Origin of the sequence: Fundicoccus ignavus (genome assembly GCF_009659375.1) — a bacterium.
Classification (GTDB): domain Bacteria; phylum Bacillota; class Bacilli; order Lactobacillales; family Aerococcaceae; genus Fundicoccus; species Fundicoccus ignavus.
Window position 1 is genome coordinate 57,672 of record NZ_WJQT01000009.1, and the last position, 57,671, is coordinate 115,342.

Genomic DNA, 57,671 nt, shown 5'->3' on the forward strand with positions numbered 1-57,671 from the left:
GCATCGGAATTGATGCGATATTTGTTGGATCAATCTTCAACGTATTATCTTTAAATTCAGTTTTGACATTAAAATCATTCAGAATATCCAACAAAGAATACACATCTTGAATATCCGGAACACCTTCTAAAACAACTTCTGAATCTGCCATAATCGCTGCTGGAATTAAAGCAACCGCACTATTCTTCGCACCATTAATCGTAATTTCACCAGTCAATGGCTTCCCACCACGAATGACTAATTTCTTCATACAAACATAAACTCCTTTAAATATAGTAGATAGTCATACTCACTGAGTATTCTCTAAAATTCTCGCCTTGAACAACTCTTTTAAGTGTTCATTCAAATCACTGATAACATCCCACTGCTGCTGATCTGTTAAACCAGCCGCATAAATCAAACGCATCAATAAAGCATGCATAGCATCCGAGCTCATATTCGCTCGTTCCTGCAACCATACTTCATTCACAAATAATACCTCATGCGCCACAATATTACGCAAATTCTTTTCAATTTGACGAACAGCAAACGCCGTCTCCTTAATCTCGTCATCATCTGCATAGTCCATTAATAACTTCAACAAATGACTCGAACTCACATAATGTTTATAATTAAAATTATTACCATAATACTTATGCCACGTACGCAGCACTCGATTTCGCTTTTCCTCAATCTTTGCCCGATTCCACTGCAAACCCTTATAAATCTTGCGTCCATCCGAAGTCTCCTTCGTCACTCGCACTAAGAATCGATCCAAATCCGGAATTGCATGCTCCATTACCACCAAACGTAACACATCCACCAACAAAGGCGTCAAGCCACGCAAATAATCCGAAAGCTCACGCTTCGATAAATTTAAAATTAAATTATGCGTATAACTATAAACTTTTCGCTCAAGGAAAGAAGGTTGAAGTAAAAAATCAAGATGAAGTTTCGGAGCTAAAGCCTCGACTGTTTCCAAGTCGACACTTATCAAAGCTTGAAGTAAAGCCAACGTATCACTAATCTCAGGAGAATTCCACTCCGGACGAGTCGCTAAAAACTCCTCCAATGGAAGATACTGGAAATAATCCAACATATGCGCAACCAAAGCTCCGTCAACTCGAAGCTCCCAAGTCGAATCAGATACTTCTCTCACACAAACGCCCCCCTAAAATGATTACCCCACTATTTTAGCACAATAATCACCCAAGGAATATTAAAAAAGCCTAACCTAACCAATTCTTAAAGCCTGTGTAATAAACCCCTCATACTTCCAAAAGACGCTTCACCATCGCTAAACGTTCAAGTAACAGCCTCAGCCCTTCCCAAAACGCCTATTAAATGTGCTTAGCTCCCCAGACAAAAGTATTACAAATCCCAGTCCTTCCCACCATAGCAGAAAAGACTAACCTAACGATTTTACCAAAACTTTCCTAAAAAGCAACCTTTATCAAGCTTTCTTTAAGCATATTGAATAAATAATAGATGTTAGGTAGGTTAAGAGGTGGTTAAACATTTAATTAGACGCTTGCTAGAAAATTGAAAAGAGTCGCTCCTCACGCATTGCTAAGCGAAGCACAAAGCTTGGTAAACCAGCCTAAAACTTAAAATTACTTAAGCTAAAAAACCGTATGAAAGGCAAAGCTGAGCGCTTTGACTATTCATACGGTGAATCGTATTTTGTTATGCTTCTGCTAATGTTGGAAGTTGACCATGTTGTTGGTAGCGTGATTGTTTTAAGTTTGGCATGCTCAACATGAAGACTAAGCTGACTAAATAAAGACTCGCAAGGAAAATCATGACAGTAGCTACGCCTGAGTTATCTAAAATCAGACCGATAATAACGGATGAGAAACCACCAACCGCGCGTCCTACGTTCAGAATTGTATTGTTGGCCACTGTTCTCACTTCATAAGGATATAGGCGAGTAATCATCGCGCCGTAGCCTGCAAACATACCATTGACGAAAAATCCTAAGATGGCACCGCCAATTAGTAATTGAGGGCCTGTTTGCGCAAAGGTAAATAAGTAAACTGAAGCGGCTGAGCAGATTAGGAAAACTCCGTAAACTAAACGTGGGCCATATTTATCCAGTAAGTTTCCGAAAACTAACATACCTAAACACATCCCTAGAATGGTTGCGACCATCCATGTGCTTGAGCCGCTAACGCTGACACCGATGTTTTCTTGCATAATGGTTGGCAACCAGTTCATCATGCCGAAGTAACCTGCGATTTGTACAGTTGTCATCACCATTAAAGCTAACGTTTGTTGCGTTAAAGCTCTATCTTTGAATAAATCTGCGATACGGCCTTTAGGTTGAGTTGCTGTCTTCTCAGATGCGCTCGCATCGTGATCTGTAATTGTTTCTGGGTCAATCGCAAAGTGCATCCAGATGACGAAGATTAACGGGAACAGTCCGAATAGGAACAAACCTCTCCAGCCGAAAATTGGTGCAATTAAACCAGCTAAAATTGCTGACGTAATCGATCCGATTTGACCCACGATACCGTTTAGTGAACTAATGCGACCCATTTTCTCAACAGGTACAATACCTGCCATAATTGAAATGGCCACGCCGTATTCGCCTCCGACACCAATCCCGGCAATAAAGCGCATCAAGTAAAGGTAGCCGATGCTTTCAGTGAAGAAGATTAAGCCTGTTGCGATTGAGAAAATAATAACCGTCCATTTGAAGACTTTGAATTTATTATAGCGGTCAGCCAGTACACCGAAGATTAGGCCACCGAATAACATACCGAAGTTGGTAATGGTCCCAATCCAGCCTCCTTGTGCACCTGTTAAATTCAATTGTGAAATAATCGTCGACATTGAAAAGGCTAGGAACATTACGTTTAAATCGTCCATTCCTGAGGCCACAATTGCTGCGATAAGGGCTCTACGGTCGTTTTTTGATAAGTTTGTTTTCATAATTTTTCTCCTTAATTGAAGCTCACAGGCTTCGTTTATTAATGATTAATGGTTAAGTGTTAGTTCGTATGTTGCGCTGACCAGCTTTGCGGATCTTGATACCATTGTTCTAATGTTTCGCGGTAAGCAGCCAAACTTTCGTTTTGTACCGCCTGCTCGACTAAGACTTGATAATCCGTCAATGTATGTAAAGGATAATCAACTGCTGCAAAGGCGTCTTTACCTTTCGCTAATAAATAGTTGAAAATTGCACACACACCGAGAACTTCGCCTCCTGCAGCTTGCACAGTTTCAGCTGCCTGAATCACGCTGCCTCCGGTACTGATTAAATCTTCAATCATTACCACGGTTTGACCGGCTGCTAAATGACCTTCAATCGCATTCTGCTTGCCATGTCCTTTGGCGCTTGAACGCACGTAAATCATTGGTTTATTTAACAGATGTGCCACAATCGCTGCATGCGGAATGCCAGCAGTTGCTGTTCCAGCAATCACATCAACGTTGGGAAACTCACTCTGAATTAGGTCTGCCAATGTTTGTTCCACCGTTGTTCTAGCTTGAGGGTGGCTCATAATCAGGCGATTGTCACAATAAATTGGCGTCTTTAAACCACTTGCCCAAGTAAACGGCTGAGTGGGATTTAAGCTGACTGCGCCAATTTCTAACAAAATATCTGCAATCGCTTGTCTTGATTGATTTGTTGTCATTAATCTTCCTCCTTAGTTAATTGCTTACGCTTGAGTTTGAGCTTTTGCTGCTTGCCATTCCGCTGAGATTTGACGATAAGCAGCGACTGGATCTGCGGCAAGGGTGATCGGACGTCCTACGACAATAAAGTCACTTCCTAAAGCAGCTGCGCGAGCGGGTGTTGCGATTCGATGTTGATCGTCTGCTTGAACATCATTGCTCGCTAAGCGAATACCTGGTGTAACCGTAAGGAACTCACGTCCTAATGCTGATTTGATGTCACCTGCTTCAAGTGGCGAACAGACCACACCGTCTAGACCAGCTTCAGCAGTTACTTGCGCGTAATGAGCGACACTATCGGCTAGATTCACTCTGCTCAATTGTTCTTGAGCGACCAGTGCTTCGGTTGTTGAAGTAAGTTGCGTCACCGCAATCAATAAAGGTGGCTGTGCCCCTGCAGGTGTACCAGCTAGTAAACCTTCGCGCGCTGCTTGCAACATCGGCGTCCCACCCGCTGCATGAACATTGACCATTGCGACACCTAGTTGAGCTAAAATGGTCATACTACGTTTCACAGTGTTAGGGATATCGTGCAACTTTAAATCCAGAAAAATCTGGTGTCCGGCTGCCACAAGCTCACGAACCAATTCTGGTCCATTCAGATAAAACATTTCCATTCCAACTTTTAAATTTAAGGTTTCACCTTTAGGAAACAGCTCAAGAAAAGCCTGCAATTCTTCCATAGTGCCAAAATCAAGTGCGATAATAGGTAATTGTTGATTCATAGTGTACGACTACTCCTTCTTAGATAGATTCCCTCTGAAATAAGACCGAAAAAAAGACCAGTAACCGTAGTTACTGATCATGAGTTCATAAAGAAATACACTCCTCCCCTGAGGGGTGAGTTATAAAGTGTGATTCTTTCATGCTTCACGGAACACGATTAAAGAAAACTATTTGATTTGTTAGTAGTCTATGCCTAATCAGAAAGAAAGTCAAGACTTTCAAATGAATTCTTCTCACCCATTCGACGCATGTTCGTTTTTGCTTAAGCTAGACCGAGTAAATTGACCACCAACGGTATCGTGACAACCGACAGTAAGGTTGACACAAACACATAACGAGCTGCTAAACCGACATCTGCATCGTATAAAATCGCAAAGCTCGTTGAGACAGCTGGACCCGGCATACCAGCAACTACAATGAGTACACTCAGTATAATCGGATTTTCGATAAATGATCCAAAGATTACATAAACTAAAACAGGGAAAAGCAACATTTTAATAAAGGCGAGTACATATACCTCACGACTTAAGAAAGTCGAACGCAAGTCTAACTTCGCCATCGTCATGCCAATTACGAACATTGCCAAGGGAGTTGTCATTGCCCCCACCATACTGAAGATATCCGCCACAATAATCGGGAACTTAATATCAAAAATAAATAAGATCACGACTAATAAAGAAGTTAACAGGCCCGGTGAGAGTAATATTTTGCGTAGGGGGATGTTCTTAGTTTCGGAATCTCCATGTTTGGCCATAACCCAGGCGCCGTAAGAAAAGGAAAAAACATTGGTCGGAATATTAACAAGGGCTGCGTAGAACATGGCACCTTCACCATACATTGCCAAGATGATTGGTAGCCCCATAAAACCTGTGTTGTTAATCATCAAGATGAACTTGGCAACTCCTAAGGATTTATCCGGCAATTTCAAAAACTTCGTGAAAACATGTGCCAAGGGAATGTAAAGAACAAACAGCAGAAAGGCGATTAACAAAAACGTTAGCGCTTCTTGCTTGGTTCCTAAAATACCGGCCGAATTGACGGTCGAGAGAATTAAAGCCGGACAAGCAATCGTGGTTACCATGACAGAAAAATCTGCCTCCGCCTTCTCACTGAACAAATTTAATTTTGCTGCTCCAAAACCGGCTAACATGACGGCTACAAGCATACCCATGGGTATAATCGCTGACATTTATCGCACACCCTTAACCCTTAATTTATCCCCTATTCTAACACAATAATCCGTTTTCACTCACATTCTTTGCGCATATCGCAACAAATTTTTTGAATCCTTCACCAAAATATGCCTCCATACCGCTTTGTGGAATTAATAAACAGATAGGAGCCGTTGAATATTGATGAAGCAGTCAAACTATTGTATGAAGTATTTTGTAAAAAAATCCCTGGCAATTAAGCTCAGGGGAGTTGTTTAAGCGAATTCCTCGCGTTCACTAAATATTAGTCTTTGAGCGTCAGGTTCAGCGTTAAAAGTCCATTGACCCGAACCGATTCTGACTGTTTGATCCGTATCAACTTTCGCAATCACCGACTGCAACGCTTCTGCTTCAACAGAAATGTCCGCGTCAAGGCCCGCACCTGTGTGTGCGACGAGCTCAATTGCTCGGCCTTCATGTAGAATTGTGATTGAGTGTGTCGTTACATCTGTGATGGTTGCCGCAACAGCTGATTGGGTAGCGAACCAGTCTGCTAGCTCTTCTTTGATTCTCAAACTCGTTTTATACATATTCTTGTTTCTCATCCATATCCACCGCTTTCTCGGAAAACTATTGTAATTATGAACAGTTAAGTGTGACTACCCTTCACGCAACCTGCCAAACGCAAGCTACCCCTCTATTATACCATTCTTACGACTTTTTCTCTAATCGAAGCCTGAATCACACACAAAATTACGTGTACTACATTGGATTTTGCTAGGTGGGTAGACTCTTAAAATTATTTAGTTTTTCTCATCTGCTCATAAAACCTAAAGCTTCTATTTTTAGTGGTTATTCGCCACTTTTGGAGCTTTCGGCCCCTAGTTTCTTGAGGAGGCTACTGAAAAAGTAGCCTTTTTTGTGCGCGAGGGGCTTTGAAAGCGTCCACCATCTTGGAAAACAATAAGCTAAGCGGAGCACAAAGTTTGATAAATAAACATAAAACTCAAAGTCTCTTACAATGCAAAAAAACTCCTATCACTCAACAGAATGGTAGGAGCTAAAAGTTGGCAAAGTAAATTAGTCTACAGATACAAACGTGGCAGAACCTTCACCCATAACGGCCGCAATGTTCTCTAAAGAAGTAATGACTGCCTTACCTTTTGGATTATTTTCCACAAAAGCAATCGCCGCTTCAACTTTTGGTAACATGCTGCCTGGTGCGAATTGTTCTTCGGCAATCCAGTTGTTTAATTGAGCAACTGTCACGTTTTCTAATTTTTCTTGATTTGGTTGGTTGAAGTTTACGTAAACATTATCCACACCCGTTAAAATTACTAGATAATCTGCTTCGACTAGTTCAGCTAATTTCGCCGACGCGAAGTCTTTGTCAATAACCGCTTCAACGCCTTCATATCCAAATTCCGCTTGTTTGACAGGAATTCCGCCACCGCCAGCTGAAATTGTTACAAAGTCTTGTTCAATCATCGCTTTAATCACTGGGTATTCAACAAAACTGATTGGCTTTGGAGATGGAACAACTTTACGGTAACCGCGACCTGCGTCTTCTACAAAAGTGTCGCCAGTTTCAGCTGTCACCGCCTGTGCTTCTGCTTCAGACAAGAATGGTCCGACTGGTTTAGTCGGATTCGTAAAAGCTGAATCATTTTCGTCTACTACAACTTGCGTCACAACTGATGCAACTTGTTTATCAATACCAGCTTCCGCTAAAGCTTCGTTTAACATATTCTGTAACCAGTAGCCAATCGAACCTTGTGTCATTGCCACACACGTATCTAAAGGCATGGCTGGGTTTTTCTCTGAATCAGCGGCTGCTTGTTGAAGTAACAAGTTCCCAACTTGCGGACCATTACCATGACTGATAATTAATTGATGACCTTGTTTGATTAATTCAATTAAACGTTTGCTTGTATAACGTAAAGCTTCAATTTGTCCTTTTGCTGATGGATCATCTGTTAAAATAGCATTTCCACCTAATGCGACTACGATTCTTTTTGTCATAACTACCTCCATAAATTAAATACTTTTTAAACCCGTTGCAATGCCCACGAGAATATCATTGCCAGATGTTGCGCCATAATGTTGAATATCCTGAACCAAGGCTGTAATTGTTGCGACTGAAGCTTGCGCTTTAACTGCTCGCAAGAGATTCACCCAACTCAAATTAACTTTCCCTGCAAATAAGGCTGAATAGTAAGCATGACTAACGGCTGTCGTTGTACGGTCTTTTAAGACGGTCTCAACTTGCTGGCATAATCGCTTTTTCTCACCTAAAGCTGATTCGATTAGAAGCAAGCCTTGTAAAAAGTCATCACCACTGGGCGTTAAACCAATTCCAGCTCCCACCAAATCACGGATTAACTGTTCTGGTATTTCATCTTCATGTGACCATTGTTTTAAAGCAGTCATCAAGTTCTCAGAATGTGCAAAACCTGAATTTTCTAAAGCTCTAACCTCTTCAATAATCGTTAATAATTGACTATTGCGTAAATCTTCACGCGTGACCTTTGGGATATCCAAGACAACTTTGTTCAATTTACTTGGGACTAATTGTAACAGAGTCGGTCTCGTATAAAAAGTCCAAAGTTCCGGTGTCATTTTTACCCTTTGACCGACCTGTAAATGCGCACTCAATTGCTCAAAGACACGCTTTTCGAGTGTCAAACCAAATGCTGATACATCCTCACCGTGCTTGCCGATAAAAATTAATTGTCCCTTCAACTCTAAATTAAAGCCATTCGGAAAAACCGAATGGACTTTAACGTTTGAGTGTGTACAATTATCCAAAATACTTTCAGCCAAATAGTGACTGATAACAATTGAGCTAGCTAGTTGGTTTGATGTATTTTGATTAGATTGAGTCATGTTAATTACTAATCCTCGACGTCGATACCGACTGATTTTGCATAGGCTACTAAGGCTTTTTCAAAACACGCTAATGGTGCGCGAACGGTCCCAGCACCAATTTGACCGACTCCAGCTTCTCTATGCGCAATACCCGTATTAATAATTGGCGTGATACCTGTTTCAACGACTTTACGAATATCGATCCCTAAAGTTGAACCTTTGAAGTCCCAGTTAGGAATTGTCCATGTTGGGTTATTCGTGATAGATATTTTCTGCATTTCATCAGAAATCTTCTCAGCATCGGATAGACCATTTAATCCAACGAAGCGTGTTACACCTGGTGCAGCAATCATTGCCATACCACCCACTCCGACAGTTTCAGTAATCGCACTGTCACCAATATCCGCATTCGCGTCTGCTGATGAGTAACCACTGAAGTATAAGCCGTCTGGTGTGTTAACTGGTGCAGTAAACCACTCGTCGCCAAGTTCTGCAATTCTGACACCAAAGTTTTCACCATTACGAGCCATTGTTGTTACAACTGTTCCTTTTTCTACTTTACGAACATAATCAACCATGGCTTTACCAGCGGCCATCATAATGTTCAAGAAGAATTGGTCAGTATCTGCTAAGAATTGGATAACTTCTTGTTTTTCTTTATCATCAATCGGTAATGTCACGATAGATGGTGTAATTTCTTTAAGGAAGACTAATGAACCAGCGATATTACGTTGGTGGAACTCGTCACCCATTGAGATCGCACGAGCAATCATCACGTTTAAGTTCAAGCCTTCTTCAATCGTGCGTAAAGCTTTTCCTAACACTGGTCCTAATGTATTAGCCATCCATGTTAGACGGTCAACTACTGCTTGAGAGTTTGCACCGAAACGTAATACTTCACCGATACCTTCGTTCATAATACAGTAACCTTTTGTTCCATCAGCTTTGTTTTCAACAACAAATACTGGGAAATTAGCCGTTGTAATCCCACCCATTGGTCCAACCGCACCCACATGGTGACAAGGGATAAATTTAACTTCGCCTGCTTCTAATTGACGACGTGCATCATCTTGGTCAGTTGCCCAACCTTCGAATAACATAGCACCAATTACAGAACCTTGCATTGGACCCGTCATGTTTTCATATTTAATCGGTGGTCCAGCATGTAAGACAACTTTCTCGCCTGTATTTAATTCTGGAATCACATCTTTAGCTGGTTGAGCATCCATTAAGAACGGTTGTGACTCTAAGAAGCGATCGATAATCACTTGGTTATCTTCATCAATTTGAGCTTCACGTTTGTCTAATTCATTCAATATGTGAATTAATTTCTTATTACCACCAGCACGTGGTCTCCAATTAAATTGAAGGGCTTCTCCACCGTAAGTCACAATTGGCTCAGTAAAGCTTTCAAGTCCAATGTTAATAACTTTTGGTTTAGAGTTTAATAGGTCTATTACTTTCTCACTTGGAGTAGGTAATTCAACTTTCTCACCTGCATAAGCAACATGTGCTTTATCAGCCACAACTAATTCATGGCCCATTAATTTAAGGGCTGCACGAATCGCACGCGCATTACTGCTTTCAACAATAACGCCAGCATCTTTTAATGTTTGCACAGAGTCAGCATAGCTTTGAGGATCGTTATCTGTCCCAACAACTGTCCCGATTACATATAACTTACGGCCGTCAGCAGCAGCTTTATCTAAAGCTTCTTTGATATCTGGAGCGAGTGCTCCTGCCATATCTGCATGTGAACCGTAACCTAAAACAACATCTAATAAAATGACGCCTGTTGTTTGGTCTTCGATCACTTCACGTAATTTATGAACACGCACATCCGGATCGATCATTGGATGAGGTTTTCCTTGTGTATAAACATCGTCCCCTAAGTCCATTACTTGGAAGCCTTGTGTATTTAAAATGTAACCTTCTTCACCTTTAGCATTGTCTAAACCTAAAGCATCAGCGATTAATGTCGCAGCTTCACTCGCTAAAGTACCACCTGAATAAAGACCTTTCACCGTTGTACCTTCTGGTAAAGTCTCAGTCACTTCTAAATCAACTGGATCTAAATAATTCGCTTTAACTGTTTCACCATTCGCTACATCCACAGCAATACGAGCCGCTTCTTCTAACGTATACGCTAAAGAAACATTCCCAACGTGTGCTTCTGGTTTTTCACCTAAGAAGATGGCTACCACTGGTTTTGATAAGGATTGTAAGATCTTCATCACATTATCACGGACAGATTTTGCAGGTGGTTTAGAAATCACTAAGATCACATCTGTTGGATCGTGTTTTTCTAAAGCCACAACGGCATCAATCATCGTTGTTGCTTGAACCGCTTCGTTTAAGTCACGGCCACCCGTACCAATTGCATGCACCACTCCCCCGCCTAAACGGTCAATTAAAGTGGTTGCTTCTTGGATACCAGTTCCTGAGGCGGCAACGATTCCAATGTTGCCTGGGTTTGTAACGTTTGTAAAGGCTAGTGGAATACCGGATAAGACACCCGTTCCACAGTCAGGACCCATTAATAATAAGCCATTTTCGTGGGCTTTGTTTTTCAAACGAACTTCATCTTCTAAAGAGACGTTGTCACTAAATGAGAAGACATGTAACCCTGCATCTAAAGCTTTTTCAATCTCATCCGCAGCATATGTTCCTGGAATTGAGAATAATGCTAAGTTAGCTTCAGGCATTTCTTCTAAAGCGTCTTTCCAGTTATCAACACTTGTTGTCCCTGAGTCCGCTTTCTTATTTGATAAATCTCCTAAGAAACGTTCAACTTCGCCTAAAACCAAGTCAACGACGCCTTCGTCATCTGCTTCAACGACAATTGCCATATCATTAGCACCTGCTGCCTCTAGCTCTGGAGTATGTAAACCAGCATTTTTGAAAATATCTTTATTCGCATCTGTTGCCATCATCACTTGACCTTGCTTAACCCCCTCGATATCGTTTACCGAGTTAGTTAAAAGCATCAAGTTGATAGAATCTTGATAATTATTTTTTTGAATCACTGTATGTAACATTATTTAGCCTCCCTTTCACTTTCATTATAAACGCTTACATAACTGCTTTAAATGAGTACATTCTCTAAATGTAAATTTTTTTTTGTCTACTTTGAATAAAAAGCTGTCTCTTTGCAACAAAATACTCTAATTCTAAGCTACACTAGATACGAAGATACCGAAGGAGGAATAGGATGACCTACATTAAAGAAACATATACATTTGATCAATATCTCAGCGTTCCATTAGCAGCCACCTTTTACAGACCCACTTCAACTACGGATTACCAATCAACGATTCTATATTTTCACGGTGGTGGTTTGATATTTGGTCAACGTGAGGATTTACCAGAAAGCTACCTTGAATTATTAACCAGTGCTGGTTATGGTGTCCTTAGCTTTGACTATTTACTAGCACCAGAAAGTAAATTAGATACGATTATTCATTACGCACATAAGGCAGTGAACTGGTTTGTTGATGAAGCGACCACATCTTTAGCATTGCCTAATGCTCATTATTACTTATTTGGTCGTTCGGCAGGCGCTTACTTATCGCTCTATTTAGCTGCGCATGCTGATGATCGCCCACAAGCTAATGGCCTTATTTCCTTATATGGTTATTACACCTTAAATGAAGCCAGTTTCAGTATCCCTAGCCGTCATTTCTTACAGTTCAATCGTGTCAATGACGCGACGGTTAAAGCGCTCATACGTTCGAAACCATTAGTAGCTGGTCCAATGGATGAACGATTCATCCTTTATTTAGCTGGCCGCCAAAGTGGTCAATGGCTGAATCATCTATTGACGCCTAATCTTAAGGCAGCTGATTATTCCTTAACAACACAACAGCTACAATCATTACCCCCTACATTTCTAGCAGCCGCAGCCCAAGATCCCGATGTGCCCGCTAGGCAATCACGGTTAATGAGTAAACATATTCGAGATGCCGAATTCCATTTGATCGATACCAATGAACATGATTTTGACCGTACACAGATGGAAACTCATGGCCTAGCCGTCTATCACGCGATGATTGAATGGCTCAATCAGCATAGCCCAAGTACTTGATAAAGTTTTTTGCCTTCTTGCTTTAACATTTTCATGTTACACCAATTGGTCATATTTTGGAAAGATTGCGCTTCTTTATTCGAAAAATTTTTGACTATTTATGACAAGGCTTTGTTAATTTTTGTAAGCTTGTACATTGTCACTGGCCCTCTCTGTCTGTCATAATAGAGAAAATATAGTCTAGGAGGGACTTCTCCATGCAAATTGATTTTTTCCTAACTTTGGAAAAAGTTGCTGTCTTATTTCTATTAATTGTGATCGGTTTTATAGCAGGTAAGCTGAAACTTATTTCTGAACAAGGACAGAAAGATATTACTCAATTAGTCTTGTACGTGACCATGCCAGCCACTATCTTTTCGGCAATGCAACTCGAAATGAGTCAGGAACGTTTAAATACAGCATTTCTTGTATTAGGTGTGATGGTTTTCTGTTATATCATCATGTTTATTGTTGGTTTCATTTCATCAAAACGTCTACCTTTAACCAAAGGGCAGAAAGATATTTTCCAAACGGCTTTACTCTTGTCGAACACTTCCTTTATGGGCTATCCAATTGTTCAAAGTCTCTTAGGTCAAGAAGCTCTGTTCTACGCCGTGGTAGGTGCTGGTTTTATATTCGAAACGGTATCTTGGTCTTTAGGCGTTTACTTAATTTCACGTAATGGGAGCGAGTCTGCTGGCTTCAATTGGAAAAAAGTTGTCTTCAGTCCAGGTATTCTCTCAATCGTCGTTGGCTTAATTTTCTTTGGCTTCCAATGGTCAGTGCCAGAACCGATTAACAGTGTGATTAATATGATGAGTCCAGCAACATCCCCATTAGCCATGATTGTGATTGGCTTGATGTTATCACGCAGTAATTTAAAAGAAGCCTTCCAGAATAAATTTATTTACTTGGCTTCTGCATTAAAATTATTGGTCATACCGATTATTATTACACTTGCTTTAAAAACTTTCGGGATTTCTGGTCCTGCGTTAGTGATTCCAGTTATTATGATTTCAATGCCGACTGCTACCTATGTCGCAATGTTCAGCGGGAACTACGGAAATGATTCAAAATTCGCTAGTCAAATTGTCTTTATGACATCGCTGTTATCGATGATTACGATTCCTATCGTAACGCTATTGTTTTAAGCTAAATAAGCCAGCCTTGTCGCGATTCTTGTGTTGAGGCTGGTTTTCTGTTTAGAAATAAATAGAATGCTTAGCTTCAATTGTTACTTGAGGTAGATTAGATCGTGAGGTGAATCATGCTTCACTTTGAGAAACTCTAACATGATTACATTCGAATCATGCTTTACTTTGAAAAACTCAAACACGATTACATCAGAATCGTGCTCCTCTTCGAAAAACTCAAACACGATTACAACCTAATCGTGCTTCACTTTTAGAAACTCAGACATGATTACAACCTAATCGTGCTTCACTTTTAGAAACTCAGACATGATTACATTCGAATCATGCTTTACTTTGAAAAACTCAGACACGATTACATCAGAATCGTGCTCCACTTTGAGAAACTCAGACACGATTACATCAGAATCATGCTTCACTTTGAAAAACTCAAACACGATTACATCAGAATCGTGCTCCACTTCGAAAAACTCAAACACGATTACATCAGAATCGTGCTCCTCTTCGAAAAACTCAAACACGATTACAACCGAATCGTGCTTCACTTTTAGAAACTCAGACATGATTACATTCGAATCATGCTTTACTTTGAAAAACTCAGACACGATTACATCAGAATCGTGCTCCACTTCGAAAAACTCAAACACGATTACAACCGAATCGTGCTTCACTTTTAGAAACTCAGACATGATTACATTCGAATCATGCTCCACTTTGAGAAACTCAGACACGATTACAACCTTAATCCTGTCACGATAATTTAGAGTACAACTTGCAATCACCACTATTCACAATCTATTTAGTTTAACTAATCAAAGAGTGCCCTAATCGAAAATGATCAGGGCACTCTATTGAGGATTTATGAATAGTTGTTACTTAAGTGTGTGAGATTATTTTTTTATGAATTCACCAGGGAATTCAGCAGTAACGCCATCTTCTAATGAGTAGATGACTTGTCCACGTAAGATAGTTGAGGCTACTTGTGCACCAATTTCACGTCCAACATATGGACTGATTTTATTACGGTATTCTAAGTCTTCAGTTTGTAAAGTGTATGGAGAATTTGGTTTAATTAACACAAAGTCTGCATCCTTACCAACTTCGATACTACCTTTTTCTTCGATATCAAATAATTTAGCGACGTTTGTTGCAGTTAATTCTGCAAATTGCGTTAAGCTCATGCCTCGTTTTTGAACACCTTCGTCAAATAAGACATCCACATTATTTTGAACGCCTGAGATGCCTCCCCAAGCTTCAAATGCGTTCTCTTTATCTTTCAAGTCTGGTGTACATGGTGAGTGGTCTGATGTAATGAAGTTAACTTTACCTGCTAACACTCTTTCCCAGATTGCATCCTGTTGTGATTTATCACGGATTGGTGGTGAACATTTAACCACTGGTCCAATGGCATCTAACTCATCTGTTTCGAAGTATAGGTAGTGTGTACACGTTTCACACGTTACATCTACACCTTCTTCTTGAGCTTTAGTAATCGCATCGATACCTTCTTTACAAGCCACGTGAACGATATGTAAACGACAGCCAGTTTCTTTAGCTAATTCAATCGCACGATTGATTGGCTCAACTTCTGTAAATACTGGTCGAGATTCTACATACGCTTTTAGAGTTGTTTCGCCATTCTTGTAAGCAATGTCTCCTAAGCGGTCTGTGATTTCCGCGTTTTCAGCGTGAATTGATAGTATTTTGCCTGTTTTAGCGATTTGTTTCATACCTTCGTATAATGAATAGTCATCCACGTTCATGAAGTCGCCGTCAATTGTACGGTCTCCACAAGTAGACATGAAAGCTTTATAAGCGATAACGCCGCCTTCGTCTAGTTCTTGAATACCACCTGTATTAACAGTATAAGGAACTAAACCACCGTATGAGTAGATGTCAGATTTCAATTTGCCTTTACCTGCATCGTATTTAATTTTAAGTGATTCAGCATCAACTGTCGCAGGAACTTGATTTAATGGCATTTCTAAAAATGACGTAACGCCACCTTTAGCCGCTCCAGCTGTACCCGTTACATAACCTTCCCACTCGTCACGATAGCCACCACCTGGCTCTGAAATGTGAACGTGAGCATCGATCATTCCCGGGCTGACAACTAAACCTTCAGCATCAATCACTTTTGCACCATCGGCAGATAAGTTCTCACCGATTTCAACAATTTTCCCGTCTTTGACTGCTACGTCTGTTTGAACTTCCCCACCGTTTAAGATAACTAGGCCGTTCTTAATTACTAAATCAAAACTCATTTATTTTTCCTCCTAAAATATATTGTTTAATTTATTTTATAGCCCCAATAACTGAATCCTTATTTGCTGTTTTAGTTAACAACCAGTAAACAAGGAAACCTGTCGCAAAACCTGCTAACCACGCAATGTTTGAAATAAAGGCAAGTGCTGGAATAAACTGTCCAATTAATGAGACAACTAAGCCTACAAAAGTTGCGATGTAAGCTTGCATGTTTGTTCCACGATAAATACTGTTCACTGACTTGTCTCTTTCATCGAAATACAATTGATCTAAATCAATTTTTTGTTTATTCAAGAAGAAGTAGTGGGCAATCATAATCCCTGCAACTGGCCCTAATAAAGCACCAATTGCGTTTAAGAAAATATAAATACTGTCCGCATTCTCCATTAATTTCCACGGCATAATCAAGAAACTGATGACACTCGCTAAAATAACACCCTTACGATAGTTAATGTGTTTAGGTAATAATGCTGTTAATTGATAAGCAGCTGGAATAATATTACCGGTCGCATTCGTAGAAATCGTTGTCATTAACAATACTAACGATGAAATGATAATAGCAGGTGTACTGTCCCAACTGTTGATAATATTTAATACATCCCACTCGGTTGTACCCGCATTAATTGATCCGCCAATCAAAATTACAACACTAGCAAAAGCAAACACTGCGTATGATACTAAGAAACTGCCCGTTTGACCTAAAATCTGATCACGCGAGGATTTGGCATTCTGCGTAAAGTCCGCGACACTCACGCCTGGCGCTGCCCAAACTGCTAAAACAGAAGCGATTATCATTAAGTAACCTACAATTGGATTTATCCCTGCTGTTGCACCGGCTACGTCATAAGCCAAGATATTGCCAATTCCACCCGCTACTCGAATTGCCCAAATGGTCATACCACCAAAAACAAGGTAAATAATTGGACTTAAGATAGCTGTAAACTTATTCAGAATGCCCCCGCCACCTAAACCAATTAATAGGTTCGCTGCCCAGAAAACAGTAAAAGCAATTAAGCCTGGAATTGAAATACCTAGAATAGTAGCCCCATCACCTATCGTTAAGAACCCCGGCCATAATTTACCAATTAAAATTAAGAGAGCTTGTGAGCCTGTATAGTTTTGTAAACCGAACCAAGCAATCGCTGCGATTCCTCCTCGTAAGAAACCAGGCAACTTAGAACCTGTATTCCCATAAGTTGATCGTAAATGCATCGAGAATGGAATGCCATACTTTGAGCCAGCTAAGCCGTTCATTGTCATGAACACTGCGACCACTAAAGCACTGACAACGAGTGCTAACATTACATTAATTGGCGACATGCCTAAAACTAAGAAGCCCCCCACAGCTGCATAATTCGGAATATTATGAACTGATCCCATCCATAAGGTAAAATAATTCATTAAACCCGTATTCCGTTTCTCACTTACCTTCGGCAGGATATCCTCATTTGTATAACCACGCGCCCTAAATTTAGTAATTTCGGCATGGGTTACTTGGTAATCTTGCGTTTCCATCTATTTCCTCCTTTTATATCATTTTACTTTTTGTTTATCAGCAAACGCTAACAAATCAGTCAAGTTCATTGTAAGCGGTTAATGAAAGAATCGCATTGGACAATTGTAACAAAGCATTCACCTTCGCTGTTTAATTCACACAAAATACTTTCAATAAGCTTATTCTGATAATGTTTTCATGAAACAATAAATTTCAACTATTTTTTCACGCTCACTGTAAACGTTCAAACTGAACGGATATTACTAGAAAAGAAGCTGCGACAATATTTATTCAATTGTACACAGCTTGGATTTTCAACACTTTATTTAGTAGTTATTATTAAATTAATACGCCAATTTTTCAAACGCTCCTGCTAAGGCTTGAATCCCTGGAACAATATCTTTTGCTTCTGTATGTTCAGCTGGGTTATGGCTAATGCCATCAATCGATGGTACAAATATCATTGCAGTTGGCACACGTGGAGCAAATATTTGCGAATCGTGTCCAGCACCTGAATGCATCACTTGATAGTTCAAGTCGTTCTCTTTACAAACCTCTTCTAAGGTCTGTACTAAATGCGTATCCATTGGAACCGGCGCTTCATCCATCCAATTATCAATGTCAATTTCAATTCCCATCTCTTCTGCCAATGAACGCATGTCTGCTTCTAGCTCAGCAGTAAAACGATTCAATACTGCTTGATCAGTGTGACGACAATCAATTGAGAATAGAGTTTCACCTGGCACAACATTGACAGTATTCGGTTTTGGTTCCACACGACCAAATGTTAAGACTAAAGGATTCCCTTCCTCGCGAGCTTTATCGATCCCTTGCGTCACAATGCGTGCGAAACATTCAACGGTGTCTTTGCGATATTCCATTAAAGTTGTTCCTGCATGATTCGCCTGACCTTTGAGGACAACATCATAGCGTTTCTGGCCTACAATCGCATTGACCACTCCAACTTGTTTCCCTTCTTTTTCAAGGAAGTTACCTTGCTCGATATGTAACTCTAAGAAAGCGGCAATTTTATTAAATTTCGGTGCACCTTCCAAATAATCAAAACCTGCTGCATGCATCGCTTCTTCAAAGCCAACCCCGTTAGCATCTTCAATATTCTCAACATCAGCTTTATTGGCTAAACCAAAAATGTTCTTAGATCCCCAGAATACATAGGGGAAACGTGAGCCTTCTTCTTCAGCCATTGAAATAATTTGTAGTGATTTCTTCGGTTGTCCATTTTTTTCAATTAGTTTCTTAATGGCCATATAAGCTGCCATAATACCTAACTGTCCATCTAGACGTCCACCTTTTGTTACGGTGTCAACATGCGAACCGGAAGCAATAACCTCTTCTGGTTGTTCGCTTCCTTTCAGAGTCGCAAATAAGTTTCCAACAGCATCAAATTCACAGTTGAAACCTAATGTTTCAAACTTTTCTTTCAACTGTTCTTGAGCATCGATCCACGATGGACTGTACAACAATCGTGTTGTTCCAGGTCCTTCAGCATCTGAAATACCTGACAACCAATCCATCATGTCATCGACCGCTTGAGGTGTTACTTCTATCATATGATCCCTCCTGATTATATCTTCTTCGTCCATTATAAATGGAAGCGTTTCACAAACGGATAGCAGATTTTATAAAGTTTTAACTTCTATTGTTCAAATTGCATAAACAATTTACAGTTAATGACAGTTACCGCTAACTTCTTTGGATTTGTTTAGCTTCATCCCTTGATCATACAGCGTTACTTTTTTTGAAATACTACGCGCAGCTCACCGTGAAGGTTTACCGAAGCGGTACAAAGGGCAATCGGCGCAGCTGCTCTGACTATGAGCACAGCGAATTAGACAGAGCCTAGCCGATTGAGCTGGAAAAGCCTGAACGTCGGTGAGGCTTTGAAAGCGACCACCGCCTTGGAAAACCTTTACGGTGAGCGAAGCACACATACCGTCCCACACTCACCCTAAGCTATCATTTTATAGACTATAAATAAACATCCAAAGCCGCCTTAACAGCTTTACCAACTTGAATATCCGCCCCATAATAGATCAATACGGACTCTAACGCGCCTAAAACAGCTAACACATTTTCATGTCGACTACTATACCCCATATTGCCGATGCGCCAAATTTTTCCATTAAGCTCTCCGAAACTGCCCGCTATCTCCACACCGAATTGTTCAAGCAATAACCGCGGCACCGCGAGCGCATCAACACCGTCTGGTATAATGACTGGCGTAACAGTCGGCATTTTTGTATCAGGTGCACCGAAAATCTCTAGCCCCATTGCTTTAATCCCTGCTACAATCGCTTGGTTATTCAATAAATGACGTCTATGAACATTCTCTAAGCCTTCCTCCAGCAATAATCGCAAGCCTTCATGAACACCATAAACGAGGGTTGTTGCCTCGGTATGATGATTGATTCTTTCTTCATTCCAATAATTCATCAGTTGACTTAAATCCAAATAATTACTCTGAATAAATCGTTCATTTCGGATGTCCTTACTCAACCCTAATTCCAATTGATAACGCTCTTTGATAAGCTTCTCAATACGTTTATTAAAGGTAACTAAAGACATCCCAGCTGCTACGCTTAAACATTTTTGACTACCCGCGATAGCAATGTCCACGCCCCACTCATCTACCTTAAGCTCCACACCGGCAAAGGTGGCAACCATATCGACTAAAAGTAACACATCATTCGCTTGGCAATAAGCACCAATCTCATCCAAGTCCTGAATCTGACCATTAGCGGTCTCACCATGAACCATGGCTACTAACTTAGGCTTTACTTCTTTTACCTTCTCGATAATGTCTTGTTGAGCAAAGGGACTTTCCCAACTTTTCTCTAACAGGACGACCTCGGCTCCACATCTTCCGGCAATTTCTGCTAGTAAATAAGCGAAACGTCCAAAGGCTGGAATCAAAACTTTATCGTCTTTTTCCAGAATCGCAATCATTGCCGCTTCAATCCCTGATCTAGAGGAGCCATCAATCGCAAAAGCTTGCTCGTTCTTTGTCCCAAAGGGTTGTTTGATGAGTTCTTTGACTTCATTCATGATATCTAAAAAGACTGGGTCATATTGCCCTAAGATACTATTACTCATCACTTGCAGCACTTTAGGATTAACCTCCACTGGGCCTGGCGTCATAATTGTTCGTTTAGGTACTGTGATTGTTTTAAACATTTTGTTCTTCTCCTCTCTTATAATTAATATTTTGCTTGTTCAGACCGTTACTGCCCTATTCTGTCGAAGTAAGCATCATTAAATATCAATAAGTGTGCTATAATTATACTACTATCATTGTCACATTTAAAATCTGAGCCACTATGCTTCACCCATTACTTCAGCCAAAATAGGACGTTAAATCATTTTCTAAAGGAAGGAATACTTATGACCAGTCTAAAAGATTTATTAAATATACCTCGTTTTTCAGATTTAACATTGCTCAACACTACTTCTGACCGTTTAGATCACCCTATTAAAAGCGTTGAGATCACTGAAACACCTGATATTGAACATTATATTACCGAAGACTGTTTCCTCTTATCAACAGCGATGGTCTACAAAAATCAACAAACTGAACTCATTCCCTTAATTGATTCCTTAATTCAAGCGAAAGCTGTTGGTTTAGGCATTAAAGTGGGGCGTTTTCTTGGTACGTTGGATGCAGCGGTTATTCATTACGCAGAAGAAGTTGGTTTTCCACTTATCTTAATTCCCGATCAATACTCACTGGGTTCTCTATTGCATCAAATTTTGGATATTGTATGGGGGACACGCCATGAAGAATTATCTTTTGCGCTTGATATTCAAAAACGTTTCTCAGATTTATTGATTCAAGATGCATCAAACAAAGTGATTATTGAACAATTTAGTCAAATGGTTAAGACACCCGTTATTTTGCTCAATCCTTATTGGCGTATTCTGACACATTCGATTCATTTCAATGATTCAAACAATCGTGCCGATTATTATGCCTATCAAATTTATGACCATGTTAAGCATACCGATAAACAATCAGGTTCTTTCTTGATTCAAGATGTGAATCGCAAAGACATTCATATTTCATTAATACCGATTAAAGTTCACGAAAACTTTCCTCATTATTTAATTATTTTGAATCCTGAACACATTCCCTATCCGATTTCGAATTTCGCGATTGAACAAGCGTCAATGGTATTGTCTTATATTCTCTTTAAAAATGAGCGTGTAGCGGATAGTAAGTATGCTCAAGAAGCAGATTTCTATAAGGAGCTTATTGATTATTCTGCACAGAACCATCACAAAGAACCTGACCGCTTAATGAATGCGAAATTTGGTTATATCCAATCGAATTATTACCAAGTGGTGCATGTCTATGAAAGTTCGTTATTGAAATTATCGAAACTGACTCCTTATGGTGAAGAGTTATTATTAATGACGTCACGTTGGTTACGTCATAATATCAAACAGTATTTCTCAGATGGTTTAGTGTTCTATTTCGAACAATCTAAAGAAATTATGTTAATGATCCAAGCTAAACCTGATAATTTGAATGAAAGTTTAACAAAAATTCGTTCAGACATTGCCAAGTACTTGCCACTCAACATCGTGTTTAGTGTTGGGAATGCTTATCCAAATTTAGGTCAAATTAGTCAATCTCACTCTCAAGCTCACTTGGTCTATGAAGAACGTAAGGCGCAACAAGAGGTCACGCCTATCATGGCCTACGAGAATAAAGGCGTCTTCCATCTATTTAATAACTTGGAATACAACGATGTCCGTTTCTTCTGTCAAACGGCCTTAAAAGACTTAGCCTACCCTGAGGAGGCTTCTTTGATTGAGTTAAGAAAAACATTACACGTTTATTTAAATTCTCAATGTGAAATTGCGAGAACAGCTGGCACTTTATTCGTTCACCGTAATACCGTTAAATATCGCATCCAGCGTATTGAAGAAATTTTAGGATTAACTGTCAACACACCTGAAGACTCTCTAAATTTGAGATTGGCTTTAGAATTAAGTGAAGAAGAACAAAAGTAATCGATGCAAGAAAACTTCGAACGAATCCAAGGTCTTTAAATTTCGTTTAGCAGTTTTAATTGATCATACAGCAATACTTTTGTTGGAATGCTATGCGTAGCTCAGCGACTTGTTTTCCACAGCGGTATCAAGGTCAATCGGCACAGCTTGCTGTGACTTTGAGCGTAGCGAATTATTCAGAGCCTAGCCGATTGAGCTGGAAAAGCCCGAACGATAGTGAAGGCTTTGAAAGCGACCACCGCATTGGAAAACAATAAGATGGACGAAGCACAAAGCTTGGTAAATCAATATAAAACTTATAATATAAAAAAATACACCGAGCGAATCAACGGTTAGTCGTTGAGTTCTTTCGGTGTATTTTGTTTGGGGTATGTGTTTACTTAATTGGCAAAAGCACTGAGTCCATCGTAATTATTATAGTGAACAGCGTCATCTTCCAAATAAGCAATAATGGATTCTGGAATATCGATACCATTTGCTAGATTTTTAGCATAACGTTCCGTGCTACCTTGTCCTGGATATTGGACGCGCTCAAAACCAGGAGCTGGTTTAATTGCATTCAAATCTGCCATTGTTTGCGTAACGTTTGCTTTTACGCTATCTAAACCAGCAAAGCGCTCAGGATCGATTAAGATATAAATTTGCCCTAAATCACGCGTTGAGTGTAAATCAGCATACATTGACGTTACATTACGACCAAAAGGAATCCCCAATAAGATACCGGATAACATGTCAACCATCATCATTAAGCCGTAGCCTTTCGGGCCAGCAATGGGTAATAAACCTCTTACTTCATTTGGATCAGTCGTCGCTGCACCGTTCTCGTCTACCGCCCAAGTATCTGGGATTTGACGGCCTTTAGATCGTGCATCGAGGATTTTCCCCCAAGCTTGTACGGTCGTCGCCATATCGAAAACCAACGGATGGTCACCATCACTTGGCGCACAGAAAGCAATCGGGTTCGTCCCATAATAAGTTTCTGCCCCACCGAATGGTACTACCATTGGGTCTGATTGTGTCATCGAAATGCCCATTAGACCTGCAGCCGCCACCTTATGCATATAGTATGAAAGAGTCCCTGTGTGACCCACACGTGATACGCCGACAACCGCCAAACCTGTTTCTTTGGCCATTTTAATGGCTGGTTCTAAAGCCAGGTTTGCGACATAATGTCCTTGTGCATTATCACCATGGTAAATCCCCGTACTTTCACCCGTTTTCTCAAAGTTCAAGTTAGGTTCAGTGATAATTCCGCCTTTATTAATGCGTTCAGCATAATATTCAACCCGAACAGCACCATGCGAGTGAATCCCGCATAAGTCAGCGTAGACTAAATGTTTCGCTGTTTCCTCAGCTTGATCTTCTTTTAAACCTGCTTTTTCTAGTTTGGCTTTAATCAAATCGTGTAGTCGGGTATGCGATACATTGATTAATTTTTCTTCATGATTCGACAAGATAATACTCCCTTTCTCTAATAGCGATTAAACGCCTGGGTTACGGTTAGCGTCTTTTGAATACACATAGCTCAATGGTTCGCCACGCCCAACAGCATAAGCAGCTTGCGGCACATAAGCGCCCATAAAGATATAATCACCTTTCTCAACTGGGAACCACTGATTGTCTAAATTATACATGCCTTGTCCTGATAACAAGTAAGCACCGTGTTCTTGGTAATGCGTTTCAATATAACCATGACTCGCGCCAGGTTCGAAGGATAGAATGTGCATATTCATATCGAAACCTAAATCATCGACTGGCAATAAATCCCATAATAAAACATCCTCCATGCCTTCATAATGAATCGGTGTAATATCTGCGCGATTGCCAACTACTTTATGTGCTTCATAGCCAGCTAAGGCATCATAGCGTCTTTGGTATAAAAACGCTTCGGTCACTTCAGTTTGATTATTTTCGAAGTACATTAGCTCATTTACAGGGAAGAAAGCATAACCTCCATCTGTCAATTCATGCACTTCACCTTGAGCATCCTTAACTTTCAGTGCACCACTTAAGACATAGACAAATGTTTCAAGCCCTTCACCACCAAAGCCGAGCGTGTTTTTACCGCCTTCTAAAAATTCCGCAATGAAATCACTAAAGGTTGCGCCTAAACGTGGTGAGCCTAAAATCGTAATGCGTGTATGCTCAAATCCTGGCACCACATTGTTCACTAAACCATCGTGAGGTAAAATTGCGTATCTCCCTTGTTCAATTACTGCGCGAGACTCTAATAAGCCATCACGGTAACCTGTATTATTATTTTTGTATCCCATTCCATTCCCTCCATAAACGATATTTCTTTTCACATCCTATTGTAAACGCTTTGCAACACAAACCCAAGTCGCACACTTCACAATTTCTGACAACTCATTGTTGAAAATCACTAATAAATTAGATCTCCTTTGATAAGAACGATGGTTTTAACACACTTTGACAAAATATGAGAACAAGACTGTCTTTCCATCAACAGTGTGTGGTATATTATAATCATTAGAATTCTATTAGAAACGAGGCTTTTTTATATGAAAACTCAAAAATTAGCTGTTATTGGCGCTGGGCATGTTGGCTCGCATGTACTCGCTTATGCTGCATCTTCTGAATTGTTTGGTGAAATTGCGGTTGTTGACCCACGTGGAAAAATCGCTTACGGTGAGGCGTTAGATCAAGATCATGCGACAGGTCTAATTTCTCGACGCAATATCAACATTCATTCTGGTGGTTATGAAGAAGTGGCGGACGCTGATATTGTCATTATTTCTGCTACTCACGTCTACGCACCCGATCCAGTACCAGCTGACCGTCAAGAATTGATTAAAAATAACGCTGCGATTATCCGTGAAATCATGGAGAACATTGTCAAATACACGCGTGATGCGATTTTAATTTTCATTACAAACCCTGCTGATACAGTCGCTTATATCGCATGTACTGAGTACGATTATCCGACTCAACAAATCTTAAGTACGGGTTGTATGTTAGACTCTTCGCGCTTACGTCACTTAATTGGACGTCATTATGGTGTTGATCCAAAATCCGTTTCAGGTTACATGATGGGCGAACATGGCTATACTGCCTTCCCCGTTTTAAGTCGATTAACAGTTGGTGGTATTCCTTTTGATCAATTAGCGGAATATTTCCCAGAGGTTGAACCTTTATCACCTGACCAAATCACAGAGCATGTGGTCCAAACTGCCTATGAAGTCTTCGACGCTAAAGTCGGCGTAACCAATGCTGGGGTTGCAGAATCTGCGATTGAAGTGGCACGTGCCATTCTTTTAGATGAGAAAGCTATTTATCCAGTAGCAGTACCATTTGTTGATGGCGAATATGGTTTCGATAAACCAAGTGCTTTCAGTGTTCCATGTGTCTTAGGACGTAATGGTGTTGAACGTCGTTTAACTGTTAGCTTAAATGATTGGGAAACAGAAAAATTAAACATTTCGGTTGCGAGTATCCAAGCTTCAATTGAATTAGCTGAATCTTTAAAATAATATCCCGAACCTCTTTTGGCAGTCGCTAGAAGAGGTTTTCTGCTGTACCATTGAATTTATAGGGAAAATATAGTATCCTAAGGGGTCCGAGAAGCAGATGTGAAAGGAGTTGCCAAAATGACTGAAGCCTTACAACAGGAACAAGCCTATTTACAACATGTCTATGAGCAATTATTAAACAGCGAGAGCGAATTGAGTGAGTTACTTGAGCGTTATGAAACCGAAGGTCGTGCTAAATTAAGTATGTTAGCGAGCGAGGTCCGCTTAAATTTCGGAAATGATTCCGATACATTGGAGACCTTTGCCAACTTCGAAACGAAGAGTCGCGAAATTGATCAGATGAATTTGCGTATGGAAACAGCCGCTAGTCTCTTACAAAAGGTACGCCAGCTATTGAAAGTTCCGTATTTTGGTAAAATTGCGGTTGACTTTTTAGATGGCGATGAAGGTGAAACCGAAGATTTCTATATTGGTCGTCATGGTTTTGCGAAAGAAGATTCGCAACATTTAATTTATGATTGGCGTTCACCGATTGCGGAACTTTTCTACAATAATGATTTAGGTCCTTCGAGCTATCACGTAAATAAGCAAAGAATTGATGTGTCGATTGAAGCGCGTCGTCAACTAATCGTTGAGGCAAATCAATTGTTAAATTTCTTTGATACGTCGGTTGCGATCCAAGATGATGTCTTACTGGAAGCTTTGAAACAAGATGCGACGAGCCAAATGACCGATATTACCTCAACGATTCAGAAAGAACAGAATGTGATCATTCGCGATACTGAGCATCCTTTATTGTTGGTTAACGGTGTGGCAGGTAGTGGAAAAACGTCGACGATTATGCAAAGAATTGCTTACTTATTGTATTCATTGCGTTCAGAAATCACATCTGATAATGTGATGATTCTATCACCTAACCGTAATTTTATCGATTATATTTCAAATGTTTTACCTTCTTTGGGAGAAACGAATCCCATGAATTTAACCTTCCGTCAATTAGTGGACCAATATTTAATTTGGGAAATTGAAGACGAGCAGCGTTATTTCAATCGAATTAGTTCTGCCGTCGATGATCAACAAGTGAATATTCTGCGTAGTTCAGCCTTTTATGAACATGTTAAATTGTCTGGTGCTACCTTAGCGAAAAGTGGTTTCTTCAATCCTTTAACTTATAAAGGTAAAGATATCGTGCCCGTTGCACGTATTCAGAAATATTTCGACGAAACGCCTGAAGACAATTCTTTACAGCCTCGTCTACAAGCAACTAAGCAGAAATTATTAGCTTATTGGGAAAAACGTTTGAATACTCAAGCTAAAAAGCCTAAAATGCAAAACTTGATTTTAACTTTGTCGGAAGAAATGCAGGAGAAATATTTCGGTAGCTTGATTGCAGATGAATCCAATGCTAACTTAGTCAAGTTAGGCCGCCAATTCTTACATAAGAAATACCGTAAAATTACCCAAGCTTTACAAGATAATAGTTGGTTAAACTTCCATGCGATGTTTAATACAGTTTATCAAGATTACACAGGTGAAGCTTATCAATTTGCAAGAGATGACAGCTTTACGGTTGATGAAGCAGCAATTTATTTAACGATTATGCATCACTTTATTGATAAATTAAATATCCCAGATATGCGTTTCGTTTTAATTGACGAAGTCCAAGATTATTCCCCTGCACAAATTCACTTATTAAAAGATTTATTTACGAAGAGTGAGTTCACAATGGTTGGTGACGAAAATCAGGCCATCTTTAATAGTTCGATTGAGTTTGACCAAATTAAAGCGATTTTCGAAAAAGAAAATGCTGCTAGTGCGGCAGTTGGTATTGGTGGACGTGGAGCGGTCGCTCGCGCTCAAAGAGGACGCGACTATGTTCAACGTTACGATTTACTGAACAGTTACCGTTCGAGTGGTGCGATTACTAAAGCCTTTAGTGGTCTGGCGAGCACCCGTAACGAGATTGCGATTACACCAATCCGCCCTTATGGCGAAGCACCTGTAATGAAAGAAGTTGAGAATTCTAATGATTATGTTGAATTGTTGGAAATATTACACACGCAATTACCTAAGGGGAGTCAGTTAACGCTTATTACTAAAACGGCTCAGCAAGCCGAAACACTGCGCGATTTATTAGCAGAGCAATTGCCAAGCTTAACTACTGATAAATTCTATCAAGTATTACCAATTAGTGTATCAAAAGGTTTAGAATTTGATAATGTGCTAGTGGTCGATGTGTCAGCCGACAACTATCAGAGTGCACGCGACCAGAGAATTCTTTACACAGCTTTCTCACGTGCGATGGATCGTCTCTTTATTACTTATCAAGGCGAAGCTAGTCCATTCTTAACTAAATTACGTTAAACAATTTTGCTCTTGGCCAAGACGGTCGAGAGCTTTTTTAATAATGTAGCCCTAAAAACGAAAAAAACCACCCACTAACCGAAGTTAGCAAGTGGTTAAACTTTAAGGAATGATTAAGCCTGGTTAGATGAACCAAACATGTCCATAGTTTCTTTAGTTGTTTTAACAATCGCATCGAAACCTGGTTTAATTACTTTACGTGGATCGTAAACTTTATCGTCAGTGTTTAATTTCTCACGAACAGCTGCTGTCCATTGTTGTTGTAATTCAGTGTTCACGTTGATTTTAGCGTGTCCACGTTCGATAGCCATTTTAACTTGGTGCTCAGGGATTCCTGATCCACCGTGTAATACTAATGGAGCACCAGTAGCTTCAGAGATTGCAGCCATTTCTTCGAATCCTAATTGAGGTTCGCCATCGTAAGTACCGTGAACTGAACCTAAAGCAGCTGCTAAAGCGTCAATGCCAGCTTCAGAAACCATACGTTTACATTCTTCAAGGTCAGCGTATTGTACGCCACCGATAACACCGTCTTCTTCACCACCAACAGTACCAACTTCAGCTTCAACTGAAGCACCACGTTCGTGAGCATAAGCAACAACTTCTTTAGTAATTGCAATGTTTTCGTCGATTGGGCTATGAGAACCATCAATCATAACTGATGAGTAACCAGCATCAATCGCTTCTTTACATGAAGCAAATGATGAACCGTGGTCTAAGTGTAAAGCCACAGGTACAGTAATATCCATAGAATCTAATAAAGCATTTACCATTGCCGCAACAACAGTTGGTCCACCCATATATTTACCAGCACCTTCAGATACACCTAAAATTACTGGTGAATTGTTTTCTTGTGCAGCAGTTAAAACAGCTTGTGTCCACTCTAAGTTGTTAATGTTAAACTGACCTACAGCATATTGTCCCTCTTTTGCTTTGTTCAACATGTCTGTCATACTAACTAAACGACTCATGATCAAATTCCTCCTTGATTACAATACAAAATTTTATTCCTTTATAATTATACTCCAAAAATCTCCATGATGCTAGGGACAAACAACATCCTAGCACATTCTTTCAGAAAACTATCATATTATCGGAAATTTTGCTATTTTTGCGGATTGCCTGTTCATCATCGATTGAACGAGAATCATTGAGTTTATCGCTTGTTTGTTGCTGAAAAAATTCTGTTATATTGAAGGTTATTGTAGAAATGACTCTCTTTCGAGCACCTTCAAAATACGAACAACCTGCTATTTCAGGTTTATAGCCGATTGTCTTGACGTATCGGCAAGATTAGCATTTATTCTAGCCGATGATCTCAGTCCTTCGACTAGATTAGCCCTTATTCTAGCCGATTCTCTCGGACCTTCGGCTAGATTAGCTCTTTTTCTAGTCGATGCTCTCAGACCTTCGCCTAGATTAGCTCTTTTTCTAGTCAATCGAGCTTTCAATGCCTGCATCACTAGCGAAGGCTTTAGAAGCGACCACTGCCTTGGAAAAATAAGCTGAACAACGTACAATCCTTGGTAAATCATTGTAAGACTTATAAAACCTTATACCAAGAAAAATTCCTGCCGCAAGCATTTACGACAGGAATCTACTAGGTTATAAATATTTTTTAATTATTGACCGTTGCCGTTTTTATAAGCTAATGCGGCTTCTACAAAGCCAGCAAAAATACTTTGTGGACGGTTTGGGCGTGAAATAAACTCTGGGTGGAATTGTGATGCAATAAAGAATGGGTGATCAGCTAATTCAACAATTTCCACTAAACGGTTATCTGGACTTACACCTGAGAAGATAAGGCCATGTTCAGCTAACATTTCACGGTATTCGTTATTAAATTCATAGCGGTGACGGTGACGTTCTTCAACAACAGCTTGGCCATTGTATATTTCACGTGTTTTCGTACCTTCTTTAAGCGCGCATGGATATAAACCTAAACGTAATGTTCCGCCTAAGTTTTGATTTTCTTCTTGGTCAGGCATTAGGTCGATTATTTTGTAAGCAGCTTCTGGATTCTCTTCAGCAGAATCTGCACCTTCTAAACCGACAACGTTACGCGCAAACTCAACACACGCTAATTGCATACCTAAACAGATACCAAAGAATGGCACTTTGTTTTCACGGGCATATTTAATGGCAGAAATTTTACCGTTAATACCACGGTTACCAAAACCACCTGGTACCAGGATACCATCTACATCGCCTAAAATTTCTGAGGCATTTTCATCTGTCACATTTTCAGCATTAATCCAGTTAATTTCAATCTCACTATCGAAAGAATAGCCTGCATGTTTTAAAGCTTCCGCAACTGATAAGTAGGCATCTTGTAATTCTACATACTTACCTACTAAGGCAATTTTAGTTGTTTGTTTTAAGTTTAAAACTTTTTTCTCTAAAGCAATCCATGCTGACATATCAGCTGCTGGTAAATCAGACATGCCGAAGTGTTTTAATACAATGTCATCCATGTGTTGTTCTTGTAAGCTCAATGGAATTGTGTATAAAGTCTCAACGTCGCGCGATTCGATGACTGCGTTTTTGTCCACGTCACAGAATAATGCTAATTTATCTTTGATTGAGCTTGCTAATTCTTCTTCCGTACGAACAACAAGAATGTTTGGTTGAATACCTAAACTACGTAACTCTTTCACACTATGTTGTGTTGGTTTCGTTTTAACTTCACCCGCTGCTTTTAAGTATGGAATTAACGTTGTATGAATGTATAAAACATTTTCAGCCCCAACGTCTGAACGCATTTGACGTAAAGCTTCTAAGAATGGTAAGCCCTCAATATCGCCTACAGTTCCCCCAACTTCAGTAATCACGATATCCGCGTTAGTGATTTCACCTGCGCGCATGATTTTTTCTTTAATTTCGTTCGTGATATGTGGAATAACTTGCACAGTTGCGCCTAAATAATCACCATTACGTTCTTTGCGTAGTACTTCTGAGTAAATTTTCCCTGTGGTTACACTTGAATATTTATTAGCGTTCACATCGATGAAACGCTCATAGTGACCTAAGTCTAAGTCTGTTTCTGAACCATCGTCTGTGACGAATACCTCTCCGTGCTGATAAGGACTCATCGTACCTGGGTCTACGTTAATATATGGATCGAATTTTTGAATCGCAATGTTTAACCCGCGATTTTTTAAAAGTCGTCCTAATGATGCTGCGACAATTCCTTTACCGATTGATGAAACAACGCCACCTGTTACAAAGATGTATTTTGTCATGAAAATTTTACCCCTTTTGTTTATTGATTTCTTGTACGACTCGTCAAATGAGCCGTACGGGTTAACCGAAGGTCGTCCAAAAATAAAAAAAGCTCCCCATTCCATTGGAACGGGGAGCTCTGACGACTTACTTTACCCTAATATACCGCTAGGGTGCCCAATGAAGATAATACTTGATTCGATTTTCTTAGTCAAGCACTTTAAATAATTATTTTTAAAAAATATTATTGGAGTGGCCTAGTCTTTGAATTCCTCTTCGTCATAATCTTCATTTTCTTCTTCGTCTTCGTCTTCGTCTTCTTCATCTTCGTCTAGTTCGATTTCTTCATCGTCATCTAGCTCAATTTCTTCATCGCCTAATTCTGTTAAATCGCTCTTATACTCGCCAAGTTCTTCATCATCTTCCTCTTCTGCATCTGGGTCGATAATTGTGTTTAAATTGGCTGTATCGTCTTCTTCGTCATCCTCATCTTCATCAAATGAATCGTCTTCTTCGTCGTAGATACCATCAATATCTTCTGGATCATCATCGTTGTAGTCAATCATATCGTCTGAATCAGCAAAAGCGTTTAATTTACGTTTTTTCTTCAACTTGCGTTTTGGTGTTTCTTCTTCTTCGGCAGAAGTGATGATTTCTTCATCAATTTCGTCGATTGCATACCAAGCACGCAACCCCCAACGATTATCTCCTAAAGAAATAAAACGTCCATCAATATTAATATCTGTGTAGAAACGTGTCATGCGCGTTTCTAGCTCAGAATCATTGAAGCCAAGATATTCTTGGATAGTGACTAATAAATCAGCAAAATCAACGATGCTACCTTTGTTTTCTAAAATAGCATGCGCCACCTCGATCATTGATAATTCTTCTTTATTTATACCTGTAAATTGTTTTAATTCCATCCTGGCACTTCCTTCCTAGTGTACCTTTATATATTACCGATTTGTTACTTATAAATCAATTGAAAATCGTATTTACCGAGCATTTCTTGCTCATGTTTTATTTCGTAAGCTAAATACAATTGATGTCCATCTACTAAGCTTTGCCAAGACATTTGCTTGGTTACTATTTCAAGTTGCCAAACACCTTGTGGTGTATGGTAAGGCGTCAGTGTATTCTGCGATAAATCAAAAAACATTGAATGTGCTGGCTGCTTGATTTCTAAGATATTCGCCTCTCCATTACGTTGTGGTCGCCACTTCAATTCGATTTTCACATCATTATTGTCCGTATAAGTTATACGAGAAAAAGTTGACAATTCAACTAGTTCTCCTTTAGTCTTCACTTCAAATAATTCACGTTCATCTGAACTCTCATGTTGCACCCACTGCTTAACATGTAAAGAAATTTCGCGTCTCTCCATAAGTCACCTCACATTCTAATTCTTCTGCTTATTCATTATAAAACAAAGCATGCTATAATCAAAGTAACAATCTAAACAAGGAGCACAAATATGCCAAATTTTCCTTACCTCAGTCAACATGATTGGCTAATTTACGACGAACACCACAATCCTGATGCACAAATTGCCGATACTACAATGGCCTTACAAGATAGCTTTGTGCGTTATTTACCCAAATTGAATCAAACTTTAGCCGAGACTGGCCAGATGACGGCTAATGAACACTCAAAGGGCCAAAAAGCTAAAGCCATTCTACACTTTTATCCATCCGTTCGTCCAACAATCCTGTTAGGCGCTAAAGATAAATTACTCGCCAACTTTAGTGAAGGCATTGAGCATTTAATTCAAGCTAACTATACTGTGACTTTGCGCCCACATGGCGGATTAGCAGTCGTAAACGATGAAGGGGTCATCAACCTCGCTCTAGTTTCGGATAATGCTCATTTCCCACTATCGATTGATGAAGCTTACGAGCAAATGGTTAAACTCATTGCGCTGACATTAAAACCTTATGGTCTACTGGTAGAAGCCTATGAAATCGCGGACTCTTACTGTCCAGGTAAATACGACCTCGTCATCGACGGACTCAAAATCGGAGGCATTGCCCAACGACGCTTCAAAACTGGCCTTACAACGGCAGCCTACCTTAGCATCAATGGTAACCAAACGCAAAGAGCCCAATTAATCCAAAATTTTTACAAAATAGGACTCGCCGACGAGCGCTTCCCAACAGTGAATCCCGCTTCGATGGCAAACATTGCAGATTTCCTAGCGCCTGAAGAACAAGCCAAGATGACTGTCGAGCAATTCAAGCAAGCTATTCTGGCCCTATTAGCTGAGCACAGCCATTATACACTTGGCGATTATACCGCCCCTGAACTCCAAGCAATCTACCAACCACGCTTAGAGCAGGCCCGTAAACGTAGTTTAAGTATTCAACCCAACAAAGACTAAAGGAGGCATACAGTAATGCAGTCTTTCACAGAAAAAGTAGCCGCACAAAAATTAACTCGCGAAAAAGTTTTTCGTGACCCCGTTCATGATTATATTCATATTCGTGATCGCATCATTATTGATTTAATTAACACCCGAGAGTTTCAACGCTTGCGTCGCATCAAGCAACTTGGTACCTCTTCATTTACTTTTCACGGTGCCGAACATACCCGTTTTAATCATTCGCTGGGTGTGTACGAAATTACACGCCGTATTATTAGTCAATTCAATCGTAACTATCCCTCTACTTCCAAATACGATGGGTTATGGGATCCAGCTGAAAGATTAGTCGCTTTGTGTGCAGCCTTATTACACGATCTAGGCCACGGGCCTTTCTCACACACCTTTGAAGGCATCTTCAATACAAATCACGAGCGCATTACAGGTCAAATCATTACCTCACCCGAAACAGAAATTAATCAAGTACTTCGCCGTTTAGGGGATGACTTTCCTGAAAAAGTCGCGAGTGTCATTGATAAAACTTACCCTAACAAACAAGTAGTTGAACTAATCAGCAGCCAAATTGACGCTGACCGCATGGACTATTTATTGCGTGACGCCTACTATGCGGGCGTTAGCTACGGAACCTTTGATTTAACACGAATTTTACGCGTCATCCGACCTTATAATGATAAAATTGTCTTTGATTTTTCAGGCATGCATGCAGTTGAAGATTATATTGTCAGCCGTTACCAAATGTATATGCAGGTTTACTTCCACCCGGTTTCGCGTGGAATGGAACAAATCCTGAAAAGCTTATTGGTCCGCGCTAAATGGTGCTACCAACAAGACGACATTCACATGAAAACGCCAATTGGCTTACTGGAACCTTTTCTCTTTGAAAACTGGACCATTGAAGACTACTTGCGTTTAGATGACAGTGTCGTCAACAGCTACTTTGTGCATTGGTCGCAAGAAGATGACCGGATTCTTGCGGACTTGGCTAACCGTTTCCTTGACCGTAAACCCTTTAAATCAATCTTGGTTAACGAAAAAGAAGCCACACAATTATCGATTGCCGTAACAGAGGAATTATTCAATTTAACCTATGACCCAACTTACTACTTCAGCGAAAATAGTAGTTATGATTTACCTTATGACCACTACCGTCCTGACCGTCAAAGTAAAAATTCGCAAATTGAATTAGTGACGAAAACCAATCAAATCGTTGAATTATCCCAAGTAAGTGCCTTGGTTAATTCCTTAACGGGTAAATCACGCGGTGACCACCGTCTGTATTTCCCGAAAGAATTATTGTCACATATCAATCAAGTGCCGGCAGATCAACTCAATGAAAACCAGAAAATGATTATCGCTGCCTACTTCAACGAACACAATGATGTCACCCACCAAATTCAACAAAGACTCTTTTAAATGCCAAAATACGACTAGACGCCAACATGTGGTCTAGTCGTATTCTTAAGGAAAGACAAGAAAATGGATTCTGTCTCAACGCATGTTTTTTTACCCCACTTTTTATCAAGCCATTAACAACTTTCCTTATGGTTCAACCAAGCCAATTATCCAGAAGTCGACACATTATACACTCTGCATATCCTCTCCACTTAGAATTCCTGAGCGTAATTTTTAATAAATCGGCAGATTATTCTGTCACTTTTGCGAAGACATGCATAACCTTATATTAAAGGGTCTTTTCTTCCTTTGTGTGTTAGTACCTTTTCTTTATCGCAACGTTATTTATTCTTCAAGTCAAATTCTGTTTTTTTAAGGTGGTTCCTAGCTTTTAGGCGTCTGCCCTTGGCCTTATGGCAATCACTTTTTTATAGATAGTTCATCCACGAAAAATTGCAGCTTGTATAACCTTTAATTCATGCAATCGTTCTAACACGACTTTGCAAAACTCATCTTTAACCTTCGCTTCTACAGCACCTTCTGTGAAATGGTAACGCCATGAGATGCTAATTTTTCAGTTATTTTAATTGAAATCTTTCTTGATACAGGTAGCATACTTCACGAACCTACTGGAACCATTTAATAGCAACTATTGCTTCTTGGAAACTACTTCTTAAGTAAAATTATTCGTTTAAGTGTTATGTGCGGTTTTGTTGGCTATTTTAGAAAATATGTCGCAATAGAATTATTTGGTGATACTATGGTTTTAACATATTGAGATTGAATAAGACTCCCAACTCTCAAAAATATCTATCTCATAGCCTCCATCTAAACATAAATAACGTAGATCATCGTTGGAGCAATGACCTACGTTATTTAATGGTGAATGGATAAATTTAAGTGGAAACTTTAGACTAAATCTATTTTGACCGATATTGTTTGTTCTGGAACATCATAGAAAGGATCTTCACGACGTCCTAAGAAATCACGTGCTTGCACTGGGAATGATGCATAACTCAATACATCTTCTTCACTATGCGCATACGCTTGGATTTCTTCACGTAATGTAGGTAATTGTGGCTCAATTAAGTCAGCCGGGCGAACTGTGATACTAGCTTCATTACCAATTATTTGAGCTTTGACTGCTTCATTAATTGGAGCTGGTGGACGACCGTACAAACCTTTCAGATAGTCTTTAATTTCATTTGGTACCATCTTATACCGTTCACCCGCAATAATATTCATCACGGCTTGTGTTCCAACCATTTGCGATAAAGGTGTCACTAATGGCGGATAACCCATATCAGCACGAACACGTGGGACTTCTGCAAGCACTTCATCATACTTATCAGCAAGTCCTGCTTCTGTTAATTGACTTAATAGGTTGGATAACATTCCGCCTGGTACTTGATAGATCAGCGTTTTAGGCTCTACATCTTTTACTTTAGCTTTCAATATTCCTTCATCACGAAAACGATCGCGTATCGGGTTAAAATGTTCCGCAACTTCCGTTACTTTTTCCATATTTAAGCCCGTTTCAAAGCCTAAGCCTTCAAGCGCAATCGCAACCGATTCTGTCGCTGGTTGAGATGTCCCGCCAGCAAAAGATGAAATAGCTGTATCAATCACATCTGCACCTGCTTCAGCAACTTTCAAGTAAGTCATTTCAGAGATACCTCCCGTTGCATGCGTATGCACAACAAGCGGTAAATCAATCGCCGCCTTAATACGACTCACTAATTCGTAACCCGTTTGCGGCGTCAATACACCGGCCATATCTTTGATACAGATTGAATCTGCACCTAAATCAGCCATTTCTTGGGCAAGCTCTACGAAATAATCCACCGTATGTACTGGACTCGTTGTATAAGAAATTGCCGTTTGCACATGACCACCTGCTGCTTTTGTCGCACGAATAGCTGTTTCTAAATTTCGCGTATCATTTAACGCATCAAAAATTCGAATAATATCGATACCGTTCTCAATGGCTTTTGTTACGAAGGCTTCCACTACATCATCCGCATAATTACGATAGCCTAGAATATTCTGACCACGCAATAGCATTTGTAATTTTGTATTCTTAACATTAGCACGAATTTGACGTAATCTTTCCCATGGATCTTCGTTTAAGAAACGTAAGCATGAGTCAAACGTAGCGCCACCCCAAACTTCTAGTGAATGGTAACCCGCTTCATCTAAGGTTGATAGAATGGGTAACATATCTTCAATTGGCATGCGTGTTGCAATCAAACTTTGTTGACCATCACGTAAAACAGTTTCTGTGAAACGTATGTTTTTAGTCATTAACCTTCTCCCTTTCATTTTCAATTAATTCAGCAATCGCTGCTTGCATTTCTTCGACCGAATGAGTTCGAGAACGACCACAAACTTTCGCATCCTCTTCACAAATTAAGCAACGGCGTGTCGGTAAGTTCAAGTCTGTTCGACTTATACTATGAATATGTTCAGTCGTCATGATCGCACTGGCCTCTTCTCTTCCAAATTGCAAGCTGTCAGCTTCACGAGATTCACAATATAAAACATCCAAATCAAGCAATCTGCCCCAAGGATGTTGTTGCTCGATGTCAATCATGGCTTTTTTTAATACCTCTGCCGGTAAATCAAGCAACATATAATATTCTGGGCCTGTCACTTTTTCGCGGTATAAAGTTGTCAAAATTGGAGCTGCTTGAATACTCGGGTGTTGCCTTACGACATCCATCACCTCTTCAAAAACATTACGTAAAATTGGAGATGTCTTAATCGGGCCTGGAATATTCATCGTTGCTGATAGTAAGGAAGCGTGTCTATTCTTAGCAAATAACTCCCTCTGAGTCAGCGATCTTTGCTCACGGGTTTCAAGCATCATCATTAAATCTACTGAAATCCCTTGGGCGAACACCGCATTAGACATTACGCACCACGTCAATTAACGTACCATCACGGTATTCAATTAAAGCAACTACTTTATCGCCATATTGAATCGGTTCTGGATTACCTACAATTGCGTATGCTTTTTCTTTTAATTCTTCAATTGTGTATTGAGGAATATCAAGAGTTGTAAAATGTTCGATTAAGTCTTGACGAGCTGGGTTAATCGCAACTCCAATTTCAGTCACGACAACATCGACACTTGCTCCTGGTGTAATCACTGTGTTAACTGAATCAACCACTGTCGGAATACGTCCACGCACCAATGGTGAGATAACTAGACTCATTTTACTTGCTGCACTCGTATCACTGTGTCCACCTGAGGCACCACGGATAACACCATCTGAACCCGTCATAACATTAACGTTATAGTTCGTATCTACTTCTAAAGCAGATAGAATACAGATATCTAGTTGGTTAATCGCTGAGCCTTTACTTAAAGGTGATGCATAGAAATTCGCATCCACTTCAATGTGATTTTCATTACGACCTAAAGATTGCCCAGATAAGGCATCAAAGTCTTGAACATCAATCAATTTTTCGACTAAACCATCTTCTAATAACTCTACCATTTGATTCGTAATACCACCTAAAGCAAAGGCAGCTTTCACGTCATCTTTAATCATAGAATCGCGTAAGAATCGTGCAACTGCTAAGGCAGCACCACCCGTACCCGTTTGTACTGAAAAGCCATTTTTATAATAAGGTGATTGCGTAATCACTTTGTTTGCATACTCTGCAATCAATAATTCTTTCGGATTGGTTGTAAAACGAGTTGCACCTTTAGCAATACCAGATGGGTCTCCAATTGCATCAACTTCTACAACGTAATCAACGTCTGTTTGCGGAATGCTAATTGGTGAGTTCGGATATGAAACTAATGTATCTGTAATAATCACCACTTGGTCAGCATATTTTGCATCAATCATGGCGTAACCTAATGAACCACAGACTGCTTTACCAACTGTTCCGTTCGCATTTCCGTACGCATCTGAAGATGGTGCTCCTAAGAAGGCCACATCAATATGAATATCTCCTGCAGCAATGGCACGAGCACGTCCTCCGTGAGAGCGAATCACCACGGGGTTTTCCATAATTCCATCTGATATGGCTGCACCTAGTTTATCTCGCAAACCACTTGATGTGATATTCGTGATGACTCCATTTTTAATATGTTCAATTAAAGGTTCGTGAACGTTGGCAATCGAACTTGGTGCAATCGATAAGTTTTTAATACCCATCTTCGCAATTTCTTCCATTACCATATTGATAACAAAATCGCCTTCACGGAAATGGTGATGGAAAGAAATCGTCATGCCATCTTTTAAACCTGTTTTTTCGATTGCTTCACGGATGCTTCCTAACAATTTAGTATCCGTTGGTTTCACCGGTTTCAAGTCACGACTTGCTTCTTTATAAGGTTTTACGTTTGTAAATAAATCATCGTAAACGCCATATTGATCAGCATGTTCTTGAGGGATATCGCGTCCTACATTATTCTTTACCATACTAAATATCCTCCTCTTTGATTAATTTTGCTGCTTTAGCAAGTGCAATCACACGCTCAGCACGTTCAACGATTGGTTTATCGACCATCTTACCGTTAACTGAAATAACACCTGATCCTTTAGCTTCTGCTTCACGAATTCCCCAGATTACTTCTTTGGCATTCTGAATTTCTTTAGCCGTTGGTTGATAAATTTCATTCACTAGTGGAATTTGACGTGGGTTAATGACAGACTTACCGTCAAAACCTAATTGTTTGATTAAACGTACTTCATCCTGGAAGCCTTCTGAATTGTCCACATCAGAATAAACCGTATCAATGGCTGCAATGCCTGCGATTCGCGCTGCATGTAGAATCATATTACGTGCAAAGAATAATTCTTGACCGTCTGGATGACGTTTCGTTTTCATGTTTGTTACGTAGTCTTCTGCACCTAAAGCGATGCCAATTAAGCGGTCAGATGCCATCGCAATTTCACGTGCATTCATCACCCCTTCAGCTGATTCGATCGCGGCCATCATTTTAGTTGTCCCTACTTCGATACCGTATTTCTCTTCAACAGCTGTAATCACCTTAGCAACGTCGATAATATCTTGAGCACGCTCTGTTTTGGGTAAACGAACGACGTTTACGCCTGCCGTCACAACGGCTTCAACGTCTTGATCACCACCAGCTTCTAATGCATTAATACGAACGACAGTTTCGACTGAACTATAGTCGATTGTTTTCAATGCTTGATGCACTAACATACGCGCAGTATCTTTTTCTTTTAAAGAAACTGCATCTTCCAGGTCAAACATGATTGAATCTGCACCATATAAAGGCGCATCTCTTAACATGGCCGCATTAGCACCTGGTACAAACATCATCGTTCTTCTTAAACGCTCCATGTGCTAATCTCCTTCCAATCATAACTCTCTTCACCCGACGCACGATAAGCTGCTGCAATGGTACGTGCTTGAATGGTACAATCTAACGCACCTTTGTCGACCGCTACTACTTTAACGGATTCTATTTTTAATAAAGCTAATGTATCTTGAATGACCTTACGGATTTGTTTGCCGAATTGTTTCTCAACACTACTATCGAGTGAGATTTCAATTCCTTGCGTTTCATTGGGTACCAGTGTAATCATAATATCACTAGATTCAACTGTACCGGCAATCGCAGTTTGTTTGATTTCCACTATTTTTTCACCTCTAAATTTTATTGTGTGCTTGTAAATATTGATAACTTGTCTCCGGCAGCAAATTCCGTAAGACGGCATCATTATTATCTGTAATGGCTTGGCGGACTTTAGTCGCACTAATAATCGTATCCGCATGCGTAATTCTTGGTAGAATCGTTAGTTTCAACGTTTCACCAAATACCGCCTGCATACTTTCATTATAAACATTGGTCACTTTGGAATAAGGCTCATCTCCCACAAAACGTTCAGTAATCTTCAAAATTGGTGCGACACGCTCTTTAAATAAGCGCGCGTCTAATGAAGACTGAACACGGGCGATTGATAACTCCGCATCATCTTTTAAAAAGTAAGATGGGAAGGTTGCACTTGAAACCATATAGTTATTCGTTGGTAAAACTGTGACATTCGCTAAATGTTCAGTTCCCAACTTAACCATCGCGAGACGATCGGCCGCTGAGAATTCTGACCGTTCTTCCGTTAGAACAAATACATAAACATGTTCGGTATGCTCTGCAGCATAAGTCACTAAGTATTGATGCCCTTTTGTAAACGGATTGGCATTCATCACAATGGCACTGGCACTACCAGCCGTTTGATATTGTGCTAACATTTTTAAATAATCATCGAAGTCCGGCTGCCCAAATTCCATAAATAGAACATCTTCATTCGCAATCACTTCTTTAAAGCCAAGTGACTTAAAAATCATACGCTTATCTGGTTTCGTATACACAAAATAGTGCAACTCACCTTCATCACGCAATCTCTCCATTAAATGCATCATCACTTGAGTCAGTAAATTTTCTGATTGATAATCTTGGCAAACCGATACACACTTAATAATGTTACCTTCAAAAGATCCAGTTGCAGCTAAAGTGTCGCCGTCAAACACACCCACCGTATAATCCACTGTTTCATGGCTATTTAATTTTGAACGTCGCATGATGTCAAGCCACTGTTCGTACGCCAGTGGATCACGGTCCAACCAAAGTCTTTTAAATGTAAACATTTAAGTGCTCTCCTTTCTATGATTAAACGTTAATTACTCCTCACCTGGGAACATTTTGAGTAAGATTAAAGATACGCCGTAAAGAGCGCCTAGAACTAGGAAAATCCCTCCCATTCCCAATACCATCAACTCTAAAGCTTTTGTAATTAATGCTGGATCGAAATTCATAAGTTTCTCCTTTCTAACATTGTGTTTCAAAAAGTCTAGCTAAAGTAAGCTAAGATTAGTCCCCCTGCAATAACTGAAGCGATTTGACCTGAAACGTTCGCACCCACTGCATACATCAACACAAAGTTTTGTGGGTCTTCTTCGGTTGCCATTTTCTGGATAACACGACTCGACATTGGGAAAGCAGAAATACCTGCTGCACCAATCATTGGATTGATTTTTTCTTTTCTGAATAGATTTAATATTTTGGCAAATAAGACACCACCGATTGAATCCATGACGAAGGCTACTAAACCAAATGCAATAATCATTAATGTTTGTAAGTTTAAGAATTCTGAAGCTTCCATCTTCACTGAGATGGCTAAACCTAATAGAATACTTACAATGTTGACTAATTCATTTTGAGCTGTATTCGATAAGCGATCCAACACCCCACACTCACGTAGAATATTACCAAACATTAAGAAACCAACTAAAGGCGCTGAAATTGGCGCGATTAGACTTGCGATAATTGAAATAATAACAGGGAATAACAGCTTAGTTGTTTTTGAAACTGATTTGGCACTGTAATTCATACGAATACGACGCTCATTCTTAGTGGTGACTAATTTAATCGCAAAAGGTTGAATAATTGGAACCAATGCCATGTATGAATACGCGGCGACTGTAATCGGTCCGAGTAAATTAGGTGCTAACTGATTGGATACGAAGATAGATGTTGGACCATCTGCCGCACCAATAATACCAATTGAAGCTGCTTCTTCTAAAGAGAAACCGAACATAACAGCTACAATAATAACAAAGAAAATTCCAAACTGAGCAGCTGCTCCAAATAGTAACATAAACGGATTTTGCAATAATGGACCAAAGTCAATCATCGCACCAATCCCAATAAAGATTAACAGTGGGAAGAGTTCATTACCAATTCCGAAGTTAAAAAGTAAATCAAAAGCCCCTTCTTGCTCAACGCCATTGACGACTTGAGTCAATACGCCTGTACCAGGAAAGTTTACTAAAATTGTACCGAAGCCCATTGGTACAAGTAGCGTCGGTTCATATTCTTTCCTAATCCCTAAGTACATCAGAATGATACCCACAACCATCATCGTAATTTGAGGTAGTGTTATTGACATAATACCTTGTAATAATGTTTCCAAAGAGTCACTTCCTTTTTCTTAGATATCGTTAATAAATTTAGTTAAGTGTAAATAATGCGTCGCCTGCGTTAACAATTTGGCCTGTTGCCACATGAATGCCTGCAACTGTTCCATCGTTATTCGCAACTACTTCGTTTTCCATTTTCATCGCTTCTAGGATCATGACTGGTTGGTTAGCCTTAACTGCATCGCCTTCTTTAACTAAAACTTTTAGAATCGTTCCTGGCATGGGTGAAACTTGTGCGTCTGCACTAGCTGGTACCACCGCTGGAGTTGGTGTTGCTTCTGTAGCTGGTGCTTCCGAAGCAATCGCTACTGGTGCTGGAGCGGCTTGAACTGCAGGTGCTGCTTGAGGTGCACCTCCAATTTCTTCCATTTCAACTAAATACTCTTTACCATCAATTGTGATTTTAAATTTACGTAACATAATAGGCCTCCATATAGTTTATTTTCTTTTCTTACTGATACTTTTTACAACAAACTGACTATCCTCATGAGCTCCTGCAGCTAAACTTGCAGCAATCAACGACACTGTTTTCGCTTCAGGATTACGTTGATAAATATTCTTGACAACAAATTCACTGTCAGGTTGATCTCCAGCAGCAATCGCTGTGGCAATCACACTTACTAGTTCGTAGTCTGCCGGATCAGCGTCAATATATGCTGGTATTGGCTCCCACTCACTTGACGCTGAATTTGTAGCTACTGACTCCGAGCGATTGGACAAGGCGGTTTCTGAATCTTCTTGTTTACTTCCGAACAATCTTTTAAACCATCCCATTTAATTTCTCCTTTCTCAATTTGTTTTACAATTCCATTATAGTTTTTATTTCGCAGAACTAAAGCATTTCAACGTTTTTAAATTGTTTTTTTAGTTTCCTTCTATATTATAAACCTAATTTTTGCGTCACAACTGAAGGTGTTTTTACACCAGGTATTCTATTAAATAAAAGGCTTCCATTTCTGTAATATGATTCAATGAAAAATATATGAATAAATCTCAAGCCCATCCCTGAATATTTTAAGAATTTAAGCCTAGGCTGTCATGTGAATGAAATCACCCATCATTTAATGAATCTTTATCGGGCTAGTCACTAAATAAACATAAGCGACCGGCTCTCCATAGTGGCATGTATCATAAATTTTAATTGATAAAATTCAAAGTATATCGTTAAGCAAAACACAATCTTATCCTGTTATTTATTCCTTCATTTATTTTTATTTTTTAGCAATAAAATTATAGGATTTAATAACTTGTTCTTCCTGACTTCTCTATTTTTAACGTTTACCTAAACTTTTCTTATTCTTCCTCATGAAATTAGCCTTATATTCGCTTATTTTTAAGCTGAATATTTTGGGCATTTTATAGAAATCACTAAGTTAACATTAAGTAGTTTATTTTTCAAAAACGAATCGTCCTGTTTTTTTTGTGTACTTTTGCTATGAATGGGCTATCATTTTGATAATTAATAATTTATTCTTAAGTCAGCTAAGAACACGTCGTTGAATTGGTATCGCTTGCATGTGAAAATTATAACGTGGTGCTTATAATTTTTTATTCGAGTGACTATCGTTTCTTATTGTAGAATTTGTCAAAAATGAAAGGATGAAAAAAATGTTATTGACCATCTTATCTTATGCTATGATTATCGTCTTTATGTACGTTATCATGACTAAGAAAATGTCGCCCTTTACCTCATTAGTTATTGTCCCCCTCGTCTTTGCTTTAATCGCTTTAGTTGCTGGGGTAGCGTATGAAGGCGACCCGGGTAGTTGGGTTTTAGAAGGCGTTAAAACTACTTCTAATACTGGTATCATGTTATTATTTGCGATTTTATTCTTCTCTATCATGTTAGACGCTGGTCTTTTTGACCCTATCACAGAAAAAATGATTCGTTTTGCTAAAGGCGATCCGATGAAAGTCTTGATCGCAACAGCAGTTGTTGCCGCAGCAGTTTCTTTAAACGGTGATGGCACAACAACAACTTTAATCTGCTGTAGTGCGTTTATTCCAATCTATAAAAAATTAGATATGAAATTAATGAACTTAGGTGTTTTAGTCATTTTACAAAATACTATTATGAACCTATTACCATGGGGTGGACCAACTGCACGTGCAATGGCCGTTATGGATGTTGGTGCTGAAATCCTAGGATACTTAGTTCCAGGTATGTTATTTTCATTAGCATACGTAATCTTTGTAGTCGCACCATTTATGGGACGTAAAGAAAGAAAACGTCTAGGGATTGTTGACTTAAGTGAAGAAGATATGTTAGCTTTAACGCAAATTACGGATGAAGAAACAAAAGCAATCCGTCGTCCTCAAAACTGGACATTCAACATGATTTTAACTATCGTGTTAGTAGGTTGGTTAATCGCTGGTTCATTTATCGAAGCCATCGAATTACCACCATTAATGTTATTCTTAATCGGAACATGTATCGCCTTAATGGTTAACTACCCAGCACTAAAAGATCAAAACAAACGAATTAGTGAAAACGCGGGTGACGCAGTTCAAGTTGTTATCTTAGTCTTTGCAGCAGGTATCTTCATGGGGCTATTCCAAGGTTCTGGTATGGCTGATGCTTTAGCTCAAAGTTTCATTGACATTATTCCACCGCAATTAGGTGGCTTCTGGGGTATTATCGTCGCAATTATTTCAGCACCTGGTACGTTCTTTATCTCAAACGACGGTTTCTACTTCGGTGTGTTACCACCATTAGCAGAAGCAGGAGCATTATACGGTTTTACAAATATGGAAATGGCTTTAGCTTCTCTTATGGGACAAGCTTTCCACTTATTAAGTCCTTTAGTAGCTTTCATCTACCTATTACTTCGTTTAACAGGTTTAGATATGGGTGAGTGGCAAAAAGAAGCGGGTAAATGGGCATTAGGAATTTTCTTAATTTTCGTTGTAACCATTGTATTGACTGGACAATTACGTTTGTTCATTCCACAATAAATTTAAGTACTGTCAACTCCGCCAAGAACCTTCGGGTTCTTGGTATTTTTTATCACAAGCTTTACTTTACAGACTATTTTTCCAATAGAACTGCTTCTATAAAAGGCTAAATACAGGTATTGGAAACGCTTAACTTTTGATGTTCGATATAGTACAATGAACCTATCAAATAGAAGAAAGGCTGATGATTTTATGGCAACTGTCGAGAAATTCCCAACGAGTGCTATTCGCAAAAGCAACCCACATTTTTCCCGTCTTAAGTCAACTGTTGAAACAGCTTTTTACTCAAATAATGTCACGCTTGTGTCCACAATGGAAGATGCTTATAACCGCTCTCTCGAATCCCCTAACACTATCGTTTTAGACGCTGAAGTCAAACATGCTGAAGAACTAGGCTTACCCGCTGGCGCTAAACAATTACTCACTCAAGATGGTCGTGTGTTTGGTCGTACTGCGAAAGCTCGTCGTAATTACGGTGATAATCCTGAAGAAGATGAAAAGTTACTCGGAATTGTACGCGATGCAATTTTCCAAGGCTCACATGAACCGTTCCTTAGATCATCAGCTTATGTTGGTTTAGCGGAAGATTTTATGGTGAAGGCACACATTACAATGCCTGCGACTCAAAGCAATAATTTATATTCATGGTTAATGAACTTCCAAATTACCAATCCAGTTTATGATGAGTTATATGCAAAGTCAAAAAAATACCCAGAAAATGACTTATACATTTTCTTTTATCCTGAGTTCAAGCATCCAGATTATCCAATGGGTCTATCATATTTTGATTCTGATCATAATGTGGTCGCAATCTTAGGGATGAACTATTTTGGCGAAATTAAGAAAGGTACTTTGACTTTAGCTTGGGGAACTGCTGCGCGTAATGGCTATGTTGCTTGCCACGGTGGTTTAAAAATATTCCGTACAGAATCTGATGCTCATGTGGCCTCATTCTTCGGTCTATCCGGTTCTGGTAAATCAACTTTAACGCATGCCAAACACGATGGACGCTATGATATCCAAGTCTTGCATGATGATGCCTTCATTGTGAGTATCGCAGACGGCTCTTCAATCGCTTTGGAACCTTCGTATTTCGACAAAACGAATGATTATCCCGCTGGTCACCCAGAACAAGATTACTTTGTCACTTTACAAAACGTTGGGGTGACGCTGGATGAAAATGGTAAAAAGGCGCTCGTTACGGAAGATATTCGTAATGGTAATGGACGAACTGTGAAATCTCGCTATTCAACTGCTAATCGTGTAGACCAAATTATCGATCCAATCGATGCAATTTATTGGATTATGAAAGATGATTCTTTACCACCAATAGTCAAAATCACAGATCCACTTTTAGCCTCAGCTTTTGGTGCAACTTTAGCAACGAAACGTTCTACTGCTGAGAATACTACTGATGATCGCGACGCTTTAGTGATTGAACCTTATGCTAATCCTTTTCGAGTATATCCATTGGTTGAAGATTATGAGAAGTTTAAAGCCTTGTTTGAAAAAGGCGTGGAATGTTATATTATCAACACAGGAGAATTTTTAGGTAAAAAAGTGACGCCTAGAGATACTTTAGGTGTGATTGAAGGGAACGTGAATCGTTCTGCAGTATTTAAACCATTTGGTCCATTGGAACACTTCGAGTTTGTAGAAATCGATGGTTTTGATGTACCATTTGATGATGATGTTTATTTAGATTATTTAAAAGGTCGTATGCAAGGTCGCTTAGATTTTATCGCTAACTTTAACGCACAACATACTCAAAATCTCTTGCCGAATGAGATTATTGAAGCATTCCAGAAAATTGTGCGTACCATTAATTAGTTATCTTAACTTGTTTCTGAGTTTTCCTCGTCGATCTCAACTGAATGTTAGGAGCCAAATGAATGAATGACATATTCGAAGCCGTAAAACAAAACTTAGACGTAAGCCATAATCGCTCTTTAAAAGAGTCGGTATATCAAGCTTTTCGTAAAACCATTATTTTGGGTGATATACCTGCTGGTGTACGAATTAACGAAATGGAATTTGCAGAAATTTTAAACATTAGCCGAACTCCTATTCGTTATGCCTTAAAGAAATTGACTGAGGAAAACTTAGTAGAACATGTCCCTAGAATTGGCATGATAGTTAAAGGAATTCGCATTAAAGATGCCCATGAGATTTATGATATTCGAAAAGCATTGGATACACTTGCCACAATCAAAGCCATGGAGAATATGACACCAGAAGATTTTGTCGCTTTGGAAGATTTACTAAACTATGGTGAACAATTGAATGCTGAAGATAAAGTGGATGATGTTCTGAAAAACTTTTCCGACTTCAATGCCTTTATCTATGAAAAATCTAAAATGCTACGATTACGTGAAATCGTGACCGAACTCCAAACATATCTCGTCTATTTCCGAGATGTCGCGATTCGTTCCTCACAGCGTCGTAATATTGCGCTAGAAGAACATTGGTTAATTTTAAAAGGTATGAAAAATAATGATATTCCATTGATAACGATGATGGTCCATGACCATTTAGACCGTTCCTTGGTTTTTATCTTAGCAGAAATGGAGCGTCGAAGTCTTGACTAAGCATTTAACTCAAGAAGTTGCTGCTTACGCAACTCAAGCCCTCTTATATGAAGTGGCCTTAACCCCTAAACCAGGTTTAGTCGATCGAGCCAACAACGGTTCTCATCATGATATGGATTTTTACACATTTCTCGATAGCATCGTGGCTTTAAGCCCCTACTTCCAACAATATGTTGATTTAGGCTACCTACATGAAGGTTCTTTAGATGATTTGTTTGACAGTTGTCGATTCATTGGCATTCAAGCCGAAAAAGATATGCTGAAGGCAACCAAGGGGATCAATACCCATAAAGGCGCTAACTTTTCTTTTGGTGTCATCTTAACCGCGATTGGCTATTATATTAAGAATCACCCTCGCCTACCCTTTGATACGATTGATGTCGAAGCCATTTTTGTCATCGTTCAGAAAATGACTGAAAACCTAATTCAAAATGATTTCGCGAGATTAAATTTAAAAGAACAATTGTCTTACGGTGAAAAATTGTATTTGGATAAAGGGTTGACTGGTATTCGAGGTGAAGCAGCCAATGGCTATCCCGCTATTCAACGCTTAATGATGCCATTTCTACGTAAACATCGCAATCGTTCTGAAGCCGTTGATATTATTTATTTGCGAGCTCTAGTCTTGCTGATGAGTAAAATTGAAGATGGCAACATTCTGCATCGAGGCGGTTATGAGCAATGGTTACAAGTAAAAGCCGAAATGGCCGATTTGCACGATGCTGATTTAGAGACAGAAGATTTCATCCAGGCATTAGAAGAGTATGACCATCAATTGATCAAGCGTCACCTCAGTCCAGGTGGAGCTGCTGATTTAATTTCGTTAGGCATTTTCTTCTCTTTATTAGAAGGTTTATTTAATTAATTATTACGCAAAATTCCCCAATACCTTTTAGCAAGAAAGATTGCTAAGAAGCATTGGGGAATTTTTAGATTTTGCGCTGATAGATTATACACACAGAGATGAAAGTTGATTTTAGCAACTTTCGGACCCTCGTTTTTCGAGCGAGGGGCTAGTAGCAGCGTTGGCAACTTTCAATAAATTAATGCACTTTAAGCTTCATTAAGGTAATCGAGCGCGTAGGCAACATGGAAATTAGCCATCAATGGTAAGGCTCTTTCATCCAAATCAAACTGGTTGTGATGTAAGCCGAAAGATGTTTCGGCTGAGCTGTTGACGCCGACACGCGCATAAATGCCTTGGATATCAACCAGAAAAGCGGCAAAATCATCCGCACCCATTGAAGCTTTTTTTGCTGTAATTACTTGGTCTAGACCGACTAAACTTCCCGCAATGCGAGCTGCTCTTTGAGCTGCTTCTTCATCGTTAATTACTGGTAAAGCCGCATCCCAGTTTTCAAATGTAACGTTAGCCCCATGGATTTCAGCCGTTAGCTTCGCAATTTGTTTCACTTTCTCTAAGGTCTGTTCACGACTTTCATGCGACAATGCGCGAACCGTTCCTTTAATTATTGCATGGTCTGCGACAATATTATAACGCGTACCGGATTCGAAGACCCCAATACCGACTACTACGGGGTCCTGTGGATCTGTTTGACGAGCTACGATATTTTGAAGTTCTGTGACAATATTTGCGCCTGCAATCAGTGCATCTGTTCCTTGATGTGGTTTAGCAACATGGGCATTCTTACCGAATACTTCGATTGTAAAGATATCGCACGAAGCATTTTGAGCGCCCGCAACGGCTTCGACTGATCCATAAGGCACCTCTGGATCAACATGAATGCCGAATACTTGACCGACACCTTCTAGTAGACCACTTGATACGAAATGACGTGCACCACCACCAATTTCTTCCGCTTGTTGGAAGGCAATCAGAACTGTTCCAGCGAATTGTTCACGGTGGTTTGCTAAATAATATGTCGTACCAAGCAATGCAGCTGTATGCGCATCATGACCACAAGCATGATTCAAACCAGGTTTGGTCGAAGAATATTCTGCATTTTTTTGGTCGGGTAATTCTAACGCATCAATATCGGCGCGTAGTAGTATTCTGCGATGGGTTTGATTTGGGTCAATTTTAGTTCCAGTGATTGTCGCAAGTGTGCCTGTTTCTTCAATCTTGTCAAAGGGAATATCCCATTGAGTTAAGAGGTTTTGAATATAGGCTGCTGTCTCGTATTCTTGCAAGCTCGGTTCAGGATTACGGTGGAAATGACGACGCCATTCCGTTAGTTGTTCTTGTAACGCTTCAATTTCGGGTAATAAGTTAACCATCTAACTTCCTTCTTTCATTTATAATAAGAAAACCTCGGACGAGTCCGAGGACTTTAAATTTTGTGAGCAGTTTTAACTTGATTATATCGCTTTACTTTTGTTGGAATACTTAACGTAGCTCAGCGAATTGTTTTCCATAGCGGTACAAAGGGCAATCTACGCCGATTGAGCTGGAGTAGACAGAACGCTAGTGATACCTTGGAAAGCGACCTCCGCCTTGGAAAACAATAAGCTGATCAAGGTACAGAGCTTCGTAAATCAAGATAAATATTATAAAACCTATATTAATAAGAAGACCGATCAGCATTGAGCTAACCGGCGACTGTTCTTTCTATAGATGCCTATTGTGACTATACTTGGATAGATGCACAATCAGGCAGTGGCTATTATTCTGTGTCGGTTTCGCTATCTGTTTCAGTTGATTCTTCTGCAGTCGTTTCGGCATCTGACTCTTGATCTGCATAGTCGGCAGCGCCGTCCCAAGCTGGGATACTTCCACCGTTACTTGTTTCAACAATTAGAGCAGCTGTTTCGGGTGTTTGATAAATTTCAACCAATTTTAAGTATAGTGGGTTCTCTTTATCTTCAGCACGAACTGCGATAATGTTCTTGTAAACCTCATTTAATGTTTCAACATCTTCTGCATCAAAGAAAATCGCATCTTCCAAAGTTAAGCCAGCGTCGTTCGCAAAGCCAGTATTGATAAATGCGGCATCCACATCTGGTAATGCTAACGAGATTTGAGAAGCATCCAATTCTTCAATCACTATGCCTTGAGGATTGTCAGTAATATCATCTGTTGTTGGTAACACACCTGCTGCGTCATCTACTTCAATAAAGCCCGCAATTTCTAAGGCTAGCAACGCACGTCCACCGTTGGTTGGATCGTTCGGGATTGCTATAATCGCGCCTTCTTCAGGTAATTCTGATAAATCGTCATATTTTTCGGAGTATAAACCGAGTGGGTTAACACTTGTATAACCAATATAAGTTAAATCAGCATCGTTGGCTGAGTTCCAATCGTTTAAGAAAGCGATGTGTTGGAATGAGTTAATGTCTAGCGAGCCATTGTTTAATGCTTCATTCGGTTGATTGTAGTCAGTCAATAAGACCACTTCAATCTCAATGCCTTCTTGTTCCAAAGCTACTTCCGCAACTGCTTCCCACACTTGCTCTCCTGCATCACCAACTACACCAACCTTTACTTGTTCACCTTCAAATGGACGTTCTGCCTCATCTTGAGCATAAACAGCGCTTGTTGCGAATGCACTAGCAGCGAACAATCCTGAAACAAGTGATAAGCTACCTAACTTTGCAATAATTTTTTTCATAATGGTCATCTCCTATTGATTTAAGTTTTCAAACTGAAGCAACTGACATTTGATAAATAGCAACGCTTTATTTAAAACATATTTGGAATTAGTGTTGCACTCGACGGATTAGCCAGTTAAAGATGCGTTGACTAATAAAGACAATCACTAAAATAAAGAATGTAGAGACTAAGACGACGTCCATACGACTTCTTTGGTAACCTCGGGCAATGGCCATAGTTCCTAATCCTCCGGCACCTACGGCACCAGCCATCGCTGTTAAACTGACGATATTAATCACAGTTGAGGCACTTACACGCAGTAAGGCTGGTAAACCTTCCCTTAAATACACTCGGAAAATAATACCCAGCGGACTTGAACCCATTGCTTGTGCGGCTTCAACGACTCCAGGATCAACTTCTAATAAGGCAATCTCAACTTGACGAGCAAAGAATGGAATGGTTGAAATAATAATTGGCACAGATGCGGCTGTCGCACCGATGGATACCCCTACTAAGATACGTGTAAAAGGTACTAACAAGGCCAGCAAAATAATAAATGGAATCGATCTGAAAATATTAATGAAAGAATCCAAGGCCCCATAAATCACTTTGTTGGGTAAAATACCATTCGGTCCCGATACGGTAATTACAATCCCTAACAGTAAGCCTAATAAACCACCGAAAACGATTGTTAATCCTAACATATAAAGAGTTTCCCAAATTGCTTCACCAAATTTATCGCGTAATTCCCAAGCATAAGGCAGGTACTCCTGAATAAAATTGTTAATCACTTCCATCTTAATCCTCCTTCGTCACAAATTCTTCAAGTAAGTCGCTGACTGAGTCAACTTTAACATCACTTTGTTTCAAGAATTCGATCGCTTTTTTAATATTCTCTGACTCACCCGTAAAGGCTACGAGCAAGTTACCAACAGGTGTGTTCTGTAAAATTTCAATGTGTCCATAAATAATATTGACGGTAACATCGTACTCTCGAACTAATGTCGAAATTAAAGGTTGCGTAGTACCGACACCTACATAACGTAAGCGAGCTAATATTCCTTCGCGATTTAATTTCTGCGTTTCTGGATGCGCCAATACCATACCAATTTCTTGATCAAAGTGAGTGGCTGTATCAATAAACTCTTTCGTTAATTGTTCGTTAGGTTCTGTAAAGATATCAACAATTGGACCTTGTTCAAGAATATGACCATTTTCCATTACCGCTACTTTATGACATAAGTCTTTCACAACTGACATTTCGTGAGTAATAATCACAATCGTTAACCCTAACTTTTCGTTCAATTCTCTTAATAAATCTAGAATCGAGCTTGTCGTCTTCGGGTCTAACGCACTTGTTGCTTCGTCACACAATAGAATATCTGGATCATTCGCTAATGCACGCGCAATCGCTACCCTTTGCTTCTGCCCACCAGATAACTGATTTGGATAAGCATCCGTTTTTTCTTTTAAGCCTACTAGACTTAAAAGTTCTGCAACTTTCGCTGCTTTTTCTTTTTTGTTTAATCCGCTACCTCTTAAAGGATACGCCACATTCTCAAAAATTGTACGAGACTCCATTAAGTTAAAGTGTTGGAAAATCATTCCGATTTTCTTACGTGCTTGACGCAACTCACGTGCGTTCAAGCCCATTAACTCTTGACCATTAACTAGCACTGTCCCTGTTGTCGGTCTTTGCAGCAAGTTAATCGTACGAACTAACGTACTTTTTCCAGCCCCGCTATACCCAACAATCCCATAAATCTCGCCTTTTTCAACATCTAAGTTCACATCTTTAACTGCCGTTACAACACGATCCTCATCATGAAACACTACATCTATATCACGTAATTTTATCACGCGGTTTCCCCCTCTGACTCAACTCATCTTTTCAACAGTCCGTTTACACCCTAAGTATTACACGGACCCAAACTTCTGTAAATGCAAAAAAACTCCCATCCTTATAAAAGGACGAGAGTTGTTAAACTTCGTGTTACCACCTTAATTCGCTGGCTCATTACTGAGACAGCCTCAAACAGTACGCATGCATCGACTCACATCAAGCTATCTGACAAGAGTGTCATTTAATACTGTGGCTTGCTAACGGTTGCTGCCGTTCACCCCTATTGCGCTTAGCGCATTCAGAATGACCGCTCGGTGGCCATTTTCAATTCATCATACAATACCCACTTGCACCAGATGTGAGCTCTCTTCGAAAGATGATCTAATCTACTTTCCACTTCAAAGCGTTTCGCTTTTTTCTAATATGACTGTATCTTACAAGTAATATTAGAAGGTGTCAAGCACTTTTATCATTTGTTTCTAATAATGATGTGTAATGTTGGTGCTAAAGATTTATCGTTTTATCGATTTAGCGATTTATCGTTCAGCGTCATCATCATTGACTCGCGTACACATTTGTAATACAATTCACTTGTAATACAAATGTGTACAAGGAGGTTTTTTTATGAGTACCGTTACATTTAGAGTTACCGATGAAGAAAAAGCATTCATTCAATCTATGGCTGATTTAAACGGCTTAAGTTTATCAGAATTAGCGAGAACTAAGCTTCTAGAAATACTTGAGGATCAAATCGATATGGCTTTATATGAAAAAGCCATGAAAGCACATGAAGTAAAAGACGAAAGCATTTCACACCAAGATATGCTTAAAGAATTAGACTTATGACAGAAAAAACATATAAGGTTCGTTATGAAAGAAATGCTCAAAAAACATTAAAAAAAATGGATAGACACCAAGCTAGCCTTATCTTATCTTGGATTTCTAAAAATTTAGAAGGAACTGACTCTCCTCGCGCTCATGGCAAAGGATTAGTTGGAAATAAAAGTGGTCAATGGCGCTACAGAATAGGTGATTATCGTTTATTAGCAAACATAAACGATGATACGATTACTATTCTGGTGTTAGAAATCGGTCACAGAAGAGAAATCTATAAATAGGTCGAGCGCATCAATAAAGCTGTCTCAGTTTTATTGGTTAAAATCATGAATTAACATATAGCAAGTAACTAATTGAGCGGCTTGTTTTCGAAATCATTCGAAGATGAACTGCTCATTTTTTCTAGTATTTTAACCTTCCTTTCCTCTAGCTTTAAATACAGGACGAAATGTTTTCGAACAAGATGTTCTTAGTTTTCTGTTACATACGTCTTCTTAAGGAGTTCTCGTTAATAACTATCATTATATTCTTGATTTCTATCACTTTATTGATTCCGAATGATTTCAATGTGCCAACTCGGAAAGTGAGTCGACACATTGAACTATCTAATGTGTCGACTCATTTCGACTTTCGACACGATTAGCGGAGATATCCGGTATCTGAGAACCTTTCTAAGGGGTTCTTGTATTTTTTTAGGCAGAAACTCACATTTACAATCGATTTTTTACAAAAAAGTCTGATATTTTTTTCTAATGTGCCAACTCGAAATTTGAGTCGACACATTGGACCATCTAATGTGTCGACTCATTTCGACTTTCGACATGATTCTGATCAGAAAACAAAGGGCAAGTCCGAAAGCTTAAAATTACGTTTAGCAATTTTAATTTAATCATATAACTTTACTTTTGTTGAAATACTTAACGTAGCTCAGCGCCTTATTTTTCAAAGTGGTATAAAGGGCAATCCAACGCTACTAATAGAGTCGCTTGGTGTGACTTTGAGCGTAGCAAATTAGTCAGAGCCTAGCCGATTAAACTGGAAAAGATGAACGCCAATGAAGGGTTTGAAAACGACCACCGCTTTGGAAAACAATAAGTTGAACGAAGCACAAAGCTTGGTAAATCAACATAAACTTATCATCCCTTATATTATAAAAAAGTCGGAAAAACACTTTTATTTTGCCAAAATATGAAAAAAGAACAATTCGCTTGAGAGATATCACGGTTTCTATCGTCCCGCACAATCTTTTGTGCTACAATATAAGAAAATACTTAAAAAGTGGTGAGTTTACGATGAAAAATATAAAGTTAAACGAAAGCTTGGCAGCCTTAAAGCCAAGTCCGATTCGTACATTTAATGATTCTATCAGCGGGATTGAAGGAATCATTCGCTTGACGATTGGTGAGCCGGATTATCCGACGCCACGTTTTATAAAAGATGCTGCTATTGATTCAATTGACAAAAGTTTTAATGGTTATAGTCATTCTCGTGGATTAATTGAATTACGCGAAGTCATCAGCCAATATATGGATCGCAAATATGGTTTGACTTATTCAGCAACTGAAGAAATCATTGTAACAGTTGGTGCAACCGAAGCACTCTTCTCAACCTTTTATGCTTTACTCAATAAAGGTGAAAAGATTATTACACCATCACCACATTATGCGGTTTATGGTACACAAGTTGGCTTAGCTGGCGGAGTATTCGTACCCGTTGATGTCACAAATGATGATTTCATTCTGACACCAGAACGTTTAGAAGCTACTTTGGCGGAGCACCCTGAAACTAAAGCCTTATTATTTAACTATCCATCTAATCCGACTGGCGTAACGTATACAGCCGAACAATTACAAGCTTTAGCTGAAGTGATTAAGCAACATGATATCTTTGTTATCTCAGATGAAATTTATTCTGAATTAACCTTTGATGGTAAACACACTTCCATTGCTCAATACATCCCTGATCAAACTATCGTGATCAATGGCGCTTCGAAATCTCACTCAATGACTGGTTGGCGTATGGGCTTCATCTGTGGGCCAAGTTGGGTGATTAGTGAAATCTTTAAAGTGCATCAATCAGCCATTAATGCACCAAGTACACAGGCACAATACGCAGTGATTAAAGGTTATGCAGAGGGAGATGACGCAATCGAAGAAATGCGTCAAGGCTATATCGAACGTCGTGATTTACTGGTCGCTGGCTTCGAAAAATTAGGTTTCGAGTTAGCAGCGCCTCAAGGTGCCTTCTACTTATTCATTAAAGTTCCTGCTTGGTTTGATGGCGACGGTTATGAATTTGCGACTAAACTCGCTCACGAAGCAAAAGTTGGGGTAGTACCTGGTTCTGCCTTTGGTGAAGCTGGTAAAAACCACTTCCGTTTAAGTTATGCAGCAAGCACTGAGAAATTAACAGAAGCCTTAAATCGTATCACAGCTTTTGTTGAAGCAAATAATTAGTTTTAAATAAGAAAAACTCAGACTAGTCCGAGGACATCAATTTACGATTAATCTGTTTAATTGATAAAATAACGTTAATTTTATTTGTATACCAAGCGTAGCTCAGCGATTTGTTTTCCAAAGCGGTACAAAGGGCAATCGGCACAGCTTGCTCTGACTATGAGCACTGCGAATTAGACAGAGCCTAGCCGATTGAGCTGAAAAAGTACGAACGCTAG

49 protein-coding genes and 1 other annotated feature (1 of these 50 only partly in view) are annotated in these 57,671 nt (G+C 39.5%); of the genes, 14 read left to right on the plus strand and 35 right to left on the minus strand.

Annotated features, from left to right (window positions below):
• From murA to GF867_RS07555, 10 genes are all read right to left on the minus strand, one after another.
• On the minus strand, positions 1-250 hold the beginning of the coding sequence (gene murA, locus GF867_RS07510) for a UDP-N-acetylglucosamine 1-carboxyvinyltransferase (protein ID WP_153832493.1). Its footprint begins 1,022 nt before the window's first position; the window shows 250 of its 1,272 coding nt (coding positions 1-250); it begins with the start codon at positions 248-250; its stop codon lies beyond the left edge, outside the window.
• 39 nt (positions 251-289) lie between these two features.
• On the minus strand, positions 290-1,138 hold the full coding sequence (locus tag GF867_RS07515) for a hypothetical protein (RefSeq protein WP_153832494.1): 849 nt from the start codon (positions 1,136-1,138) through the stop codon (positions 290-292).
• A 527-nt stretch (positions 1,139-1,665) separates the two neighbouring features.
• Entirely contained in the window at positions 1,666-2,913 is a 1,248-nt protein-coding gene (locus GF867_RS07520) for an MFS transporter (protein ID WP_153832495.1), read from the minus strand.
• A 59-nt stretch (positions 2,914-2,972) separates the two neighbouring features.
• Positions 2,973-3,620, minus strand: coding sequence for an orotate phosphoribosyltransferase (gene pyrE, locus GF867_RS07525; protein WP_153832496.1), 648 nt, complete (start codon positions 3,618-3,620; stop codon positions 2,973-2,975).
• A gap of 24 nt (positions 3,621-3,644) precedes the next feature.
• Positions 3,645-4,385, minus strand: coding sequence for an orotidine-5'-phosphate decarboxylase (gene pyrF / locus GF867_RS07530; protein WP_153832497.1), 741 nt, complete (start codon positions 4,383-4,385; stop codon positions 3,645-3,647).
• Positions 4,386-4,648: 263 nt separating this feature from the next.
• On the minus strand, positions 4,649-5,575 hold the full coding sequence (locus tag GF867_RS07535; RefSeq protein ID WP_153832498.1) for an AEC family transporter: 927 nt from the start codon (positions 5,573-5,575) through the stop codon (positions 4,649-4,651).
• A gap of 237 nt (positions 5,576-5,812) precedes the next feature.
• Positions 5,813-6,142: a hypothetical protein gene (locus GF867_RS07540; RefSeq protein ID WP_153832499.1), complete on the minus strand. Its 330-nt coding sequence runs from the start codon at positions 6,140-6,142 to the stop codon at positions 5,813-5,815.
• Between the two features lie 475 nt (positions 6,143-6,617).
• Entirely contained in the window at positions 6,618-7,559 is a 942-nt protein-coding gene (gene arcC / locus GF867_RS07545; RefSeq protein ID WP_153832500.1) for a carbamate kinase, read from the minus strand.
• 15 nt (positions 7,560-7,574) lie between these two features.
• Positions 7,575-8,423 carry an oxamate carbamoyltransferase subunit AllH family protein gene (locus GF867_RS07550; RefSeq protein ID WP_153832501.1) on the minus strand — a complete coding sequence of 283 codons (849 nt, stop codon included), beginning with the start codon at positions 8,421-8,423 and terminating at the stop codon, positions 7,575-7,577.
• 8 nt (positions 8,424-8,431) lie between these two features.
• Entirely contained in the window at positions 8,432-11,443 is a 3,012-nt protein-coding gene (locus GF867_RS07555; protein ID WP_153832502.1) for a bifunctional FdrA/YlbE family protein, read from the minus strand.
• Between the two features lie 173 nt (positions 11,444-11,616).
• Here GF867_RS07555 and GF867_RS07560 point away from each other — a divergent pair, with 173 nt between their 5' ends.
• Together GF867_RS07560 and GF867_RS07565 are read left to right on the plus strand one after the other, a co-directional pair.
• Positions 11,617-12,489 (plus strand): alpha/beta hydrolase, encoded by an 873-nt coding sequence (locus GF867_RS07560; RefSeq protein WP_153832503.1) that lies wholly within the window; start codon positions 11,617-11,619, stop codon positions 12,487-12,489.
• A 197-nt stretch (positions 12,490-12,686) separates the two neighbouring features.
• Positions 12,687-13,619 carry an AEC family transporter gene (locus tag GF867_RS07565; protein WP_153832504.1) on the plus strand — a complete coding sequence of 311 codons (933 nt, stop codon included), beginning with the start codon at positions 12,687-12,689 and terminating at the stop codon, positions 13,617-13,619.
• A 278-nt stretch (positions 13,620-13,897) separates the two neighbouring features.
• On the opposite strand, the gene GF867_RS07570 is transcribed toward GF867_RS07565, so the two are convergent.
• From GF867_RS07570 to GF867_RS07590, 5 genes are all read right to left on the minus strand, one after another.
• On the minus strand, positions 13,898-14,350 hold the full coding sequence (locus GF867_RS07570) for a hypothetical protein (RefSeq protein WP_153832505.1): 453 nt from the start codon (positions 14,348-14,350) through the stop codon (positions 13,898-13,900).
• Positions 14,351-14,509: 159 nt separating this feature from the next.
• Positions 14,510-15,883: an allantoinase AllB gene (allB, locus tag GF867_RS07575; protein ID WP_153832506.1), complete on the minus strand. Its 1,374-nt coding sequence runs from the start codon at positions 15,881-15,883 to the stop codon at positions 14,510-14,512.
• Between the two features lie 31 nt (positions 15,884-15,914).
• Positions 15,915-17,399 (minus strand): allantoin permease, encoded by a 1,485-nt coding sequence (gene allW, locus GF867_RS07580; RefSeq protein WP_153832507.1) that lies wholly within the window; start codon positions 17,397-17,399, stop codon positions 15,915-15,917.
• A gap of 324 nt (positions 17,400-17,723) precedes the next feature.
• Entirely contained in the window at positions 17,724-18,950 is a 1,227-nt protein-coding gene (gene allC, locus GF867_RS07585; RefSeq protein ID WP_153832508.1) for an allantoate deiminase, read from the minus strand.
• Positions 18,951-19,368: 418 nt separating this feature from the next.
• Positions 19,369-20,574, minus strand: coding sequence for a pyridoxal-phosphate-dependent aminotransferase family protein (locus GF867_RS07590; protein ID WP_153832509.1), 1,206 nt, complete (start codon positions 20,572-20,574; stop codon positions 19,369-19,371).
• A gap of 207 nt (positions 20,575-20,781) precedes the next feature.
• Here GF867_RS07590 and GF867_RS07595 point away from each other — a divergent pair, with 207 nt between their 5' ends.
• Positions 20,782-22,413, plus strand: a complete 1,632-nt coding sequence (locus tag GF867_RS07595) for a PucR family transcriptional regulator (protein ID WP_153832510.1) — start codon at positions 20,782-20,784, stop codon at positions 22,411-22,413.
• Between the two features lie 380 nt (positions 22,414-22,793).
• Here the strand turns inward: GF867_RS07595 and allD are convergent, their stop codons facing one another.
• Both allD and allE read right to left on the minus strand, forming a co-directional pair.
• A complete protein-coding gene (gene allD / locus GF867_RS07600) occupies positions 22,794-23,870 on the minus strand; it encodes an ureidoglycolate dehydrogenase (protein ID WP_366927794.1) in 1,077 nt (358 codons plus the stop codon).
• Positions 23,871-23,894: 24 nt separating this feature from the next.
• Entirely contained in the window at positions 23,895-24,686 is a 792-nt protein-coding gene (gene allE / locus GF867_RS07605; protein WP_153832512.1) for a (S)-ureidoglycine aminohydrolase, read from the minus strand.
• Between the two features lie 249 nt (positions 24,687-24,935).
• Here allE and GF867_RS07610 point away from each other — a divergent pair, with 249 nt between their 5' ends.
• Positions 24,936-25,904 (plus strand): lactate/malate family dehydrogenase, encoded by a 969-nt coding sequence (locus tag GF867_RS07610; RefSeq protein ID WP_153832513.1) that lies wholly within the window; start codon positions 24,936-24,938, stop codon positions 25,902-25,904.
• A 117-nt stretch (positions 25,905-26,021) separates the two neighbouring features.
• Positions 26,022-28,268 (plus strand): HelD family protein, encoded by a 2,247-nt coding sequence (locus GF867_RS07615; RefSeq protein WP_153832514.1) that lies wholly within the window; start codon positions 26,022-26,024, stop codon positions 28,266-28,268.
• 113 nt (positions 28,269-28,381) lie between these two features.
• Here the strand turns inward: GF867_RS07615 and fba are convergent, their stop codons facing one another.
• The 4 genes from fba to GF867_RS07635 form a co-directional block, all read right to left on the minus strand.
• Positions 28,382-29,239: a class II fructose-1,6-bisphosphate aldolase gene (gene fba, locus GF867_RS07620; protein WP_153832515.1), complete on the minus strand. Its 858-nt coding sequence runs from the start codon at positions 29,237-29,239 to the stop codon at positions 28,382-28,384.
• A 651-nt stretch (positions 29,240-29,890) separates the two neighbouring features.
• On the minus strand, positions 29,891-31,510 hold the full coding sequence (gene pyrG, locus GF867_RS07625) for a CTP synthase (RefSeq protein ID WP_153832516.1): 1,620 nt from the start codon (positions 31,508-31,510) through the stop codon (positions 29,891-29,893).
• Between the two features lie 237 nt (positions 31,511-31,747).
• Complete coding sequence (rpoE, locus tag GF867_RS07630; RefSeq protein WP_153832517.1) at positions 31,748-32,413, minus strand: DNA-directed RNA polymerase subunit delta; 666 nt, start codon at positions 32,411-32,413, stop codon at positions 31,748-31,750.
• Between the two features lie 44 nt (positions 32,414-32,457).
• Positions 32,458-32,874 (minus strand): DUF1934 family protein, encoded by a 417-nt coding sequence (locus GF867_RS07635; protein WP_153832518.1) that lies wholly within the window; start codon positions 32,872-32,874, stop codon positions 32,458-32,460.
• A 90-nt stretch (positions 32,875-32,964) separates the two neighbouring features.
• On the opposite strand from GF867_RS07635, the gene GF867_RS07640 reads away from it, so the two are divergent.
• A complete protein-coding gene (locus GF867_RS07640) occupies positions 32,965-33,867 on the plus strand; it encodes a lipoate--protein ligase family protein (protein WP_153832519.1) in 903 nt (300 codons plus the stop codon).
• Between the two features lie 15 nt (positions 33,868-33,882).
• Positions 33,883-35,280 carry an HD domain-containing protein gene (locus tag GF867_RS07645; RefSeq protein WP_153832520.1) on the plus strand — a complete coding sequence of 466 codons (1,398 nt, stop codon included), beginning with the start codon at positions 33,883-33,885 and terminating at the stop codon, positions 35,278-35,280.
• 888 nt (positions 35,281-36,168) lie between these two features.
• Here GF867_RS07645 and GF867_RS07650 read toward each other — a convergent pair.
• The 10 genes from GF867_RS07650 to GF867_RS07690 are packed head-to-tail and all read right to left on the minus strand — an operon-like array spanning position 36,169 to position 43,998.
• Positions 36,169-37,563, minus strand: coding sequence for an oxaloacetate decarboxylase subunit alpha (locus GF867_RS07650; protein WP_153832521.1), 1,395 nt, complete (start codon positions 37,561-37,563; stop codon positions 36,169-36,171).
• Positions 37,556-38,173: a citrate lyase holo-[acyl-carrier protein] synthase gene (gene citX / locus GF867_RS07655; RefSeq protein WP_153832522.1), complete on the minus strand. Its 618-nt coding sequence runs from the start codon at positions 38,171-38,173 to the stop codon at positions 37,556-37,558. Before citX ends, GF867_RS07650 begins: the two co-directional genes overlap by 8 nt.
• Positions 38,166-39,698: a citrate lyase subunit alpha gene (citF, locus tag GF867_RS07660; protein WP_153832523.1), complete on the minus strand. Its 1,533-nt coding sequence runs from the start codon at positions 39,696-39,698 to the stop codon at positions 38,166-38,168. The genes citX and citF overlap by 8 nt, the downstream gene beginning before the upstream one ends.
• Position 39,699: 1 nt before the next feature.
• Positions 39,700-40,587: a citrate (pro-3S)-lyase subunit beta gene (gene citE / locus GF867_RS07665; protein WP_153832524.1), complete on the minus strand. Its 888-nt coding sequence runs from the start codon at positions 40,585-40,587 to the stop codon at positions 39,700-39,702.
• Positions 40,575-40,883, minus strand: coding sequence for a citrate lyase acyl carrier protein (gene citD, locus GF867_RS07670; RefSeq protein ID WP_311453174.1), 309 nt, complete (start codon positions 40,881-40,883; stop codon positions 40,575-40,577). The genes citE and citD overlap by 13 nt, the downstream gene beginning before the upstream one ends.
• A gap of 13 nt (positions 40,884-40,896) precedes the next feature.
• A complete protein-coding gene (gene citC / locus GF867_RS07675; protein WP_153832525.1) occupies positions 40,897-41,892 on the minus strand; it encodes a [citrate (pro-3S)-lyase] ligase in 996 nt (331 codons plus the stop codon).
• A gap of 33 nt (positions 41,893-41,925) precedes the next feature.
• Positions 41,926-42,060, minus strand: a complete 135-nt coding sequence (locus tag GF867_RS14045) for an OadG-related small transporter subunit (RefSeq protein ID WP_253940778.1) — start codon at positions 42,058-42,060, stop codon at positions 41,926-41,928.
• Between the two features lie 35 nt (positions 42,061-42,095).
• A complete protein-coding gene (locus GF867_RS07680) occupies positions 42,096-43,217 on the minus strand; it encodes a sodium ion-translocating decarboxylase subunit beta (protein ID WP_153832526.1) in 1,122 nt (373 codons plus the stop codon).
• A gap of 37 nt (positions 43,218-43,254) precedes the next feature.
• On the minus strand, positions 43,255-43,644 hold the full coding sequence (locus GF867_RS07685) for an acetyl-CoA carboxylase biotin carboxyl carrier protein subunit (RefSeq protein ID WP_153832527.1): 390 nt from the start codon (positions 43,642-43,644) through the stop codon (positions 43,255-43,257).
• 18 nt (positions 43,645-43,662) lie between these two features.
• Positions 43,663-43,998 (minus strand): hypothetical protein, encoded by a 336-nt coding sequence (locus tag GF867_RS07690; protein ID WP_153832528.1) that lies wholly within the window; start codon positions 43,996-43,998, stop codon positions 43,663-43,665.
• Between the two features lie 834 nt (positions 43,999-44,832).
• Here GF867_RS07690 and GF867_RS07695 point away from each other — a divergent pair.
• The 4 genes from GF867_RS07695 (at position 44,833) to citG (ending at position 49,632) form a co-directional block, all read left to right on the plus strand.
• Positions 44,833-46,179: a CitMHS family transporter gene (locus tag GF867_RS07695; RefSeq protein WP_153832529.1), complete on the plus strand. Its 1,347-nt coding sequence runs from the start codon at positions 44,833-44,835 to the stop codon at positions 46,177-46,179.
• Positions 46,180-46,371: 192 nt separating this feature from the next.
• Entirely contained in the window at positions 46,372-48,009 is a 1,638-nt protein-coding gene (locus GF867_RS07700; RefSeq protein ID WP_153832542.1) for a phosphoenolpyruvate carboxykinase (ATP), read from the plus strand.
• A gap of 62 nt (positions 48,010-48,071) precedes the next feature.
• Positions 48,072-48,767 (plus strand): GntR family transcriptional regulator, encoded by a 696-nt coding sequence (locus GF867_RS07705; RefSeq protein ID WP_153832530.1) that lies wholly within the window; start codon positions 48,072-48,074, stop codon positions 48,765-48,767.
• Positions 48,760-49,632, plus strand: a complete 873-nt coding sequence (gene citG / locus GF867_RS07710) for a triphosphoribosyl-dephospho-CoA synthase CitG (protein ID WP_153832531.1) — start codon at positions 48,760-48,762, stop codon at positions 49,630-49,632. The genes GF867_RS07705 and citG overlap by 8 nt, the downstream gene beginning before the upstream one ends.
• A gap of 188 nt (positions 49,633-49,820) precedes the next feature.
• On the opposite strand, the gene GF867_RS07715 is transcribed toward citG, so the two are convergent.
• The 4 genes from GF867_RS07715 to GF867_RS07730 form a co-directional block, all read right to left on the minus strand.
• A complete protein-coding gene (locus GF867_RS07715; protein WP_153832532.1) occupies positions 49,821-51,005 on the minus strand; it encodes a M20 metallopeptidase family protein in 1,185 nt (394 codons plus the stop codon).
• Positions 51,006-51,391: 386 nt separating this feature from the next.
• Positions 51,392-52,336, minus strand: a complete 945-nt coding sequence (locus GF867_RS07720) for a MetQ/NlpA family ABC transporter substrate-binding protein (protein ID WP_153832533.1) — start codon at positions 52,334-52,336, stop codon at positions 51,392-51,394.
• An 88-nt stretch (positions 52,337-52,424) separates the two neighbouring features.
• Positions 52,425-53,105 carry a methionine ABC transporter permease gene (locus GF867_RS07725; protein ID WP_436718603.1) on the minus strand — a complete coding sequence of 227 codons (681 nt, stop codon included), beginning with the start codon at positions 53,103-53,105 and terminating at the stop codon, positions 52,425-52,427.
• Positions 53,106-53,115: 10 nt separating this feature from the next.
• Entirely contained in the window at positions 53,116-54,177 is a 1,062-nt protein-coding gene (locus GF867_RS07730; RefSeq protein WP_311453169.1) for a methionine ABC transporter ATP-binding protein, read from the minus strand.
• 104 nt (positions 54,178-54,281) lie between these two features.
• Positions 54,282-54,571, minus strand: a binding site (T-box leader).
• 213 nt (positions 54,572-54,784) lie between these two features.
• On the opposite strand from GF867_RS07730, the gene relB reads away from it, so the two are divergent.
• From relB to GF867_RS07745, 3 genes are all read left to right on the plus strand, one after another.
• Positions 54,785-55,006 carry a type II toxin-antitoxin system RelB family antitoxin gene (gene relB / locus GF867_RS07735; protein WP_153832535.1) on the plus strand — a complete coding sequence of 74 codons (222 nt, stop codon included), beginning with the start codon at positions 54,785-54,787 and terminating at the stop codon, positions 55,004-55,006.
• On the plus strand, positions 55,003-55,278 hold the full coding sequence (locus GF867_RS07740; protein ID WP_153832536.1) for a type II toxin-antitoxin system RelE family toxin: 276 nt from the start codon (positions 55,003-55,005) through the stop codon (positions 55,276-55,278). The genes relB and GF867_RS07740 overlap by 4 nt, the downstream gene beginning before the upstream one ends.
• A 1,011-nt stretch (positions 55,279-56,289) precedes the next feature.
• On the plus strand, positions 56,290-57,453 hold the full coding sequence (locus GF867_RS07745) for an aminotransferase class I/II-fold pyridoxal phosphate-dependent enzyme (protein ID WP_153832537.1): 1,164 nt from the start codon (positions 56,290-56,292) through the stop codon (positions 57,451-57,453).
• Positions 57,454-57,671: the final 218 nt, after the last annotated feature.

Coding starts and splice junctions, on each gene's coding strand:
- rpoE (WP_153832517.1), bottom strand. CDS start 32,413: ATGGAATTAAAACAATTTACAGGTATAAATAAAGAAGAATTATCAATG.
- GF867_RS07695 (WP_153832529.1), top strand. CDS start 44,833: ATGTTATTGACCATCTTATCTTATGCTATGATTATCGTCTTTATGTAC.
- fba (WP_153832515.1), bottom strand. CDS start 29,239: ATGAGTCGTTTAGTTAGTATGACAGACATGTTGAACAAAGCAAAAGAG.
- relB (WP_153832535.1), top strand. CDS start 54,785: ATGAGTACCGTTACATTTAGAGTTACCGATGAAGAAAAAGCATTCATT.
- arcC (WP_153832500.1), bottom strand. CDS start 7,559: ATGACAAAAAGAATCGTAGTCGCATTAGGTGGAAATGCTATTTTAACA.
- pyrF (WP_153832497.1), bottom strand. CDS start 4,385: ATGAATCAACAATTACCTATTATCGCACTTGATTTTGGCACTATGGAA.
- GF867_RS07640 (WP_153832519.1), top strand. CDS start 32,965: ATGCCAAATTTTCCTTACCTCAGTCAACATGATTGGCTAATTTACGAC.
- citX (WP_153832522.1), bottom strand. CDS start 38,173: ATGTCTAATGCGGTGTTCGCCCAAGGGATTTCAGTAGATTTAATGATG.
- GF867_RS07535 (WP_153832498.1), bottom strand. CDS start 5,575: ATGTCAGCGATTATACCCATGGGTATGCTTGTAGCCGTCATGTTAGCC.
- GF867_RS07745 (WP_153832537.1), top strand. CDS start 56,290: ATGAAAAATATAAAGTTAAACGAAAGCTTGGCAGCCTTAAAGCCAAGT.
- GF867_RS07595 (WP_153832510.1), top strand. CDS start 20,782: ATGACCAGTCTAAAAGATTTATTAAATATACCTCGTTTTTCAGATTTA.
- GF867_RS07740 (WP_153832536.1), top strand. CDS start 55,003: ATGACAGAAAAAACATATAAGGTTCGTTATGAAAGAAATGCTCAAAAA.
- pyrE (WP_153832496.1), bottom strand. CDS start 3,620: ATGACAACAAATCAATCAAGACAAGCGATTGCAGATATTTTGTTAGAA.
- allW (WP_153832507.1), bottom strand. CDS start 17,399: ATGGAAACGCAAGATTACCAAGTAACCCATGCCGAAATTACTAAATTT.
- GF867_RS07645 (WP_153832520.1), top strand. CDS start 33,883: ATGCAGTCTTTCACAGAAAAAGTAGCCGCACAAAAATTAACTCGCGAA.
- citC (WP_153832525.1), bottom strand. CDS start 41,892: ATGTTTACATTTAAAAGACTTTGGTTGGACCGTGATCCACTGGCGTAC.
- allC (WP_153832508.1), bottom strand. CDS start 18,950: ATGATAGAAGTAACACCTCAAGCGGTCGATGACATGATGGATTGGTTG.
- GF867_RS07650 (WP_153832521.1), bottom strand. CDS start 37,563: ATGACTAAAAACATACGTTTCACAGAAACTGTTTTACGTGATGGTCAA.
- allB (WP_153832506.1), bottom strand. CDS start 15,883: ATGAGTTTTGATTTAGTAATTAAGAACGGCCTAGTTATCTTAAACGGT.
- GF867_RS07560 (WP_153832503.1), top strand. CDS start 11,617: ATGACCTACATTAAAGAAACATATACATTTGATCAATATCTCAGCGTT.
- GF867_RS07635 (WP_153832518.1), bottom strand. CDS start 32,874: ATGGAGAGACGCGAAATTTCTTTACATGTTAAGCAGTGGGTGCAACAT.
- GF867_RS07590 (WP_153832509.1), bottom strand. CDS start 20,574: ATGTTTAAAACAATCACAGTACCTAAACGAACAATTATGACGCCAGGC.
- GF867_RS07705 (WP_153832530.1), top strand. CDS start 48,072: ATGAATGACATATTCGAAGCCGTAAAACAAAACTTAGACGTAAGCCAT.
- GF867_RS14045 (WP_253940778.1), bottom strand. CDS start 42,060: ATGAATTTCGATCCAGCATTAATTACAAAAGCTTTAGAGTTGATGGTA.
- GF867_RS07685 (WP_153832527.1), bottom strand. CDS start 43,644: ATGTTACGTAAATTTAAAATCACAATTGATGGTAAAGAGTATTTAGTT.
- GF867_RS07520 (WP_153832495.1), bottom strand. CDS start 2,913: ATGAAAACAAACTTATCAAAAAACGACCGTAGAGCCCTTATCGCAGCA.
- allE (WP_153832512.1), bottom strand. CDS start 24,686: ATGGGATACAAAAATAATAATACAGGTTACCGTGATGGCTTATTAGAG.
- GF867_RS07555 (WP_153832502.1), bottom strand. CDS start 11,443: ATGTTACATACAGTGATTCAAAAAAATAATTATCAAGATTCTATCAAC.
- GF867_RS07700 (WP_153832542.1), top strand. CDS start 46,372: ATGGCAACTGTCGAGAAATTCCCAACGAGTGCTATTCGCAAAAGCAAC.
- GF867_RS07550 (WP_153832501.1), bottom strand. CDS start 8,423: ATGACTCAATCTAATCAAAATACATCAAACCAACTAGCTAGCTCAATT.
- GF867_RS07540 (WP_153832499.1), bottom strand. CDS start 6,142: ATGAGAAACAAGAATATGTATAAAACGAGTTTGAGAATCAAAGAAGAG.
- citE (WP_153832524.1), bottom strand. CDS start 40,587: ATGGAGCGTTTAAGAAGAACGATGATGTTTGTACCAGGTGCTAATGCG.
- GF867_RS07715 (WP_153832532.1), bottom strand. CDS start 51,005: ATGGTTAACTTATTACCCGAAATTGAAGCGTTACAAGAACAACTAACG.
- pyrG (WP_153832516.1), bottom strand. CDS start 31,510: ATGACAAAATACATCTTTGTAACAGGTGGCGTTGTTTCATCAATCGGT.
- GF867_RS07615 (WP_153832514.1), top strand. CDS start 26,022: ATGACTGAAGCCTTACAACAGGAACAAGCCTATTTACAACATGTCTAT.
- GF867_RS07690 (WP_153832528.1), bottom strand. CDS start 43,998: ATGGGATGGTTTAAAAGATTGTTCGGAAGTAAACAAGAAGATTCAGAA.
- GF867_RS07565 (WP_153832504.1), top strand. CDS start 12,687: ATGCAAATTGATTTTTTCCTAACTTTGGAAAAAGTTGCTGTCTTATTT.
- GF867_RS07720 (WP_153832533.1), bottom strand. CDS start 52,336: ATGAAAAAAATTATTGCAAAGTTAGGTAGCTTATCACTTGTTTCAGGA.
- GF867_RS07610 (WP_153832513.1), top strand. CDS start 24,936: ATGAAAACTCAAAAATTAGCTGTTATTGGCGCTGGGCATGTTGGCTCG.
- citF (WP_153832523.1), bottom strand. CDS start 39,698: ATGGTAAAGAATAATGTAGGACGCGATATCCCTCAAGAACATGCTGAT.